Origin of the sequence: Mumia sp. Pv4-285 (genome assembly GCF_041320275.1) — a bacterium.
Classification (GTDB): Bacteria; Actinomycetota; Actinomycetes; order Propionibacteriales; family Nocardioidaceae; genus Mumia; species Mumia qirimensis.
The window spans coordinates 4,420,200-4,474,851 of record NZ_CP162023.1 but is presented as its reverse complement, the minus strand read 5'-3'; the positions used below and the strand labels follow the sequence as shown (position 1 = coordinate 4,474,851).

Annotated in this window: 55 protein-coding genes and 1 riboswitch (1 of these 56 running past the window's edge); of the genes, 25 read left to right on the top strand and 30 right to left on the bottom strand. The window is 71.7% G+C overall.

Features of this window, described 5'->3' with window-relative positions:
* Together AB3M34_RS21325 and AB3M34_RS21320 are read left to right on the top strand one after the other, a co-directional pair.
* Positions 1–296: the end of a PhzF family phenazine biosynthesis protein gene (locus AB3M34_RS21325; protein ID WP_370616867.1), read on the top strand. Its footprint begins 544 nt before the window's first position; only the last 296 of its 840 coding nucleotides appear in the window; its start codon lies beyond the left edge, outside the window; its stop codon occupies positions 294–296.
* The gene (locus AB3M34_RS21320; RefSeq protein WP_370616866.1) at positions 293–1,696 is read left to right on the top strand and encodes an NAD(P)/FAD-dependent oxidoreductase; all 1,404 of its coding nucleotides are present in this window, start codon (positions 293–295) and stop codon (positions 1,694–1,696) included. The genes AB3M34_RS21325 and AB3M34_RS21320 overlap by 4 nt, the downstream gene beginning before the upstream one ends.
* Here AB3M34_RS21320 and AB3M34_RS21315 read toward each other — a convergent pair.
* Both AB3M34_RS21315 and AB3M34_RS21310 read right to left on the bottom strand, forming a co-directional pair.
* Positions 1,609–2,127, bottom strand: coding sequence for a hypothetical protein (locus tag AB3M34_RS21315; protein WP_370616865.1), 519 nt, complete (start codon positions 2,125–2,127; stop codon positions 1,609–1,611). The two genes, AB3M34_RS21320 and AB3M34_RS21315, sit on opposite strands and share 88 nt — an antisense overlap.
* Positions 2,128–2,184: 57 nt before the next feature.
* On the bottom strand, positions 2,185–3,114 hold the full coding sequence (locus AB3M34_RS21310; RefSeq protein ID WP_370616864.1) for a DNA-3-methyladenine glycosylase family protein: 930 nt from the start codon (positions 3,112–3,114) through the stop codon (positions 2,185–2,187).
* Positions 3,115–3,261: 147 nt separating this feature from the next.
* Between AB3M34_RS21310 and gluQRS the strand changes: the two genes are divergently transcribed.
* The 6 genes from gluQRS (at position 3,262) to AB3M34_RS21280 (ending at position 8,913) form a co-directional block, all read left to right on the top strand.
* On the top strand, positions 3,262–4,152 hold the full coding sequence (gene gluQRS, locus AB3M34_RS21305) for a tRNA glutamyl-Q(34) synthetase GluQRS (protein WP_370616863.1): 891 nt from the start codon (positions 3,262–3,264) through the stop codon (positions 4,150–4,152).
* Between the two features lie 9 nt (positions 4,153–4,161).
* Entirely contained in the window at positions 4,162–4,716 is a 555-nt protein-coding gene (locus AB3M34_RS21300; RefSeq protein WP_370616862.1) for a hypothetical protein, read from the top strand.
* Positions 4,717–4,809: 93 nt separating this feature from the next.
* Positions 4,810–6,276, top strand: coding sequence for an NAD-dependent succinate-semialdehyde dehydrogenase (locus AB3M34_RS21295; protein ID WP_370620091.1), 1,467 nt, complete (start codon positions 4,810–4,812; stop codon positions 6,274–6,276).
* Between the two features lie 109 nt (positions 6,277–6,385).
* Complete coding sequence (locus tag AB3M34_RS21290) at positions 6,386–7,093, top strand: DUF998 domain-containing protein (RefSeq protein WP_370616861.1); 708 nt, start codon at positions 6,386–6,388, stop codon at positions 7,091–7,093.
* A gap of 49 nt (positions 7,094–7,142) precedes the next feature.
* Positions 7,143–7,514 carry a YciI family protein gene (locus tag AB3M34_RS21285; protein ID WP_370616860.1) on the top strand — a complete coding sequence of 124 codons (372 nt, stop codon included), beginning with the start codon at positions 7,143–7,145 and terminating at the stop codon, positions 7,512–7,514.
* Positions 7,515–7,626: 112 nt separating this feature from the next.
* Positions 7,627–8,913: an RNA polymerase sigma factor gene (locus AB3M34_RS21280; RefSeq protein ID WP_370616859.1), complete on the top strand. Its 1,287-nt coding sequence runs from the start codon at positions 7,627–7,629 to the stop codon at positions 8,911–8,913.
* On the opposite strand, the gene AB3M34_RS21275 is transcribed toward AB3M34_RS21280, so the two are convergent.
* Both AB3M34_RS21275 and AB3M34_RS21270 read right to left on the bottom strand, forming a co-directional pair.
* Complete coding sequence (locus tag AB3M34_RS21275) at positions 8,910–9,347, bottom strand: SRPBCC family protein (RefSeq protein WP_370616858.1); 438 nt, start codon at positions 9,345–9,347, stop codon at positions 8,910–8,912. The genes AB3M34_RS21280 and AB3M34_RS21275 overlap by 4 nt on opposite strands.
* A complete protein-coding gene (locus AB3M34_RS21270; protein WP_370616857.1) occupies positions 9,344–10,990 on the bottom strand; it encodes a phytoene desaturase family protein in 1,647 nt (548 codons plus the stop codon). Before AB3M34_RS21270 ends, AB3M34_RS21275 begins: the two co-directional genes overlap by 4 nt.
* 124 nt (positions 10,991–11,114) lie before the next feature.
* Here AB3M34_RS21270 and AB3M34_RS21265 point away from each other — a divergent pair, with 124 nt between their 5' ends.
* Positions 11,115–12,560 carry an FAD-dependent oxidoreductase gene (locus tag AB3M34_RS21265; RefSeq protein ID WP_370616856.1) on the top strand — a complete coding sequence of 482 codons (1,446 nt, stop codon included), beginning with the start codon at positions 11,115–11,117 and terminating at the stop codon, positions 12,558–12,560.
* Between the two features lie 65 nt (positions 12,561–12,625).
* Positions 12,626–13,003 carry a VOC family protein gene (locus AB3M34_RS21260; RefSeq protein ID WP_370616855.1) on the top strand — a complete coding sequence of 126 codons (378 nt, stop codon included), beginning with the start codon at positions 12,626–12,628 and terminating at the stop codon, positions 13,001–13,003.
* A gap of 110 nt (positions 13,004–13,113) precedes the next feature.
* Here AB3M34_RS21260 and AB3M34_RS21255 read toward each other — a convergent pair whose 3' ends face one another.
* Positions 13,114–15,129 (bottom strand): ABC transporter ATP-binding protein, encoded by a 2,016-nt coding sequence (locus AB3M34_RS21255; RefSeq protein ID WP_370616854.1) that lies wholly within the window; start codon positions 15,127–15,129, stop codon positions 13,114–13,116.
* A 98-nt stretch (positions 15,130–15,227) separates the two neighbouring features.
* Here AB3M34_RS21255 and AB3M34_RS21250 point away from each other — a divergent pair, with 98 nt between their 5' ends.
* Positions 15,228–15,785: a DJ-1/PfpI/YhbO family deglycase/protease gene (locus AB3M34_RS21250; RefSeq protein WP_370616853.1), complete on the top strand. Its 558-nt coding sequence runs from the start codon at positions 15,228–15,230 to the stop codon at positions 15,783–15,785.
* A gap of 81 nt (positions 15,786–15,866) precedes the next feature.
* Complete coding sequence (locus AB3M34_RS21245) at positions 15,867–16,976, top strand: dipeptidase (protein ID WP_370616852.1); 1,110 nt, start codon at positions 15,867–15,869, stop codon at positions 16,974–16,976.
* Here the strand turns inward: AB3M34_RS21245 and AB3M34_RS21240 are convergent.
* A complete protein-coding gene (locus tag AB3M34_RS21240) occupies positions 16,960–17,802 on the bottom strand; it encodes an SDR family oxidoreductase (RefSeq protein WP_370616851.1) in 843 nt (280 codons plus the stop codon). The two genes, AB3M34_RS21245 and AB3M34_RS21240, sit on opposite strands and share 17 nt — an antisense overlap.
* Before the next feature lie 21 nt (positions 17,803–17,823).
* Positions 17,824–17,955 (bottom strand): hypothetical protein, encoded by a 132-nt coding sequence (locus tag AB3M34_RS21235; RefSeq protein WP_370616850.1) that lies wholly within the window; start codon positions 17,953–17,955, stop codon positions 17,824–17,826.
* Positions 17,956–18,043: 88 nt separating this feature from the next.
* On the opposite strand from AB3M34_RS21235, the gene AB3M34_RS21230 reads away from it, so the two are divergent.
* Entirely contained in the window at positions 18,044–19,009 is a 966-nt protein-coding gene (locus tag AB3M34_RS21230) for a GlxA family transcriptional regulator (RefSeq protein ID WP_370616849.1), read from the top strand.
* A 9-nt stretch (positions 19,010–19,018) separates the two neighbouring features.
* On the opposite strand, the gene AB3M34_RS21225 is transcribed toward AB3M34_RS21230, so the two are convergent.
* From AB3M34_RS21225 to AB3M34_RS21215, 3 genes are read right to left on the bottom strand one after another with little or no spacing between them, the layout of a single operon-like run.
* Entirely contained in the window at positions 19,019–21,223 is a 2,205-nt protein-coding gene (locus AB3M34_RS21225) for a heavy metal translocating P-type ATPase (protein ID WP_370616848.1), read from the bottom strand.
* Complete coding sequence (locus tag AB3M34_RS21220; RefSeq protein ID WP_370616847.1) at positions 21,220–21,438, bottom strand: heavy-metal-associated domain-containing protein; 219 nt, start codon at positions 21,436–21,438, stop codon at positions 21,220–21,222. The genes AB3M34_RS21225 and AB3M34_RS21220 overlap by 4 nt, the downstream gene beginning before the upstream one ends.
* Positions 21,439–21,480: 42 nt before the next feature.
* Positions 21,481–21,771: a metal-sensitive transcriptional regulator gene (locus AB3M34_RS21215; RefSeq protein WP_370616846.1), complete on the bottom strand. Its 291-nt coding sequence runs from the start codon at positions 21,769–21,771 to the stop codon at positions 21,481–21,483.
* Positions 21,772–21,830: 59 nt separating this feature from the next.
* Here AB3M34_RS21215 and AB3M34_RS21210 point away from each other — a divergent pair, with 59 nt between their 5' ends.
* Both AB3M34_RS21210 and serA read left to right on the top strand, forming a co-directional pair.
* Positions 21,831–22,256 carry a PaaI family thioesterase gene (locus tag AB3M34_RS21210; RefSeq protein ID WP_370616845.1) on the top strand — a complete coding sequence of 142 codons (426 nt, stop codon included), beginning with the start codon at positions 21,831–21,833 and terminating at the stop codon, positions 22,254–22,256.
* Positions 22,257–22,330: 74 nt separating this feature from the next.
* A riboswitch (ZMP/ZTP riboswitch) is annotated at positions 22,331–22,421 on the top strand.
* A gap of 119 nt (positions 22,422–22,540) precedes the next feature.
* The gene (serA, locus tag AB3M34_RS21205; RefSeq protein ID WP_370620089.1) at positions 22,541–23,737 is read left to right on the top strand and encodes a phosphoglycerate dehydrogenase; all 1,197 of its coding nucleotides are present in this window, start codon (positions 22,541–22,543) and stop codon (positions 23,735–23,737) included.
* Here serA and AB3M34_RS21200 read toward each other — a convergent pair.
* The gene (locus AB3M34_RS21200) at positions 23,725–24,417 is read right to left on the bottom strand and encodes an alpha/beta fold hydrolase (protein WP_370616844.1); all 693 of its coding nucleotides are present in this window, start codon (positions 24,415–24,417) and stop codon (positions 23,725–23,727) included. The genes serA and AB3M34_RS21200 overlap by 13 nt on opposite strands.
* A gap of 49 nt (positions 24,418–24,466) precedes the next feature.
* On the opposite strand from AB3M34_RS21200, the gene AB3M34_RS21195 reads away from it, so the two are divergent.
* On the top strand, positions 24,467–25,162 hold the full coding sequence (locus AB3M34_RS21195) for a helix-turn-helix transcriptional regulator (RefSeq protein ID WP_370616843.1): 696 nt from the start codon (positions 24,467–24,469) through the stop codon (positions 25,160–25,162).
* 16 nt (positions 25,163–25,178) lie between these two features.
* Here the strand turns inward: AB3M34_RS21195 and AB3M34_RS21190 are convergent, their stop codons facing one another.
* The 6 genes from AB3M34_RS21190 to AB3M34_RS21165 form a co-directional block, all read right to left on the bottom strand.
* Positions 25,179–25,772, bottom strand: coding sequence for a DUF1697 domain-containing protein (locus AB3M34_RS21190; protein WP_370620087.1), 594 nt, complete (start codon positions 25,770–25,772; stop codon positions 25,179–25,181).
* Positions 25,699–26,541, bottom strand: coding sequence for a hypothetical protein (locus tag AB3M34_RS21185; RefSeq protein ID WP_370616842.1), 843 nt, complete (start codon positions 26,539–26,541; stop codon positions 25,699–25,701). Before AB3M34_RS21185 ends, AB3M34_RS21190 begins: the two co-directional genes overlap by 74 nt.
* Positions 26,542–26,565: 24 nt before the next feature.
* On the bottom strand, positions 26,566–26,709 hold the full coding sequence (locus AB3M34_RS21180; protein ID WP_370616841.1) for a GPGG-motif small membrane protein: 144 nt from the start codon (positions 26,707–26,709) through the stop codon (positions 26,566–26,568).
* A gap of 111 nt (positions 26,710–26,820) precedes the next feature.
* Positions 26,821–27,582: a L,D-transpeptidase family protein gene (locus AB3M34_RS21175; protein ID WP_370616840.1), complete on the bottom strand. Its 762-nt coding sequence runs from the start codon at positions 27,580–27,582 to the stop codon at positions 26,821–26,823.
* Positions 27,582–28,649, bottom strand: coding sequence for a class I mannose-6-phosphate isomerase (locus tag AB3M34_RS21170; protein ID WP_370616839.1), 1,068 nt, complete (start codon positions 28,647–28,649; stop codon positions 27,582–27,584). Before AB3M34_RS21170 ends, AB3M34_RS21175 begins: the two co-directional genes overlap by 1 nt.
* Positions 28,646–29,569 carry an aldo/keto reductase gene (locus AB3M34_RS21165; protein WP_370616838.1) on the bottom strand — a complete coding sequence of 308 codons (924 nt, stop codon included), beginning with the start codon at positions 29,567–29,569 and terminating at the stop codon, positions 28,646–28,648. Before AB3M34_RS21165 ends, AB3M34_RS21170 begins: the two co-directional genes overlap by 4 nt.
* A gap of 77 nt (positions 29,570–29,646) precedes the next feature.
* On the opposite strand from AB3M34_RS21165, the gene AB3M34_RS21160 reads away from it, so the two are divergent.
* Both AB3M34_RS21160 and AB3M34_RS21155 read left to right on the top strand, forming a co-directional pair.
* Complete coding sequence (locus AB3M34_RS21160; RefSeq protein WP_370616837.1) at positions 29,647–31,560, top strand: CocE/NonD family hydrolase; 1,914 nt, start codon at positions 29,647–29,649, stop codon at positions 31,558–31,560.
* Between the two features lie 204 nt (positions 31,561–31,764).
* Positions 31,765–36,534 carry a family 78 glycoside hydrolase catalytic domain gene (locus tag AB3M34_RS21155; protein ID WP_370616836.1) on the top strand — a complete coding sequence of 1,590 codons (4,770 nt, stop codon included), beginning with the start codon at positions 31,765–31,767 and terminating at the stop codon, positions 36,532–36,534.
* A 27-nt stretch (positions 36,535–36,561) separates the two neighbouring features.
* Here the strand turns inward: AB3M34_RS21155 and AB3M34_RS21150 are convergent, their stop codons facing one another.
* Complete coding sequence (locus tag AB3M34_RS21150; RefSeq protein WP_370616835.1) at positions 36,562–38,595, bottom strand: NADPH-dependent 2,4-dienoyl-CoA reductase; 2,034 nt, start codon at positions 38,593–38,595, stop codon at positions 36,562–36,564.
* Between the two features lie 26 nt (positions 38,596–38,621).
* Here AB3M34_RS21150 and AB3M34_RS21145 point away from each other — a divergent pair, with 26 nt between their 5' ends.
* Positions 38,622–38,858, top strand: coding sequence for an SCO4848 family membrane protein (locus AB3M34_RS21145; RefSeq protein WP_370616834.1), 237 nt, complete (start codon positions 38,622–38,624; stop codon positions 38,856–38,858).
* Here AB3M34_RS21145 and AB3M34_RS21140 read toward each other — a convergent pair.
* From AB3M34_RS21140 to AB3M34_RS21130, 3 genes are all read right to left on the bottom strand, one after another.
* The gene (locus AB3M34_RS21140) at positions 38,830–39,468 is read right to left on the bottom strand and encodes a PadR family transcriptional regulator (RefSeq protein ID WP_370616833.1); all 639 of its coding nucleotides are present in this window, start codon (positions 39,466–39,468) and stop codon (positions 38,830–38,832) included. The two genes, AB3M34_RS21145 and AB3M34_RS21140, sit on opposite strands and share 29 nt — an antisense overlap.
* Positions 39,469–39,624: 156 nt before the next feature.
* Entirely contained in the window at positions 39,625–40,047 is a 423-nt protein-coding gene (locus AB3M34_RS21135; RefSeq protein ID WP_370616832.1) for a hypothetical protein, read from the bottom strand.
* 71 nt (positions 40,048–40,118) lie between these two features.
* Positions 40,119–41,273: an FAD-dependent oxidoreductase gene (locus AB3M34_RS21130; RefSeq protein WP_370616831.1), complete on the bottom strand. Its 1,155-nt coding sequence runs from the start codon at positions 41,271–41,273 to the stop codon at positions 40,119–40,121.
* A 68-nt stretch (positions 41,274–41,341) separates the two neighbouring features.
* Between AB3M34_RS21130 and AB3M34_RS21125 the strand changes: the two genes are divergently transcribed.
* On the top strand, positions 41,342–41,737 hold the full coding sequence (locus AB3M34_RS21125) for a VOC family protein (protein WP_370616830.1): 396 nt from the start codon (positions 41,342–41,344) through the stop codon (positions 41,735–41,737).
* A 9-nt stretch (positions 41,738–41,746) separates the two neighbouring features.
* Here the strand turns inward: AB3M34_RS21125 and AB3M34_RS21120 are convergent, their stop codons facing one another.
* Entirely contained in the window at positions 41,747–41,944 is a 198-nt protein-coding gene (locus AB3M34_RS21120; RefSeq protein WP_370616829.1) for a YdeI/OmpD-associated family protein, read from the bottom strand.
* Complete coding sequence (locus AB3M34_RS21115; RefSeq protein WP_370616828.1) at positions 41,941–42,327, bottom strand: YdeI/OmpD-associated family protein; 387 nt, start codon at positions 42,325–42,327, stop codon at positions 41,941–41,943. The genes AB3M34_RS21120 and AB3M34_RS21115 overlap by 4 nt, the downstream gene beginning before the upstream one ends.
* 70 nt (positions 42,328–42,397) lie before the next feature.
* Between AB3M34_RS21115 and AB3M34_RS21110 the strand changes: the two genes are divergently transcribed.
* Complete coding sequence (locus AB3M34_RS21110) at positions 42,398–42,784, top strand: YybH family protein (protein ID WP_370616827.1); 387 nt, start codon at positions 42,398–42,400, stop codon at positions 42,782–42,784.
* Positions 42,785–43,003: 219 nt separating this feature from the next.
* On the opposite strand, the gene AB3M34_RS21105 is transcribed toward AB3M34_RS21110, so the two are convergent.
* From AB3M34_RS21105 to kdpF, 6 genes are read right to left on the bottom strand one after another with little or no spacing between them, the layout of a single operon-like run.
* Positions 43,004–43,681 carry a response regulator gene (locus AB3M34_RS21105; RefSeq protein WP_370616826.1) on the bottom strand — a complete coding sequence of 226 codons (678 nt, stop codon included), beginning with the start codon at positions 43,679–43,681 and terminating at the stop codon, positions 43,004–43,006.
* Positions 43,678–46,245 carry a sensor histidine kinase gene (locus AB3M34_RS21100; protein ID WP_370616825.1) on the bottom strand — a complete coding sequence of 856 codons (2,568 nt, stop codon included), beginning with the start codon at positions 46,243–46,245 and terminating at the stop codon, positions 43,678–43,680. Before AB3M34_RS21100 ends, AB3M34_RS21105 begins: the two co-directional genes overlap by 4 nt.
* A gap of 13 nt (positions 46,246–46,258) precedes the next feature.
* Entirely contained in the window at positions 46,259–46,897 is a 639-nt protein-coding gene (gene kdpC / locus AB3M34_RS21095) for a potassium-transporting ATPase subunit KdpC (RefSeq protein ID WP_370616824.1), read from the bottom strand.
* 37 nt (positions 46,898–46,934) lie between these two features.
* Positions 46,935–48,953, bottom strand: a complete 2,019-nt coding sequence (gene kdpB / locus AB3M34_RS21090) for a potassium-transporting ATPase subunit KdpB (protein WP_370616823.1) — start codon at positions 48,951–48,953, stop codon at positions 46,935–46,937.
* Positions 48,950–50,626 carry a potassium-transporting ATPase subunit KdpA gene (gene kdpA, locus AB3M34_RS21085; RefSeq protein ID WP_370616822.1) on the bottom strand — a complete coding sequence of 559 codons (1,677 nt, stop codon included), beginning with the start codon at positions 50,624–50,626 and terminating at the stop codon, positions 48,950–48,952. The genes kdpB and kdpA overlap by 4 nt, the downstream gene beginning before the upstream one ends.
* Positions 50,626–50,715: a K(+)-transporting ATPase subunit F gene (gene kdpF / locus AB3M34_RS21080; protein WP_370616821.1), complete on the bottom strand. Its 90-nt coding sequence runs from the start codon at positions 50,713–50,715 to the stop codon at positions 50,626–50,628. The genes kdpA and kdpF overlap by 1 nt, the downstream gene beginning before the upstream one ends.
* A 121-nt stretch (positions 50,716–50,836) precedes the next feature.
* Between kdpF and AB3M34_RS21075 the strand changes: the two genes are divergently transcribed.
* Genes AB3M34_RS21075 through ilvA form a run of 4 tightly spaced genes read left to right on the top strand, consistent with a single transcriptional unit; the run spans position 50,837 to position 54,214 of the window.
* Positions 50,837–51,400, top strand: coding sequence for a TetR/AcrR family transcriptional regulator (locus tag AB3M34_RS21075; RefSeq protein WP_370616820.1), 564 nt, complete (start codon positions 50,837–50,839; stop codon positions 51,398–51,400).
* Positions 51,393–52,115 (top strand): ABC transporter ATP-binding protein, encoded by a 723-nt coding sequence (locus AB3M34_RS21070; RefSeq protein WP_370616819.1) that lies wholly within the window; start codon positions 51,393–51,395, stop codon positions 52,113–52,115. Before AB3M34_RS21075 ends, AB3M34_RS21070 begins: the two co-directional genes overlap by 8 nt.
* Positions 52,112–52,873 carry an ABC transporter permease gene (locus AB3M34_RS21065; RefSeq protein WP_370616818.1) on the top strand — a complete coding sequence of 254 codons (762 nt, stop codon included), beginning with the start codon at positions 52,112–52,114 and terminating at the stop codon, positions 52,871–52,873. Before AB3M34_RS21070 ends, AB3M34_RS21065 begins: the two co-directional genes overlap by 4 nt.
* 60 nt (positions 52,874–52,933) lie before the next feature.
* The gene (gene ilvA, locus AB3M34_RS21060; RefSeq protein WP_370616817.1) at positions 52,934–54,214 is read left to right on the top strand and encodes a threonine ammonia-lyase IlvA; all 1,281 of its coding nucleotides are present in this window, start codon (positions 52,934–52,936) and stop codon (positions 54,212–54,214) included.
* 27 nt (positions 54,215–54,241) lie between these two features.
* On the opposite strand, the gene AB3M34_RS21055 is transcribed toward ilvA, so the two are convergent.
* Entirely contained in the window at positions 54,242–54,628 is a 387-nt protein-coding gene (locus AB3M34_RS21055; RefSeq protein ID WP_370616816.1) for a DUF4383 domain-containing protein, read from the bottom strand.
* Positions 54,629–54,652 lie beyond the last annotated feature (24 nt).

Here is a 54,652-nt window from a genome sequence, read left to right as displayed (position 1 = left end):
TGCGCGACCTGATGCAGAGGGCCCACCTCACCACGCTGCAGCTGGTGTGGCCCGACCACTACGGCACGTACCAGTCCCGCAACCCGTTCCCGGTCGGCGGAGTCGTCGAGGATCCCGCCACCGGGGCCGCGGCGGCTGCGTTCGGCGCGTACCTCGCGCACCACGGCCTCGTCGCCCCCGACGCCGCGTTCTCGATCGAGCAGGGGGTCGACATGGGCCGGCCGAGCCTGATCCACGTCGCCCTGAGCGCCGACACGCCACGGGTGCGCGTCAGCGGGAAGGCCGTGCCGCTGTGACCGCGCAGCCACGTGTCAACGGGCGTATCTCGTACTGGATGAGCGCGCTCGGCCGCACCTCGCCCACGCGTGCGGCCCTGGCGGGCGACCACCAGGTCGACGTCGCGATCGTCGGCGGCGGCTACACGGGACTGTGGACGGCCTACTACCTGGCGAAGGCCGACCCGAGCCTGCGGATCGCGGTGCTCGAGCGGCAGATGTGCGGGTACGGAGCCTCCGGCCGCAACGGCGGTTGGCTGACGGCGGCGATGGCCGGGTCGCCGGAGGTGTACGCGAAGGCGGGCGGACGCGACGGCGTCGTCGCGCTCGGTGACGCGATGAAGGCGACGGTCGACGAGGTGATCGCCGTCGCCGCCGCGGAAGGCATCGACGCCGACGTCGTCAAGGGCGGCGAGCTGACCGTGGCGTGCAGTCGCGCCCAGGACGAGCGGCTGCGCGCCGACCACGCGTACGCCGAGTCGTGGGGCGACCACGACCACCAGCTCCTCGATGCTGCCGGCGTCGCGGCACGGGTAGCGGTCGCCGACGCGGTCAGCGGGATGTGGACCCCTCACTGCGCCCGGATCAACCCGGCCAAGCTGGTGACAGGACTCGCCGACGCCGTCGAGCGGCTCGGTGTTGAGATCTCCGAGGGCACGGAAGTCACCGCGGTCGAACCCGGGGCCGTACGCGTCCGCGCGACCGCCGGCGGCGCAGGCGCGACCGTGCGTGCCTCGTACGTGGTGCGTGCGACCGAGGGCTTCACGGCGGGGCTGCCCGGACTGCGGCGGGCGTGGCTCCCGATGAACTCGGCGATGATCGTCACCGAGCCGCTGGGCTCGGCGGTGTGGGACGAGATCGGGTGGTCCGGCTACGACACGGTCGGTGACCAGGCCCACGCGTACATGTACGCCCAGCGGACGGCCGACAACCGGATCGCCATCGGCGGGCGCGGCGTCCCGTACCGCTACGGCTCACGCACCGACCACGACGGCAGCACGCAGGCGGCCACCGTCGACAGCCTCCGCGACGTGCTGGCGCGTCGGTTCCCCGCCGCGCGGGGCGCGCGGATCGACCATGCGTGGGCGGGTGTGCTGGGCGTCCCGCGCGACTGGTGCGCGGCGGTCACGCTCGACCGGACGACCGGCCTGGCCGCTGCCGGGGGATACACCGGCCACGGCGTCGCCACGACGAATCTCGCCGGCCGCACCCTCCGCGACCTCGTCCTCGGCGAGGACACCGCGCTCACCGCGCTCCCGTGGGTCGGCCACCGCACGCGCCGGTGGGAGCCCGAGCCGTTGCGGTGGCTGGGGGTGCAGGCGATGTACGCCGCCTACCGCGCGGCAGACCGGCGCGAGGACAGCCGTGGCGGGCCGACCTCCTGGATCGCACGAGCAGCCGACCTGGTCAGCGGAAGGTGACGCGAGGGCTGCTCGCCCCCGGCTGCGCGCAGGGCTGCCGCGTCGCGGCGGCCCAGGGCGAGCCCGACCGCGGCGCACGCCCAGGCACCGACAGCCAGACCAGGCGTCAGGACTACGAGGTCGTCGCGCAGCAGGAGCGCGTCGGCGTCTCCGGCGGCGATCGCGCTCGACGCCCACTGCCAGACCACGCAGACGACAGCGGTGACGAGGACGACGGCGAACCACATCGGGTACGGCCGCGACTTCTCGAGGCGGCCGTCGCGGAGCGCCAACGAGCCGGCCGTCGCGAACCACAGCGCCGTGGTCGCGACCGCTGATGCGATCGTCGCATCCGGAGTGCCGCCTGCCAGCAGCCCGATCACTCTTCCGAGAACGATCCAGACTGCCGCCAGGACGACAACCCTGAATGCGACGTCCCCCGAACGCCGCATGCGTCCATCATCACCCCGATCCGAGCCGCCGGCAGAAAGACACCAAAGTCGGAGGACTCAGCGCCGTCGGTGGTCCATGCGCGTGATGCGCGGGCCCCGGCGTGGCCGACTGAGGGCGCCGTCGGCGTACAGCAGCCGGATGACCCGACCTCGGTGCCCCCGCCAGGGCTCGAGGATCTCCAGCATCCTGTCGTCGTCGGCGGGCTTGCCGTCGAACGCCCAGCCGACGTCCTTCGCGAGGTTGTAGTCGCCCACGGACACGGCATCCGGGTCGCCGAGCCGCTGGAGGACCTCCGCCGCCGTCCACACCCCGACACCGGGCAGCGACCGCAAGCCGGCGCTCACCTCGGCGTACGAGCGGTCGACCAGGCGCTGGACGGCCGGCGCCCGCTGCGCGGCCGCGACGATCGTGCGCGACCGCCCCGGATCGACGCCGGCGCGGTGCCACGCCCACGAGGGGAGTGCTCGCCACTCCTCGGCAGCGAGCGGGACCCACATCGGGACCGGCGTCGGGCCGGGAGCGGCCTCGCCGTGGGTACGGAGCAGGCGCCGCCACGAGGCGTACGCGTCGACGCCGGGCACCCGCTGCTCGATGATCGCCGGCACGAGCGTCTCGAAGACCCGCCGCTGTCGGGGGAGGCGGAGACCGGGATGGCGGGCGAGCGCCCGCGCCACGAGCGGGATGCGCGGCTCGAAGCCGGACCACTCGTCGTCACCTCCGACGAGGGCCGGTGCCTCGGCCACCAGCTCGTCGGCGCCGTCGCCCCAGGCCTCGACACGGAGCTCGACGTCGGCTGTGCTGACGCGGTACGTGACGGCTCCGCTCGGCATCCGGCTCGTCCGCCAGACCGCGCCGTCGGTCGACACGTGGTGGGCCGGGTCGTACGGGCCCTTGCCGAGGGCGCCGAGAGTCCGGCGTACGTCGACCGGCCCCGCCGGGCGCCACGTGCGGGTGGCGTCCGGCCGGTCGGTGCGGGTGGAGGTCACCTCTCGATCGTGGCACGCCGCACCGACGCTCCGGCGGCGTGTGGGCTGAGTCACGCTCCGGCAGCGTCGCTGTCGTGGCCGCGCGTCGCTGCGTAGGATTCCGGTCTCGGAGCGGGGTGCGCCCGCTCCCCGGCGCGAGGCGGTGACATGTTCGGCCGGTACGCCCCGAGCCCGTCGGGTGACCTGCACGTCGGCAACCTCCGTACGGCCCTCCTCGCCTGGATGTTCGCCCGGTCCAGCGGGCGCGGCTTCCGGATGCGGGTCGAGGACCTCGACCGCGTGCGCCCCGGCGCGCAGGAGCAGCAGCTCGCGGACCTGGCTGCGCTCGGCATCGACTGGGACCGTCCCGTCGTCCTCCAGTCGCAGCGCCGGACGGTCTACGACGACGCCGTGTCGCGGCTCGTCGCCCGCGGGCTCACGTACGAGTGCTTCTGCACGCGCCGCGAGATCGCCGATGCCGCGTCGGCGCCCCACGGGGTCCCCGGTCACTACCCCGGGACCTGCCGACGGCTGACCGAGGCGCAGCGGGCCGAACGTCGCGCCGAGCGGCCGGCCGCGCTCCGGCTCGCCGCCGGGGTCGACCAGTTCACCGTGCGCGACCTGCTCCACGGCACGTACACGGGACCGGTGGACGACCTCGTCCTCGTGCGCAACGACGGCGTCCCCGCGTACAACCTCGCGGTGGTCGTCGACGACGCCGAGATGGACGTCGACCAGGTGGTGCGCGGCGACGACCTGCTCGCGTCGGCGCCTCGCCAGGCGTACCTCGCGACGCTGCTGGGCACCGTGCCTCCGCACTACGCGCACGTGGCGCTGGCGGTCAACGGTCTCGGCAAGCGGCTCGCGAAGCGCGACGGCGCCGTGACCCTCGGTGACCTGCGCGCGCTCGGATGGAGCCAGGCCGACGTCGTCGCCGCGATCGCCGACTCGCTCGGGATGGCCGCCCGCGACGCGGCGGGGATGCTCGCGGAGTTCGATCCGGCCGCGCTGCCTCGTACGCCGTGGGTGTTCGCGCCTCCCGAGCCGGTCGCTGGTTGACTCGGTGGCGTGCTCGACGCCTACTTCCGCGAGACCCCGCTGTCCGGGGTCGGCGTCGTGCTCGCCCTCCTCGCCGCGACGTTCTTCGCAGCCCTGGCGGTGCGGCGGGGGTGGGCGGCGCCGCTGCGGGTGTGGCTGTACGCCGCCGCGTTGGGGTCGTACGTCGCCGTCACGATGGTGCCCGGTGCGTTCGAGGAGGGCTGGCGCTGGCGGAGCCCCCTCGGCCTGCACGTCGACGCGCCACTGTGGGACGCGTTCGTTGCAGGCACCGACTCCCGGTCGCTCAACGTCTGGATCGGGGTCCCGCTCGGCGCCGCCGCCGTGCTGCTCGCGCTCGACCTGCGTCGCTCGTGGCCGGCGCTCGTCGTCCTCGTCGTGCCGTGGGTCGCGGAGTGGTGGCAGGCGGTGATGCCGACCGCCCGCGACGGGCTCTCGGGAGAGGACCTGGGCGACAACCTCTACGGGATCGCCGTCGGCGCGGTGCTCGGGCTGCTGCTCCACGTCGCCCTGGTGTGGGCGGAACGACGATGGGGCTCGAACGCTGCCGAATCGAACGACGTGTAAGCACGGGGGTTGAGGGGGCGACACTTCGCGCATAGTGTCCCGAACGTGGGGAACGAGATCATCGACGCGTTCGCCACCTACGAGGAGGTCGTCATGTCTGCGCAGGGTCGTGAAGCTGAGGTCGTCGCCGGGGTTCGTCCCCAGCTCTTCATCGGAGGGGCGTGGCGTGACGCAGAGGGTGGCAAGACCTTCACGGTCGAGGACCCGTCCACCGGCAACCCGCTCGTCCAGGTCGCGGACGCGTCGGTGGCCGACGGCGCTGCTGCGCTCGACGCCGCTGTCGCAGCCCAGGCCGACTGGGCGAAGACCGCTCCGCGCGACCGCGGAGAGATCCTCCGCAAGGCGTTCGAGCTGATCACCGAGCGCACCGACGACCTCGCGCTGCTGATGACGCTCGAGATGGGCAAGCCGCTGTCGGAGTCGAAGGCCGAGATCGCCTACGGCGCCGAGTTCTTCCGGTGGTTCTCCGAGGAGGCCGTCCGCATCGCCGGCCGCTACGCGGTCGCTCCCAACGGCGCCACCCGCCTGCTCACGCTGAAGCAGCCGGTTGGTCCGTGCCTGATGATCACCCCGTGGAACTTCCCGCTCGCCATGGGCACCCGCAAGATCGGTCCGGCGATCGCCGCGGGCTGCACGATGGTCGTGAAGCCCGCCGCCCTCACACCGCTCACGATGCTCGCGCTCGCCGACATCCTCGTCGAGGCGGGGCTGCCCGAGGGCGTCCTGAACGTCGTCACGACCACCTCGACCGGTGAGGTGATGGAGCCGCTGATCCGCGACCCGCGCCTGCGCAAGCTCACCTTCACCGGCTCCACGCCGGTCGGTCAGAAGCTCATCGAGCAGAGTGCCGAGGGCATCCTCCGTGTCTCGATGGAGCTCGGCGGCAACGCGCCGTTCCTGGTCTTCGAGGACGCCGACCTCGACAAGGCCGTCGACGGCGCCATGCTCGCCAAGATGCGCAACATCGGTGAGGCGTGCACCGCCGCCAACCGCTTCCTCGTCCACGAGTCGGTCGCTGACGCGTTCTCGCAGAAGCTCGCCGAGCGGATGGGTGCGATGTCGATCGGCCGCGGCTCCGAGGACGGCGTGCAGGTGGGCCCGCTCGTCGAGGAGAAGGCCCGCGCGAAGGTCGCCGAGCTCGTCGCCGACGCCGTCGACTCGGGAGCCACTGTCTTGACCGGCGGCGAGGTCCCGGACGGTCCGGGTTACTTCTACCCGCCGACGGTGCTCACCGGTGTGACGCCCGACGCGCAGGTCTTCCGCGAGGAGATCTTCGGGCCGGTCGCCCCTGTCTTCACGTTCTCCTCCGACGAGGAGGCGCTCGAGCTGGCCAACGACACCGAGTACGGACTCGTCGCGTACGCGTTCACGCAGAGCCTCGAGCGCGCGATCCGGGTGTACGAAGGGCTCGACACCGGCATGGTCGGCATCAACCAGGGCGTCGTCTCCAACCCGGCCGCCCCGTTCGGCGGCGTGAAGGCGTCCGGCTTCGGGCGCGAAGGCGGCGATGAGGGCATCGACGAGTACCTCGAGGTCAAGTACGTGGGGCTCGCGCTGTAGGTCTCGAGAAAGAAACTTCTGCGGTCGTGTAGAAACCGGTCGCCGTCGTTCGTGGAGGTCGTGAGAGGCCGACGCACACGGCGGCGGCCGAGCACCGCAGGAGCTCACGATGACCACTACGCACCCCACCCTCAGCACCCGCCGCACCGCCGACGCTCGCACCACGTGCGACCTGGCGACCCGGGTCACGAAGTCCCTCCTCGGGTACGGCGTCCTCGCCGGGCCCTTCTACGTGACCGTGGCACTCACCCAGGCCTTCACCCGTGACGGCTTCGACCCGACCGTGCACCAGTGGAGCATGCTCGCCCTGGGCAGCCACGGTTGGATCCAGACCGTCAACTTCGTCCTCACCGGGCTCATGGTCGTCGCCTTCGCGGTCGGCCTGCGCCGGGCGCTCACCCCGGGTCGCGGCTCGCGCTGGGCTCCGCGCCTCGTGGCGACGTACGGCATCTCGATGGTGGCCGCGGCCGTCTTCCGCGCCGATGCGGCCTACGGGTTCCCGGTCGGCACCCCGGACGGTCCCGGGCAGGTCTCCTGGCACGGCATGCTGCACCTCCTCGCGGGGAGCATCGGGTTCACCGCGCTCGCCGTCGCGTGCTTCGTGATGGCGGCTCGCTACGCCGCCGACGGTCGTCGCGGGTGGGCGGTCGGGTCGCGCATCGTGGGAGTCGCGTTCCTGGCCGGGTTCGGCGCGGTCGCCGTCGGCGCGGGTGCGGTCGCCGCGAACCTCGCCTTCACCGCAGCCGTCGTGACGGTCTTCGGCTGGGTCGCCGCGGTCGCGGTGGACCAGTACCGTTCGGCCGACACTCCGTCCTGACGCCAACCAACCAGCACGAGACCGACCATCACAGACCAAGGAGACGATCATGCGCTACCTCATCCTTCTCGACGGAACCCCGCCCGAGGGCCCGCCGCCGCCCGAGCTGATGGAGGCCATCTCGGTGCTCGGCGCCGAGGCGACCAGCTCCGGAGCGATGCTCGACACCGCAGGGCTCGCACCCAGCGCGTTCGGAGCCCGCGTCGACCTCACCGGCGGCGCGATCACGGTCGCCGACGGGCCCTTCGCCGAGGCCAAGGAGCTCATCAGCTACGCGCTGTACGAGGTCCGGAGCAAGGAGGAGGCGGTCGAGTGGGCGAACCGCTTCCTCCAGGTGCACCAGCAGCACTGGCCCGCCTGGGAGGGCGGCGCGCGAGTCCTGAAGCTCTTCGGCCCCGAGGACTTCGCCGCGATGTCGTGACCGCCCCGTCCCCGATTTGTGCAGTTCCTCAAGCTTTCTCGCTCCGAGAACCTTGACGAATCGCACAAATCGGGGACGAGGCGCGCGCGGGGCATGTGCTTGGATCGTCGGGATGGTGGACGGGGCGGGTACGGCGCAGCGGGCGATCGAGGCGGTCTGGCGGATCGAGGCCGGCCGCCTGGTCGCCGGGCTCGCGCGTGTGACCGGAGACGTGGGTCTCGCCGAGGAGCTCGCCCAGGACGCTCTCGTGGTCGCGCTGGAGCAGTGGCCCGTGAGCGGCATCCCTCCGAACCCTGCCGGATGGCTGATGACCACCGCGAAGAACCGCGGCATCGATGCGGCGCGGCGCCGCGGGACGTACCAGCGCAAGCTCGAGGAGATCGGCCGCGACCAGGAGCTCTCCACCGGCGGTCGCGGTGACGACCTCGAGGACGCGCTCGACGACGACATCGGGGACGACCTCCTGCGGCTCCTGTTCACCGCGTGCCATCCCGTGCTGTCCGTCGAGTCTCGGGTCGCGCTCACGCTCCGCTGCCTCGGCGGCCTGACGACGAGCGAGATCGCGAGGGGCTTCCTGATCCCCGAGAAGACGGCGGGCCAGCGCATCTCGCGCGCCAAGAAGACGCTCACCGACAACGGGGTCGTCTTCGCGATGCCGGACGCCGCCGAGCGGGCGGCGCGGCTCGGCTCCGTCCTGGAGGTCGTGTACCTGATCTTCAACGAGGGGTACGCCGCGCACGCCGGCGACGACTGGATGCGGCCCGCGCTGTGCCAGGAGGCGCTCCGCCTCGCGCGCCTGCTCGCCACGCTCGTCCCCGACGACCCGGAGGTCCACGGCTTCGCGGCCCTGCTCGAGCTGCAGGCGTCCCGGATCCCCGCGCGCACGACCGCCGACGGCGATCCGGTCCTCCTGCTCGACCAGGACCGGCGTCGATGGGACCGGACGCTGCTTCGCCGAGGTCTCGAGTCCCTCGCCCGTGCGGAGCAGCTCGCGAGTGCTCCCGGCACGGACGCGCCGGCGCTCGGGGCGTACGCGATCCAAGCCGAGATCGCCGCGTGCCACGCGCGTGCCGCGACACCTGCGGAAACCGACTGGCGTCGGATCTCGGCCCTGTACGTATTGCTGCGCCACGCCTGGCCGTCTCCCGTGGTCGAGCTCAACCGCGCCGTGGCCGTCGGGTTCGCCGAGGGGCCGGAGCGTGGGCTCGCCGTCGTGGACGCGATTGCCGGGACGCCCGCGCTCGCCTCGTACCCCCAGCTCCCGGCGGTCCGCGCGGACCTGCTTGCGCGTCTCGGGCGTACGGCGGAGGCCCGTGAGTCGTACGAGGCAGCCGCAGCGCTGTCGGGCAACGCCCGTGAACGCGAGGTCTACGCGGCGAAGGCACGGGCGACGGGCTAGCGGCTGCGGCCCTCCGCCAGGTACGCCAGCCGTCGCAGCGCCTCGCGGTTGCGGGCCTTCAACGCCACTGCCTCCGCGGGCTTCGGGAGCAGCTTGGCGGGGCCGTTGACGGTGTGCTCCTCCATGTCGACCGTCGTCGTGTCACCCTCGTCGTGCAGCGTGAGGCCGACGAAGCCCTCACCGAACGGCCACGCCCGCACGCGCAGCTCGAGCCTCCGTCCGGGTTCGCAGGCGATCACGCTCGTGGTGTCGTCGACGAGCATCGGCCACGACCCGACCGAGTGGTGGATCTCTGCCCCCGGCGCGGGGAACGACGCGTCCACGTGGCGGATGCGCGAGGCACCCACCACCCACGACGCGTACGTCCAGCCGTCGGAGAGGACGGCGAACACCTGGTCCGCGGAGGCGGCGATCTCGCGGGAGACGACGGTCATCGGGGGCTCCTTCTCGAAGGACGTGAGGTTCTGACGCCGCGCGCGCGGGCGACGAGCGGGCGGGTACGGCGGAGGAGGCCGGGCTCGGCGAGGACCGCGCGCGCGGCGTTGGCGCCGGGAGCGCCGTGGACCCCGCCGCCCGGGTGGGCGGACGCCGACGCCAGGAACAGGCCGGGGACCGGGGTCGTGGCGCGGCCGTTGCCCGGGACGGGACGGAAGACGAGCTGCTGGTGGATCGCGGAGGTGCCGCCGTTGATGGCGCCTCCGACGAGGTTCGCGTCGCGTTCCTCGAGATCGTGGGGCCCGAGCGCCCGGCGGGTGACGACCCGGCTCGCCAGGTCGGGCGCGTACGACTCGAGCCGGCGCTGCATGCGGTCGGCGAACCGTTCGACCTCGTCCCGGTCCCACCGTCCGGTGATGCCGTCGCCGCCGGCATCGTGCCGGACGCGCTGTGGGACGTGCGCGTACGCCCACAGCGCCTCGGTCCCTTCCGGTGACCGGGTCGGGTCCGCGGTCGTCATCTGGCCGACGATGAGGAGCGGCTCGGCGGGTACGGCGTACGCGGTGATCTGTGCGGTGGCCTCGGCGATCGCTGAGACGGAGTCGGCGATGTGGACGGTGCCGGGTGCCGTCTCGGGGAACGAGGACCAGGGCACCGGCCCGTCCAGGGCCCAGTCGACCTTGACCGTGCCCGGGTCGAGCTCGAAGGAGCGCATCCGCCGAAGCAGCCGGGCGGGCAGCTCGTCCTCCGCGAGCAGCCCCCCGTACAGCGACGAGGCCACGACGTCGGCGACCACGGCACGTCGGGCGTGGACGACCTCGCCACCGGCGATGCGGACCCCGACCGCACGTCCACCGCGCAGCAGGACGCGGTCCACGCGCGACGACGTGCGGACCTCGCCGCCGAGCGACGTGAAGCGGCTCTCGAGCGCTGCGGCGAGCCGTCCGGCCCCACCGCGTGGCACCGGGAAGCCGACGGTCTGGCCGAGCATCGTCATGAGCAGACCCATGAGTCCGGATCCTGCCGCGTCGGTGGGGATGTCGGCGTGCCCCGCGTTTCCGGCGAGCAGCAGGGCCGCACCCGGTCCACGGAATCCGTCGCGACCAAGGGAGCTCGCGGGCTCCAGCAGCCGGCGTACGTAGTCGAGCCCGCCCACGGACCGCAGCGCCCACAGCGCCCGCGCCCCCGCGCGTACCGGCGGGAACGGCGTGGTCAGGGCGTCGACGATCGCGTCCCCCACGTGGCCCCAGTCGTCGACCCAGGCGCGCCAGCGGTCCCCGTCGCCCGCGCCCAGGGCGTCGAGGGACCGGGCCGTCGCGTCGACGTCGCGGTGCAGGAGCGCCCACTCGCCGTCCGGAAGGGGATGGCCGAGCACGGCCGGGGCATGGCTCCACTCCAGGCCGTACGCCTCCAGCCCGAGTCCTCCGATCGCGTCCGACGCCGCGGCGAGGGGGTAGAACGAGCTGAAGGTGTCGTGGACGTAGTCGGGATGCACGTCGCGGGCGCTGCGGACGGCGCCGCCCACCTCGGCCTGCGCTTCCAGGACGATGACGTCGAGGCCGGCCTCGGCGAGCAGGTTCGCTGCGACGAGCCCGTTCGGTCCGGCTCCCACGACGGCCACGTCGTGCTCGGTCGCGACCACGTCGGCTCCCTCCGAGCTCGCGAGTGTGTCGGCGTCCTGGCGGTACCCCGGACCGGCCCCGGTGAAACGCGGAGTGTCCCCGACGCGGATGGGTACAGGGCGGACGGCCGACGAAAGGAACGCGATGCACTCCTGGTGGTACGACCAGAGCCATGCCCGACCGACGTACGCCCCCCTCAGCGACGACCTCTCCTGCGACGTCGTCGTGGTGGGTGCCGGCCTCGTGGGCGCGACGACGGCGCTCGCGCTCGCTCGGGCCGGCACGTCGGTCGTCGTCCTCGAGGGTCGTACGGTCGCCGCCGGGACGACCGGCGGTACGACCGGCAAGGTGAGCCTCCTGCAAGGGTCACGGCTCTCGACGATCCGCCGGCACCACTCCGAGCACCTTCAGGGCTACGTCGACGCGAACCGTTCCGGGCAGGAGTGGATCCGCGCCTTCTGCGAGAGCAGCGGCCTCCCGTACGACGTGCGCGACGCGGTCACGTACGCGACGACCGCCCGGGGCGAGGAGTCGTTGCAGGACGAGCAGGGGGCGTGCATCGAGGCTGGGTTGCCGGTGGTGCGCGATCCGGACCCCGGCCTGCCGTACGCGGTGCGCGGAGCGATCCGGCTGGCTGACCAGGGACAGATCGACGCCGTCGCGGTCACCGACCGGATCGTTGCTGACGCCGTCGAGGCCGGTGCGCAGGTCTTCGAGGACACCCGCGTGCTCGGCGTCGACGGCGGAGATCGCTCGCGCGTCCGGACCGAGCGCGCGACCGTCACCGCACGCCACGTCGTGCTGGCCACCGGGACGCCGATCCTCGACCGCGGCGGGTTCTTCGCGCGGCTCTCGCCCAAGCGGTCGTACGCCGCGGCGTTCAGGACCGACGGACCTGCCGTCGACGCGATGCACCTGTCGATCGACGCGCCGACGCGCTCCCTGCGGACGTCGACGCCGGACGAGACCGTGCTCATCGTCGGCGGGAACGGGCACACCACCGGTCGCGCTCGTTCGGAGGCGCAGAAGGTCGCCGACCTCGTCGCGTGGGCAGGGGAGACGTTCGAGGCGGGGGAGCCGCTCGCGACGTGGTCGGCGCAGGACTACTCGCCGGCGGCCGGGCTGCCGTACGTCGGAAGGCTGTTCCCGACCGACCCTTCTCTCCACGTGGCGACCGGGTTCGACAAGTGGGGGATGGCGATGGGAGCGGCCGCGGGTCTGGCTCTGGCCGGCGACGTCCTCGGCGAGACACCCCCGTGGCGTGACGCCGTCCGCGCCTGGCGTCGTCCGGGGCTACGTGACGCGGCCACCGCGGCGGCCGTCAACGCCTCGGTCGGGTTCGAGCTCGGCAAGGGCTGGGTGACTGCGGCGCTGACACGCGGCGACAGCACGCCGTCGGTCCGCGGCGTGCCACCGTGCGCCGACTCCGGTGACGGGGCGCCCTTGTCGGCGGTCTGCACGCACCTCGGCGGGATCGTCGAGTGGAACGACGCCGAGCGGTCGTGGGACTGCCCGCTGCACGGGTCGAGGTTCGGCGAGGACGGCTCGGTCCTCGAGGGTCCGGCGACCCGCCCCCTCCCGCACCGGTGACTTCCGGGCTCACGGCGGGTCAGCATGGAGTGGGGCCCGTCCGTGGCCCCGGACAGGAGCGCACCATGCTTGGCGACACACCAGCCTTCAGCGGCTTCTCGGTGGACGACACGACGACGGCCAAGGCGTTCTACGCCGACACTCTCGGGCTCGACGTCGACGAGGAGAACGGCATGCTCACCCTGCACCTCGCAGGCGGGCGCGACACGCTCGTCTATCCGAAGGGCGAGCACCACCAGCCGGCGTCGTACACGATCCTGAACTTCCGCGTGCCCGACGTCGAGGCGGCGGTCGACGGCCTGACCGAGCGTGGGGTGGTCTTCGAGAAGTACGAGGGCACGCCGACGGAGACCGACGAGAAGGGGATCTTCCGTGGTGGTGGCCCGCTCATCGCGTGGTTCACCGACCCCGCCGGCAACGTCCTCTCCGTCATCCAGGAGTAGGTCTCGATCGCTTCGCGCCTCGACCAGCGAGGGCGGGTCAGTTATGGCGGTGCGAGCGGAGGTAGTTTCGCTGGTCGAGGCCGGAGCGCCAGCGGAGGATCGAGACCCGCTCAGATGCGTACGTCCGCGCGGGGGTGGTCCTCGCCCTCCCGCACGCACGTGCCGTCCCTGAACAGGACCCCGTCGCGGAAGCGTCCCTCGATCTGGCCGCCGCCGAACTGCTCGACGTACAGCCTCGAGTAGAGCCCGCCGTGGGCGAGCAGCTCGGTGTGCGTGCCCTGCTCGACGAGCTCACCGTCCTCCAGCCCGAAGATGACGTCCGCGTTCTGGATCGTCGACAGGCGGTGCGCGATCGCGATCGTCGTACGCCCGGCGGTGGCGCGCTCGAGCGCGTCCTGGACGAGGCGCTCGGTCTCGGTGTCGAGCGCCGACGTCGCCTCGTCGAGGATCAGCACCCGCGGGTTCATCAGGAACACCCGGGCGATCGCGACGCGCTGCTTCTCGCCGCCTGACAGCCGGTAGCCGCGCTCGCCGGTCACCGTGTCGTAGCCCTCGGCGAAGCTCATGATCCGGTCGTGGATGTTGGCGTCGCGGGCGGCCTGCTCGACCTCCGCGGGCGTCGCGCCCTCCTTCGCGTACGCGATGTTCTCGTAGACCGTCCCGTGGAAGAGGTACGGCTCCTGCGTCACCATCCCGACAGCGGTGGCCAGCGACCGCTCCGTCGCCTCCCGGACGTCGACCCCGTCGATGAGGACGGCGCCCTCGGTGACGTCGTAGAAGCGGGGTACGAGGTAGGTCATCGTGGTCTTGCCCGATCCCGAGGGCCCGACGATGGCAGCGAGGCGACCAGGCTCCACCGTCAGTGACACGTCGTGCAGCGTCCACCGCTCCTCGGCGGCGGCCGGGGCAGCAGTCGCCGAGACCTCGCCGGTCTCCTCGTCCTCGCGGGCCTGGACGCCGAGCAGTCGCGGCGGTGGATAGCGGAACGAGACCGCGCGGAACTCGACGTGACCGCCCTCGCCCGTGTCCGGCAGCGGTCGCGCGTCCGGCCGCTCGACGATCGCGGGCTCGAGGTCGAGGTACTCGAAGATCCGGCGGAACAGCGCGAGCGACGTCTGCACGTCGAGCGTGACCCGCATGAGCTGGATGAGCGGCATCTGGAGCCGCGCCTGCAGGGTCGTGAACGCGACCAGCGTCCCGGCGGTGAGCGTCCCGCCGGAGTAGTCGAATCGGCCGGTGAGCATCAGACCCGCCACGAGGTAGATGAGCGCGGGCGTGATCGCGAAGAAGGTCTGCACGAGTGCGAAGAACGTCCTGCCGGTCATCGCCGCCGTGACCTGGAGGTGGGTCTGGCGCTGGTTCTCCTCGCGGTAGCGCAGCGTCTCGCTCTCCGAGCGGTTGAAGACCTTGGCGAGCAGGATGCCGGACACCGACAGCGCCTCCTCGGTGATCGCGGTCATCTCCGACAACGACTCCTGGGTCTTGCGGGCGAGGCGTTGACGGCGCCGGCCGACCCGGACCTGGATGACGACGAAGAGCGGCATCAGGACCAGCGTGATGATCGTGAGCTGCCACGAGAGGATCAGCATCGCGACGAACGCCGAGATGACGGTGACGGCGTTCTGCAGGATCGTCGTCGCGGTGTCGGTGAGGACGGTCCGGACACCGCTGACGTCGTTGGCGAGCCGGGACTGGATCGCGCCTGTCTTGGTGGCGGTGAAGAACCCGAGCTCCATCGTCTGCAGGTGCGCGAACAGCCTGCCCCGGAGGTCGGCCATCGCCGAGTTGCCGATCGTCGACGTGAGGAAGTTCTGACCGATCCCGATCAGCGCCGTCAGGATCGGGATCACGCACAGGCCGGCGACGAGCCAGCCCAGGAGCTCGATGTCCGGGGCGCCTCCGTCCGTCGGGCTGCTCTGTGACGGGAAGAGTGCGTCGTCGAAGACCGCCTTCGTCAGGAAGGGTGCGAGCGAGGCGAGCACGGCGCCGGTGACGACGGCGAGCCCGACGAGGAGCATCTTGCCCTTGTAGGGCGCCAGGAGGTGGGCGATGCGCGGGAGCACCCGCCCCGCGTCCTCCCGGGTGGCGGCACGGCGTACGGCCGGCGGGGTCTCCTGCGTGGTCATGGATCGAGCGTAGGTCGCGACGCCGGGCGACGAAGGTGTGAAGGGCGGGGCCGAGGGGTACCTGAGAGCAGTACGTCCCCGATCGAGAGGAGCCCACCATGGCTGAGGCCGACCTCAGCGGTCGTCGTGTCCTGGCGATCGTCACGAACTACGGCGTGGAGCAGGACGAGCTCGTCGTTCCCGTCGACCACCTGCGCGAGCGCGGCGCGGACGTCCAGGTCGCGGCTGTCGAGGACGAGCCCATCGAGACGCTCGTCGGTGACAAGGATCCGGGCAAGACGGTCCACCCGACCACCACGCTCGGGCAGGTCGATCCCACCGTCTACGACCTCCTGGTCATCCCCGGCGGCACTGTCAACGCCGACCAGCTGCGGCTGGACGAGGACGCGGTACGCATCGTCTCCACCTTCGAGGGCGAGGGCCGGCCGATCGCCGCGATCTGCCACGGGCCGTGGGCACTGGTCGAGGCGGACATCGTCGACGGGCGCAGGCTCACGTCGTACGCCTCGCTGAAGACCGACATCGGCAACGCGGGCGGCCGGTGGGTGGATGCGGCTGCGGTCGTGGACGACTCGCGCCGACCCACGATCATCACCTCCCGGACGCCGAAGGACCTCGACGACTTCCTCCGCGAGATCGAGAAGGTCCTCGCCTGATCTCCGCGCACGGCCCGGGGCGCGACACGCTCCGCTCCGGGTCTGTGCGTGGCTCTCGTCGTCGTACGAGAAGGTGGACCGGTGACTCCCTCGACCTCACCTCCCCCCAACCCGGCCGCGGCACAGGCCGTGACCGACGACGAGACAGTCCGTACGGCGCTCGCGAAGGCACTGGTCTTCGACGGGCACAACGACCTGGCGTGGGAGTGTCGCGCCGAGGCCGCGTACTCGACCGACGGCCTGGGCGCCGACGCACCGCACGGCCGCTTCCACACCGACGTCCCGCGCCTGCGCCGCGGTGGGGTCGGGGCTCAGTTCTGGTCGGTCTTCGTCCCGACCCGGATCAAGGGTGCCGACGCGGTGACCGCGACCCTCGAGCAGATCGACTTCGTCCACCGGCTCGTCGCTGACTATCCCGACGACTTCCGCCTCGCGCGGACCGGCGACGACGTCCGTGCCGCCTGGGCCGAGGGCAGGATCGCCTCGCTGCTCGGCGCCGAGGGCGGCCACTGCATCGACGACTCGCTCGCGGTCCTCCGCAACTACGCCCGTCTGGGCGTCGCCTACATGACCCTCACGCACAACGACAACACCGCGTGGGCCGACTCGGCGACCGACGAGCCCGTGCACGGGGGCCTCACTGACGTCGGACGGGAGGTCGTCCGCGAGATGAACCGGCTCGGCATGCTGGTCGACCTGTCGCACGTCTCTCCGGCGACGATGGAGGACGCCCTCGACGTGACGTCGGCACCGGTGGTCTTCAGCCACTCCAGCTGTCGCGCGGTCTCCGACCATCCCCGCAACGTCCCCGACGACGTGCTGTACCGCGTCCGCAAGAACGGTGGCGTGGTGATGATCGCGTTCGTCCCGAGCTTCCTCAACGAGGAGTGGGCGCGTTGGCGTCAGGGCGGGAACGTCGGTCCGGAGCCCGTCGTCTCGGTGGACGACGTCGTCGCGCACGTCGAGCACGCCCGAGTGGTGATGGGGGTGGAGCACGTGGGTCTCGGCGGCGACTACGACGGGTTCGTGTCGTTCCCCCGAGGCCTGGAGGACGTCGCGACCTATCCGCGGATCCTGGAGGCCCTCGCCGCGCGCGGCTGGACCGCCGACGAGCTCTCCGCGCTCGCCGGCGGCAACGTGCTGCGCGTCCTGGACGCCGCCTGGGCCGCGCGCGTCAGCGACGCCGGCTGAAGACCTCGCGCGCCGACAGGGCGGGGCGGCCGAGGAGGTCGGGCACGTCGCTGGTCACGCGTTCGAGCTCGCCGTCGCGGATCGCGGTGTAGGTGCTGATCCACGCGTCGACCATCCACTCCGGCGCGCCGTAGTGCGCCCGTGAGGCGTGCGCCTGCGCCATCGTCTCGTCGACGTAGCGGTGCGGGCTGCCGGTCGCCTCGGTCATCAGCGCGGCGATCTGGTTCAGGGTGAGCGCCTCGGGTCCGGTGAGCTCGTACGCCCGGCCGGCGTGCGACCGCGGCGACGCCAGCACCAGCGCCGCGACGGCGGCGACGTCGTCGCGCGCGACGCAGGCCACCCGGCCGTGCCCGGCAGGGCCACGGATGACTCCGTCGGCGCCGAACATCATCCTGAGCGCGTCGGTGTAGAAGTTGTCCCGCAGGAACGTCCACGCGAGCCCGGACTCCTGCGCGTACGCCTCCGTCGCGCCGTGGTCCCTGGCGAGCGTGAACCCGGCGTCGGGCCCCGCGCCCGCGAACGAGAGGTACACGACCTGGCGTACGCCGGCCGCCGCGGCGGCATCGATCGCGCCGTGGTGCTGCTGGACCCGGTCGGCGGACTCGGTCGCCGAGACGAGGAACAGCGTGTCGAGGCCCGCGTACGCTCGGCGGCACGCCTCGGTGTCGTCGTACGACGCGACGGCGACCTCGGCGCGCGGGAGACGCGGTGCTCGGGCGGCGTCGCGGACGATCAGCCGCGTCGTGCGCCCGCCGTCGGCGAGGTGGCGAGCGACCGAGCCGCCGACGGAGCCGGTGGCACCGGTGATGCCGATGAGCGTGGCCATGCCCCGATCATGGCACGCGGATCATCGGCCGCTGTGAGCTCTGATCGCGTCGATCTCAGCGCGCATCCGGGACTCGTCGCGGTTGCGGTTGCCGCCGCGGAACGCGGGGAACTGGGTCTTCCTGGACTCGTAGTGCTTGCGTGTGAACCTCATGGCATTCACTATGCGCCCGAACACATCCTGCCAAGAAGTGGCTGAAGGGCCATTGACCGAACAGATCCTGCCACGTAGCGTGGCAGACATGATCCGTACCGTTTCCGCCCTCGTCCTCGACGACGTCACCGCCTTCGAGCTCGGTGTCGTGTGCGAGGTCTTCGGGATCGACCGCACCGAGGACGGCGTCCCGCCCTTCGACTTCCGCATCTGCGGGCCGGTGGCCGGACGCCCGGTGTCGCTGTCGGTCGGCGGCTCGATCGTGCCGGACCACGGCCTCGACGGCCTCCGGGGAGCCGACCTGGTGGCGGTGGTGCCGTCGTGGCGCAGGACGGGCGAGGCGCTGATGCCCATCGAGGAGCACATCCTCGATGCGCTCCGCGCCGCCCACGCCGAGGGAGCGATCATGCTCAGCCTGTGCAGCGGTGCGTTCATCCTCGGCGAGGCCGGGCTCCTCGACGGGCGCCCGTGCACGACCCACTGGCGGCACGCCGCCAGCCTGCGCGAGTCCTTCCCGGTCGCCAAGGTCGACGAGAACGTGCTGTTCGTGGACGACGGTGACGTCATCACGAGCGCCGGTACGGCCGCCGGCATCGACGCCGCGCTCCACCTCGTCCGCCGCGAGGTCGGGAGCCAGGCGGCCAACGCGATCGCGCGCCGCATGGTGGTGCCGCCGCAACGTGACGGTGGTCAGCGTCAGTTCATCGAGCACCCGGTGCCGGAGTGCAGCGACGACATGTTCGCCGAGGTCCTCGACTGGATGGTCGAGCACCTCGACGAGCAGCAGCCCATCGCCCGGCTCGCTGGACTTGCGGGCATGTCGACCCGGACGTTCGCACGTCGCTTCGCCGCGGAGACCGGCACGACGCCGATCCAGTGGCTGACGCAGCAGCGCGTGCTGCAGGCGCGCACGCTGCTGGAGTCGAGCGACCTCGACGTCGACCACGTCGCGCACCGGTGCGGCTTCTCGTCGGGGACGCTGCTGCGCCACCACTTCCGGCGCATCGTCGGGGTCACGCCAGGCGAGTACCGGAAGACGTTCTCGCTGGCGTGAACCCCCCGCTCAAAGGCTCCGCAGCCGCAGCGAGTTCGTGACCACGAGCACCGAGCTCGCCGCCATCGCGGCACCGGCGATCAGCGGGTTGAGGAAGCCGGCCGCGGCGAGCGGGATCGCCGCGACGTTGTAGCCGAACGCCCAGCCGAGGTTCTGCTTGATCGTCCGCAGCGTCGCCCGGGACAGCGCGATCGCGTCGGCGGTGAGCAGAAGGTCGCCACGGACGAGCGTCAGGTCGGAGGCCTCGATGGCGACGTCCGCGCCCGTCCCCATCGCGATGCCGAGATCGGCGGCGGCGAGCGCCGGCGCGTCGTTCACGCCGTCACCGACCATCGCGACCGTACGACCGCGCGCCTGGAGCTCGGCGATCACGGCCGCCTTGCCCTCGGGCATCACCTCGGCGACGACCTCGGTGATGCCGACCTCGCCGGCGACCGCCTCGGCGACGGACTGGCGGTCACCGGTGAGGAGCACGGGGTCGAGGCCGAGGCCACGCAGTCGCGTGATCGCCTCGGCCGACGTCGGCTTCACACGGTCGGCGACCGCCACGACACCGCGTACGACACCGTCGACGGCGACGTGGACCGGCGTGGTCGCCGGGTCGACCGGCGGCAGCGACGTCGACGGCCACGCGCCGTGGTCGACGAGCCAGGCGAGCCGGCCGACGCGGACCGACCGACCGTCGACGGTGCCGGCGACCCCGAGCCCGGTGGAGGCGGTGAACCGGTCGACCTTCGGCAGGTCTCCGTCCGACGTCGCGGCACGAGCGGCCTCGGCCACCGCCCGGCCGAGCGGGTGCTCGGAGGCCGCCTCGACCGCGCCGGCGAGGCGCAGCAGCTCCTGCTCGTCGAACCCGGGTGCGGTCGTCACGGCGGCGACGTGCATCGCGCCCTCGGTGACGGTGCCGGTCTTGTCGAGCACGATCGTGTCGATGCGGCGGGTCGACTCGAGGACCTCCGGGCCCTTCACGAGGATCCCGCGCTGGGCGCCGCGGCCGGTTCCGGCCAGGAGCGCGGTCGGCGTCGCGAGGCCGAGGGCGCAGGGGCAGGCGATGATGAGCACCGCCACAGCGGCCGTGAACGCCTCGGTGGCCGTTCCGCCGGTGACCATCCAGCCGATCCACGTGAGCACGGCCAGCACGAGGACGACCGGGACGAAGACGGCCGAGATGCGGTCGGCGAGTCGCTGGACGGGCGCCTTGCCGCTCTGCGCGCTCTCGACCAGGCGTGCCATCTGCGCGAGCTGCGTCTGCCCGCCGACGGCGGTGGCGCTCACCATCAGGCGGCCGCCGGCGGCGACGGTGCCGCCGACGACGCGGTCGCCCGCACCGACGTCGACCGGCACGCTCTCGCCGGTGAGCATCGACAGGTCGACCGAGGCGGAGCCCGAGACGACGTCGCCGTCGGTCGCGACCTTGTCGCCGGGGCGTACGACGAAGACGTCGCCCACACCGAGCTCGGCGACCGGGATCTCCACCTCACGTCCCTCGCGGAGGACCACGACGTCCTTGGCGCCGAGCGCGAGGAGGGCTCGCAGGGCCGCACCCGAGTCGCGCTTGGCGCGCTGCTCGAGGAAGCGGCCGAGGAGGATGAAGACGGTGACGGCGCTCGCCACCTCGAGATAGATCTCGTCCGCGCCGGAACCCTGGCTGAACCAGGAGATCTCCATGGTCATGCCGGTGACGCCGGCGTGCCCCCAGAACAGTGCGTACACCGACCACCCGAACGCCGCCGCGACGCCGATCGAGATCAGGGTGTCCATCGTGGCGGCACCGTGGCGGGCGTTGATCCACGCGGCGCGGTGGAAGGGCCACGCGCCCCACACGGCGACCGGCGCGGCGAGGGTGAGCGAGAGCCACTGCCAGTTGTCGAACTGCCACGCCGGCACCATCGACAAGACGAGGACCGGTGCGGCGAGGACGGCCGAGATCAGCAGGCGCTGACGCAGCTCGGCGAGCTCGGGGTCGTCCTCGGGCTCGCGGTCACCCTCCGGGTCCGCCTCGTGCACGGGTGCCGCGGAGTAGCCGGTGCGCTCCACCGTCGCGACGAGGTCCGCCACGTCGACGAAGGCCGGTGCGGAGACGTACGCGCGCTCGGTGGCGAAGTTGACGCTCGCCTCGACACCGTCGAGCTTGTTGAGCTTCTTCTCGACGCGTGCGGCGCACGAGGCGCACGTCATGCCGCCGATCTCCAGCTCGTGCGACTGAAGGGTCATGCGTCGACGACCTGGTAGCTCCCGGCTTCGTCGACTGCCGCAGCGACGGCCGTGTCGTCGATCGGAGCGTCGCTCGTCACGTGCACCGACGACGTGCCGCCGGCGACGAGGTCGATCTCGACCGCCTGCACGCCCTCGATCGCCCCGATTTCCTCGGTGACCGCGCCGGCGCAGTGGCCGCAGGTCATCCCTGTGACGGAGTAGGTCTTCTTCATGAGGGTCTCCTTCTGGTCAGGATCGCGAGTCAGGATCGCGAGTCACGAACGGACGAGGCGGGCGATGGCGGCGGAGGCCTCGGCGATCTTCGCCTCGGCGCCGTCCCCCGAGGCGATCGCGTCGTGGACGCAGTGCGCGAGGTGCTCGTCGAGCAGGGTCAGCGCGACGGACTCGAGCGCCTTCGTCGCGGCGGAGACCTGGGTGAGGACGTCGATGCAGTACGTGTCCTCCTCGACCATGCGTTGCAGGCCGCGGACCTGCCCCTCGACGCGCTTGAGTCGCTTGAGAACGGCGGCCTTGTCGGCGCTGTAGCCCGGTGCGTGGGTGTCCATACCGAAACGATACCCCTGGGGGGTATGGTCTGCCAAGTGCGGACGGTCACACTCGTCGGGTGACTGATGCACAGATGGATTCGGGCCTCGGCGGCGTCCTCGGCTTCCGGTACGAAGAAGTGAGCGGCGGCAGCGTCGTCGCCACCTGGACGGTGGGCCCGCAGCACCTGCAGCCGTTCGGGATCGTCCACGGTGGCGTGCACTGTGCCGTCAACGAGAGCACGGCCAGCATCGGCGCACAGGCCTGGCTGCGCGACCAGGGCCTCGTCGTCGGCGTCAACAACAACACCGACTTCCTGCGCCAGGCTCGCTCGGGAGAGACGCTGCGGAGCGTCGCGACCCCGATCCACCAGGGGCGTACGACGCAGCTCTGGGAGATCGAGACGACCAACGCCGAGGGCAAGCTCGTCTCGCGCGGCCAGGTCCGGCTCGCGCACATCCCGGGCACCCCGCCGCCGGAGTTCCTCGCGGCGATCGACGCCTGACCCGCACGCTCGACCCGGCGCCGCCCGTCCGGGCGGCGGAACGGGTTCGTCGCTGCTGGCGTTGCGGCCTACACTGAACCCGTCGCGACTGGCGTTCAGGTGGGTCGACCACCAGGGAGCGACACCACAGCAAAGACCGCGGGACCGTTCGCCTGGGCCCTGGGTCGACCGCCACCTCCGAGGTGGTGCGACCTGACCAGGAGAGTGAGCCCGTGACGACCCAGACGCTCTACACCATGACTGCTGATCTTCCCGTGAGCACGCCGCCCCTCGGTGACGGCGACATCCGCGTCCTGCTGCTGGAGAACATCCACGAGGACGGCGCCGAGTTCCTGCGCGCCCAGGGCTACCAGGTCGAGACCCGCAAGGGCGCCCTCGGTGAGGACGACCTGGTCGAGGCCGTGCAGGGCGTGCACCTGCTCGGCATCCGCTCCACGACGTACGTCACCGAACGCGTCCTCGCGAGCGCCCCCGACCTGCTCTCGATCGGTGCCTTCTGCATCGGCACCAACCAGATCGACCTCAAGGCCGCCGCCCAGCGCGGCGTCGCGGTCTTCAACGCGCCGTACTCCAACACCCGCTCGGTCGTCGAGCTCGCGATCGGCGAGATCATCTCGCTCGCCCGCCGTCTCCACGAGAAGACCAACGACATGCACGCGGGGGTCTGGAACAAGTCCGCCCAGGGCAGCCACGAGATCCGCGGCCGCAAGCTCGGCATCGTCGGCTACGGCAACATCGGCAGCCAGCTGTCGGTCGTGGCCGAGGCGCTCGGCATGCAGGTGTTCTACTTCGACATCGCCGACAAGCTCGCGCTCGGCAACGCCAAGCGCTGCGCCACGATCGACGAGCTCCTCGAGACCGTCGACGTCGTCACGCTCCACGTGGACGGTCGTCCCGGCAACGCGGGCCTGTTCGGCGCTGCCGAGTTCGCCCGGATGAAGCCGCGGTCGTTGTTCCTCAACCTGTCGCGCGGCATCCTCGTGGACACGAAGGCGCTGCGCGCGCACATCGAGTCGGGCCACATCGCCGGAGCCGCTGTCGACGTCTTCCCGGTCGAGCCCAAGAAGCAGGGCGACCCGTTCGAGTCCGACCTGCGTGGTCTCCCCAACGTCATCCTCACGCCGCACGTCGGCGGGTCGACGATGGAGGCGCAGCAGGACATCGGTCGTTTCGTCGCCGGCAAGCTGCACTCCTACCTCGCCGAGGGATCGACGGATCTCTCCCCGAACCTGCCGCACCTCCAGCTCCCCTCGTACGGGGAGCACCACCGCCTCGTGCACATCCACCACAACGTGCCGGGCGTGCTGTCGGCCATCAACGTCGTCCTCGGCGACCACGGCGTCAACATCGACGGACAGACGCTCGGGACCCGCGGCGACATCGGTTACGTCCTCACCGACATCGACAAGCAGCTCGAGCCGGAGACGCTCACCGCGCTCGGCACGCTGCCGGAGACCATCCGGCTGCGTCAGCTGAGCTGAGGCGGACCCGCAAGGAAGGTTGTGACGGCGCGGGAGACGCCCTGTGCGTCCTCGAGCATCGGCAGGTGGCCCGCACCGAGGTTGCCGCGCCACGACGGCGCGAGGTTGCCGGCGAACCTGGCCTGGAGCGCGGGCGAGAGCTCGCGGTCGTGGGTCGTCGTGACGTACGCCCGCGGCTGGGTCAGCGGTGCTCGACCGACCCTGCCCCGGTAGAGGTCGACCGACTCGGGCGCGAAGTCCGCGACGATGCGAGCGGCCGTCGCGTCGTCCAGGCCGGCGGCGACCCCGCGTCGGATGGCGCTGTCCGGCGGCCGAGTGCCCGCGAATCGCATGGCGAGGCTGAGCACGTGGCGCTGCGGGAACGGCATCGACGCGACGAAGGACGCGCCCGGTCGTGGGACCACGGCGCACACCGCGAGCAGCGCGGTGACCCGGTGCGGGGCCCGGCGGGCGAGCTCCGCGCCGATGACGCCGCCCGACGAGTGGGCGACGACGGCGAAACGCTCCCAGGGCGCGGACCGCAGCGCGGCGTCGACGTAGTCGGACAAGGGGGCGTCGCCGGTGCCGGGACGGGGAGCGACGACGGTCTCGCGCAGGGCGAGGAGGTCGCGCGTCTCGTCCCAGATCCAGGCGGGGAGCCCGGCACCGCTGAGCAGGAGAACGGGTGAGTGGGAGGTCATGCCTCCATCCTCGACCACGGCTCTGTCATCGTTGTGTCACCATTTAGCGGTGAACCGCACCGACCGGCTCTACGCGATCCGCGAGGAGCTGCGGCGCGCCGGCACGCAAGGCCGCACCGCCGAGCAGCTGGCAACGACGTACGAGGTGAGCACGCGGACGATCAAGCGCGACGTTGCAGCGCTGCAGCACTCGGGGTTCCCGATCTGGGCACGCCTCGGCCGCACCGGCCGCTACGTCGTCGACCCGGCGGCCACGCTGCCACCGGTCAACTTCACCGACGCCGAGGCGTCCGGGCTCGCAGCCGCGATCGCCGCGCACCGAGGTCAGCCCTTCGACGACCAGGCGCGCGCCGCGCTCGTCAAGGTACTCGGGGTCATGGACCCGCAGGCGCGCCTGCGGACCGCCGCGCTGACCGAGCGCATCTGGATCGATCACGCCACTGTCGACGCCGATGCGCGGACCCGACGTGCGGTCGAGCAGTCGCTGCGCGACAAGCGCGTCCTGTCGCTCCGCTATCGCGGCGGCGAGGGCGTGGTGTCCGACCGTCGGGTGGACCCACAGATCCTCGCCTTCACCCGCGACCACTGGTACCTCGTGGCCCGCTGCCGCGAGCGGGAAGGCATCCGCTGGTTCAGGCTCGACCGCATCGTGCGCGCGCAGATCACCTCGGAGCCGTCGGTGGACGAGCCCGTCGAGAACATCGGGGCACCGCCGGCAAGCGCGGCGGCCGTCGCCGACGTGTGAGGAGACGGACGACGCGTCACTCCGCCATCGCGGCGAGCTTTTCGACCGTACGAAGGTTGCGCCCGGTGCCGGTGACTCCGCACAGCCGGTGCAGCCGCGTCGCGGTGATCGCGCTCCGGCCGGCACCGTCGGCGTACCAGATGTGCAGGTCCTGGCCGATCAGCGCGACGCGCTCAGGACCGAAGTCGTACGCCTCGACGGCGCTCTTTGCCTCGGAGGACGGGGCGGCAGCGAGGAACCAGACGTAGCAGAACTTGGATTCGTGGACGTCGTACGGGAACGCGTCGCGTGCGGCGCGCAGCTCGGCCGCCGTCCGCGCGATGGCGTCCGTCGTCACGCCCATGCGCTCCGAGATGCCCTCGACGAGCGCGGTGCCGAAGTCGTCCGCGTCGCCCGGTGGGACGCAGACGAGGTTGCCGGAGTTGACGTAGGTCTCGACGTCGTCGGCTCCGAGGTCGGCCGCGAGCGTGCGCAGCTCGGCCATCGGCACCTTGTTGCCGCCGACGTTGACCGCCCGCAGCAGGTAGGCGACCTTCTCAGAAATCGAAGCCGCCGAAGTCGAAGCCGCCTCCGCCGTCGCCGCCACCCCAGTCGCCGCCACCGCCACCATCACCGCCGGCATCACCTCCACCGTCGCCGCCGCCGTCGCCACCGGCATCACCACCGGCGTCGCCGCCCTCGCTGCCGTCGCCGTACGCGCTCGGGTCGAGCCCGGCGTCACCGGCGAACACGCCGCCGAGCATCGTGCCCATGAACAGGGCGGGCATGAAGGCGAACGCCGAGAAGTATCCGGCTGCGTACGGGGCGTACGCAGGACCGCCCTGCCAGTACGGGACGCGCTGCGGGCCGACCATCACCTTGCGGGTGTCGGGCTCGGCGCCAGCCTTGACGCGCTCGGCGTCGAGGGCGCATGCGGGGACCTCGCGAACGGTGCCGTTGTCAGGGGCGTACTCGACGTCCTCGACGGAGAGACCGTGGCGCGGGTCGAAGAAGCACATCGGCCGCTTCGCGGGGAGGGGGCTGTTGAGGACTCGGGCCTGGACGCACGCCATGGCGTAGCGTCCGTCCTCGAGGATCTCGGTCACGTGCCGGACTTCTTCCGGCTTCTCCAGCCGGTCGACTGCGTACTTCGCGGACTCGTACGCGTCGAGCGCCCGCTGGTAGTCGGCTTGCGCGCCCTCGTCGAGGGGGATGCCGATCAGGTCTGCGTCGAGGCGCTGGAGCTCTTCTCCGAGAGCGGTGACATCCTCGAACGCGGTCTTGCGGACCGCCGCGACCTGGTCAGCGAGCTCGGCGCTCTCACGCGCCTTCGTCTTGCGACGGTCGCTGACCAGGTACAGGGCGATCGCGGCGATGACGACAAGGATCACGAGCTCCATGCCGTCAGCCTACGCGTCTATCGGTTAACCGAACACGCTCACGCCGCCGGGGCCGACCAGGAGGCCGACGATGATGAGGACGACGCCCCAGAGGAACTGGCGACGCACGAGTGCGACGATTCCGGCCACCACGAGGACGACCGCGAGGATCCAAAGAAGAAAAGCCATGCTTCACTCCGTTCTCCCAGGCCGGGGGACCCAGGCTTATAAGGTGCGGCGGCTCGCCGCACTACTTCGACGCTAGTGGAGGTTCCCGGACCCGTCAGATTGAAACGCTGATTACCGTCCGATCGCTGTCACCGGAGCTCGGTCGGCACGGAGCCGGTTTAGGACAAACCGCATAAAGCGGGGCGGAACGGACACACAACCTGCGGTCGCACCCTTCCCGTTGGCGTGGAGGAAGATGCCCGAACCCCGGTAGCGCACCGCGTTCGGGGGCCGGTTGAAGTCGATGACGATCGACCAGACGTACTCGCGGCGGTAGTCGCGCAGGCGTTCGGAGGCGTTGCGGCTCGACCCCGGAAGCCACCACCGGAATCCACCGGCGCGCTTGTTGCGCAGGGTGTTGTAGTACGCCGAGCGGTTGTCCTGCACCCAGTAGTCGCCCTTGCGGACCTTCCGGTACGGCAGGGTGGCGCCGCTGGGGTGCGCCCGGATCCCGAACGCCTCCGTCATCGCGAAGGTGCCGAGAGGGGTGGTCCCGGTCGACTGCTTGCGCTTGGACGCGGCGACCAGCCCGCCGTACCCGATCCGACCGTTCGCCGTCCGCCGCTTGATCGTCCACCGTCCGTCGCGCAGGACCCAGTAGGTGACGCGGGCGCGGTAGGACCGCGTGCGGTTGACCGTCACCACCTGGCGCGTCCCTGCGCGCAGACGCACGGTGACGCCGTCGAGCCGGACGGTGTCGACAGCCCGGGCAGCTTCGGGCGCGGCCGGTGCGGCTTCGGTGACGACGCCGGTCGCACCCGCCACGGACCCCGGCATTGGGATGACGGCAAGCAGCGCCGCGGACGCGAGGAGCGCGGCGCTGCGTGACGGCATCACCCCACGATGCGCCTTTCGGGCGTGCCGCGCCACCTCTCCCCGGGCCGCGCCACGAGCACCCGGGCATCGCCGGACAGCCGCCAGGGGCCGAACGCCGCTGGGACGACCAGGGACTGCCCGCCGCCGACGGGTACGGAGGTGGCGCCCTCGATCACGCCCGTGCCCGACAGGACGACGAGCGCGGCGAACCCGGCGGGCACCTCCGGTGCATCGCCGGGACGTGCCGCGAGGAGGTGGAGGCGGAAGAACGGGTCGCCGCCCTCCGGCAGCAGCGGGACCGGTGCGGGACCGCGGGCGGTCAGGTCGTGGTGCACGGTGAGGCGTTCGAGGTCGGTCGCGTCGAGCGACGTCGTCGCCACCGCCTCCATCGCCAGGTCGAACCCGAGGTCGAGGTGCGACTCGTCACGGGTCGACGTGGTGATCGACCACTCGAGGAGGATCGAGAAGTCGGTCGGCTCCTGGATCTCCGCGACGAACACGCCCTCGCCGATCGCGTGCGGTGTGCCGGCGGGGACGAGGAAGCCGTCGCCGGGCCGGACCGGGATGCGGTGGAGGTGCCCGAGCAGCCAGTCGCTGTCCTGCGCGTCGCGCCGCGCGGCGAGCTCGTCGGGATCGACGTCGGTGCTCCAGCCCAGGTAAACGGCGGCGTCGTCGGACGCGTCCAGCACGAGCCACGCCTCGGTCTTGCCGTACGGGCAGTCGAGGTGGCGGGACGCGAACGCGCGGTCGGGGTGGACGTGCACCGGCAGCCGCTGGCCGGCGTCGAGCAGCTTCAGCAGGATGCCTGTGTCTCCGGGCGGGACCGCTGCCGTGCTTGCTGCGCTGACCGACGCCGCCCCGACCCAGCCCTCGGGATCGGCGGCGACGAGGTCGCGCACCAGGTCGCCGGCGACCGTACGGGCCAGTCCGACGGTCTCGGAGTCGGCACGCGAGACGGTCGCGCCGACCCACTCCTCCGGGCACCGTTCGACGGGCGGGAGGCCCCGGAGGGCGGCGATGCGGGCACCGCCGGCGTAGAAGTGGTGGACGAGGTTCGGCTGGAGCAGCTGAGGGATCGCGGTCACGGCATTGGCTTACCACGCGCGGCGGTCCACAGGGACCACCACTGGTCCCGCGTCATCGCCTCGGCGACCTGCTCCGCGGTGGCGCAGGCCCGGATGCGGCCGGGGTCGGTCGTCCCGATCACGGCGACGATCTCGGAGGGGTGCTTGAGGAGCCAGCCGAGGACGACAGCCTCGGGCGTGGCGCCGAGCGCGGTGGCGTACCGGTCGACGAGACGAGCCGTCGCCTCGTCCTCCGCTCCACGCGGCTGACCCGTGAAGCGGCCCTGAGCCAGCGGACCGTACGCCTGGACAGTGATCGCGTGGTCCGCGCAGTAGTCGAGCGTGCCCGCCACGGGTGCGTACGCCGTCGCGTCCGGGTGGTTCACGAGGACGCCGGCCTCGAGAAGGTCGCGGTGGTGCAGGCCGAGCTCGACCTGGTTGACGTCGACCGGACGGCGTACGGCGGTCCGGAGGTGAGCGATCTGGGCCGCGTCCATGTTGGAGACGCCGAAGGCGCGGACGGTGCCGGCGGCTGCGAGCGCGTCGAACGTGTCGGCGATCGCGGTCGGCGAGGTGAGCGGGTCCGGACGGTGCAGCAGGAGCCGGTCGACGTGGTCGATGCCGAGCCGGTCGAGACTTCCGTCGACCGAGGCGAGGACGTGCTCCTGCGAGAGGTCGTACGCGTTGCCGCCCTCAGCGCCGCCGATCACGATGCCGCACTTCGTCTGGATCTCCAGCTCCTCGCGCAGCCCCGGGTGACGGGCCAGGACCTGCCCGAACGCCGTCTCGGCACTTCCGCCGCCATAGATGTCGGCGTGGTCGAAGAGCCGGATCCCGATCTCGTACGCCGTCGTGACGGCCGCGTCGGCCCGGTCCACCTCGTCGCTCTTCGGCGTCGGCGTCGCGGACCCGAGCCCCATGCAGCCGTAGGCAAGTCTCATGCCGCCATCATGGCCCCCAGCCGCGATCGGCGACGTGACGGATTGCCGGGTCCGCGACCCTGCGCGAGACTCCGGCCATGCATCCGACTCGCAGATCCCGAACCGCCGTCGGCGTCCTGCTGACCCTCACCCTCACCGGTACGGCGCTGGTCGCGGGCACCACCGCGACCGCGACCGCCGCCCCTGCCCCGAAGCCGTACGTGCTGTCCGGGGGAGTCTCCTCCCCGGTCTACAGCTACGCCGACGCGATCCGCGAGACCGTCTGGGTCATCGCTCCCGACTTCGACGGCGACGGGGAGAAGGACAAGATCGCCGCCGACATCGTGCGTCCCCGCGAGCTCGACGCGACGGGCGTGGACGTGCCTGTCGTCATGGATGCGAGCCCCTACTACACGAGCCTGTGCCGCGGCAACGAGTCCGAGTGCAAGACCTTCGACGCGGCAGGCAACCTCGACAAGTTCCCGCTCTTCTACGACAACTACTTCGTTCCGCGCGGCTACGCGTACGTCGCCGCCGACGTCGCCGGCACCTCGCGCTCGACCGGTTGCGTCGACACCGGCGGCAAGTCCGACATCGGCTCGATCAAGGCCGTGGTCGAGTGGCTCAACGGCAACGCCGAGGCCGTCGACGCGGCCGGCAACCCGGTCGAGGCCGACTGGTCCACCGGCAAGACCGGCATGATCGGGAAGAGCTACGACGGCACGATCGCCAACGGCGTCGCCGCCACGGGCGTGAAGGGTCTGGAGACGATCGTCCCGGTGAGCGCGATCAGCTCCTGGTACGACTACAGCCGCTCGCAGGGCCTGCCGTACAGCTGGAACTACTCCAGCGGGCTGGCGAGCCGCGTCGACGACAACCGCACGCAGCCGCAGGACTGCTCGGCCACCTACCAGCGGATGAACGACGAGGACGCCGACGAGACCGGCGAGCACAACGCGTTCTGGGACGAGCGGAACTATCGAGACTCGGTCGAGCTCAGCGCCGAGAAGGTGAAGGCGAGCGTCTTCATCTACCACGGGCTGCAGGACACGAACGTCAAGACGCGTCACTTCTCCACCTGGTGGGACGCGCTGGGCAAGGCCGGCGTCACGCGCAAGATGTGGCTGAGCCGCGTCGGGCACGTCGACCCGTTCGACATCGACCGCGACGAGTGGGTCAGGACGCTGCACCGGTGGTTCGACCATGAGCTGATGGGGATCAGGAACACGATCCTCCTCGAGCCGCGCGTGAAGGTGGAGACCGCCCCGAACCACTGGGTCGACTCGTACACGTGGCCCGTCCGGCTGACGACCACGACGCTCCGCCCGCAGGCCGACGGCGCCCTCGCGCGGCCGGTCGAGAGGGCGACGGCGAGCTGGGTCAACTCACCGAGCCAGCGCGAGAACGCCGCCGTCGCCGAGGGCGAGAACCCCAACCGGCTCCTGTACGCGACCACGCCGCTGCTGACCGACGCCCGGATGAGCGGATCGATGGTCGCGAAGCTGCGAGTGACGACGCAGGTGCCGACCGGGCAGGTCGGGGTCATGCTCGTCGACTACGGCGAGGCCGAGCGTGTCCTCACCACCGGCGACGGCGCATCCACGACGACGACCGAGACCTGTGTGGGAGCGTCGACGGCCGCTGACGACGCCTGCTACTTCACGATGGCGCGCAACGTCGGGACGACGCCGCTGCAGGTGCTCGGTCGCGGCTGGGCGCGGCTGGACGGTGCCGGCACGCACGACGTGACGGTCACGCTCGACCCGGACGACGCTCTCGTGAAGAAGGGACACCGTCTCGGCGTGGTCGTCGTCGCGGCGGCGAACGGTCGGGTCCGCAACGTCGACACCACGGCGTCGACGTACACGCTGGACCTCGCGAAGTCGAGCTTCGTCCTGCCCGGCCTCGCGCTGCCGCACCCGAACTGGGCGTCGGGCTGGGGCTGGTTGCCGAAGCGCAGCGAGCTCGCGCCGCAGCAGGGCCTCCCGGCGACGCTGGACGAGACCGACTGACGCGGAGGCTCCGTCCCCGATTTGTGCGATAAGACAAGGAACTCTGCACCGGATTCCTTGTCCAACTGCACAAATCGGGGACGCGAGGCGCGTGGCCGGAACCGGTCACCCCGCGCCCGCAGTCTTGACCAGCGTGTGACGTGGCTCATATTTTCAACGGGCACGGAGTTGAATCGATTCAACGCCATGACCCCGGGAGCTGCCGTGAGCGCGACCAGAGCCGTCCTGTCCTCCGCGTCTCGCAAGGTGGTGGTCGTGGCCGCCGGACTGGCGCTCGCGGTCACCAGCCTGGGCGCCCCGGCCGCCGACGCGGCGTCGGCGAGCAGCCGACCGGATCGCTCGCCCGTGAGCGTCGGCGGTCTCGAGGTCGAGAACCAGCCCGCACCGCTCGGCGTCGACGCAGCCCGCCCGCGGCTGTCGTGGATCCTCAGCTCCGACGTCCGCGACCAGGCGCAGTCGGCGTACGAGGTGGAGGTGGCCAGCACGGCGTCGCTGCTGGACGCGGGCAAGGCGGACGCGTGGGACACCGGCAAGACGTCGTCCGCGAAGAGCTTCGGCATTGCCTACGACGGGCCGGCCCTCACCAGCGCGACCGCGTACCACTGGCGCGTCCGGGTGTGGGACGCGGCCGGGCGCCTGACGCCGTGGAGCGAGCCGGCGCGCTTCGAGACCGGCCTGCTCGACGCCGCCGACTGGGACGGCGCCCGGTGGATCTCACCCGCGTCGACGGCCGCCGGTGGCAGCTACCTGCGAGGCAGCGGCGACGTCGGCGGCTCCGTCACGAACGCCCGCCTGTACGTCGCGGGCCGGGGGAGCTTCGAGCGCGGGCCGGACGGCCAGGGCATCTGCTGCGAGCAGAACTTCGGCCTCGCGCGCGGCATCTACGAGGCCACGCTCAACGGGAAGCGCGTCGGTGACGACCGACTTCAGGGCGAGCCGGTCGACAGCCGAGTCCGCTCGCTCTACCGCACGTACGACGTGACCGACCTGGTCGAGGACGGCCGCAACGTGCTCGGGCTGCAGATCGGCGAGGACTCCGACGTGCTCGCGCTGCTGCGGGTCACCACCGCCGACGGCGCGACGACGACGCTCCGCACGGACGAGGGCTGGACCTCGCACGCCGGTCCCGTCGTCCGCGCGAACCGCTTCAACGGCGAGACGTACGACGCGCGCCGCGAGGTCGCGGGCTGGGACGAGCCCGCGTACGACGCCTCGACCTGGAGCGCAGCGACCGTCGTCGCCGGCGGGCTCGGCACCCTGACCTCGGCACAGTACGAACCGATGCGTGTGACCCGCAGCCACGAGGCGGTGGCCGTCACCAACCCTGCGGCCGGCGTGTACGTCTTCGACTTCGGCACGAACATGTCCGGCTGGACCCGCCTGCGTGCGACGCTTCCCGCCGCGGCGAAGGTGACCATCAAGCACGGCGAGCGCCTCAATGGCGGCCGCGTCGACAACAGCGTGATCGGTGCCGCGCAGACGAGCACGTACACGGCCGCGGGCGCGGGTGCCGTCGACTGGCAGCCGCGGTTCGTCTACGCCGGGTTCCGGTGGGTCGAGGTCAGCGGACTGACCGAGGCGCCGTCCGCGACGACGCTGGTCGCGCAGGAGATCCACAACGACGTCGCGCGGACCGGGACCTTCGACAGCTCCGACGCGATGCTCGACAAGCTCCACGCCGCCAACGTCCAGACACAGCTCAACGGGCTGCACGGCATCCCTGAGGACACCCCGACCCGCGAGAAGCGGGGGTGGATGGCCGACGCGCACATCGCTGCCGAGGCGCTCGTCAACAACCTCGACATGCAGTCGTTCTACGAGAAGTTCGTGAGCGACATGTCCGACGCGCAGCGCCCGGACGGCCAGGTCCCGGACATCGTTCCGGTCGAGCCGACCTCCGGCTGGCAGAACCGCTCCGACCCGGCGTGGGCCGCGGCGACCGTGCTCATCCCGGGCTACCTCCAGCGCACGTACGGCGACGAGCGCGTCGTCTCCACGCACTACGGCTCGATGGCGCGCTGGATCGCGTACGTCGAGACCACGACCGACGGCGGGCTCGTCACTCGTCCCTCGCAGCAGTGGGGCCAGGACTGGGTCGCCGTCGAGAGCACCGACGGGACGCTCTTCCGGAGCGCGTTCTACTTCTGGGTGCTCCGCGAGATGACCGCGATGGCGACGCAGACCGGCCACGACGCCGACGCCACGCGCTTCCGCACCCGCGCTGCCCAGGTCCGGGACGCGATCAACGCCCGCTACTTCGACGGCGTCGACGCGACGTACGGCCCGAGCCAGTTCTCGAACGCCTTCCCGCTGCTGCTCGGCGTCGTCCCCGACGGGCGTGAGAAGGACGTCCTCGCGACGCTCGTCGCGCAGGTCGAGGCGAAGGACGGCCACTTCACCGGTGGCCTGCCCGGCATCAAGTACATCCCGGAGGCGCTCGCCGCGTACGGTCGCTCGGACCTCGTGCTCGACGTGGTGCGCAACGAGGAGTACCCCGGCTGGGGCTACATGCTCGCGAACGGGCCGGGCACGATCTGGGAGGACTGGCGGGGCGTGTCGTCGCTGAACCACCCGATGTTCAGCTCGATCGACGCCTGGCTGTACGACCGGGTCGCCGGCCTCGGGCAGACCGCGGGCTCGAGGGGGTACGACCACCTCCGCGTCGACCCCGAGCTGCACGCCGAGCTCGACGAGGCGCGCGCGACGATCCGGACGCCGCGGGGCGACGCGTCGACCCACTGGTTCCACCGCGACGGCGGGCTCGTCCAGCGAGTCACCGTGCCGGTCGGTGCGACGGCCGAGGTCCGCGTGCCGGCTGCCGCCGCCGAGGACGTGCTGGAGGGGACGGGACGCGAGCTCGGCCACGCCGCAGACCGCCCGGGTGTACGAGACGTGAAGACGGTGGGCAAGGACGCGGTCGTGACACTGGGCTCCGGCTCCTACGAGCTCGTCGTCGACCGCACTGCCGGCGCGCTGCGCCGCGCGGAGGCGGGGCTCGCGGCCGTCCGCGCCGAGGTCGACCGGCTCCAGCGCAGCGGCGACCTCTCGTCCGCCGGTCGTCTCCGCATCCGTGCGGCGACCACGGCGGCCGACGCCTCCGTGCGGGTGGCGTCGGCGCTGCGGCTCAAGGGCAAGGACGAGGCCGCGGACGAGGCGACAGCGGTGGCGCTGCGCCTCACGAACCTGCTGGCGGCCGCGGTCGCCTGGGAGAACCGTCGGGGGTCCCTCAGCGACGAGGGGTACGCCACCCTCCGTCCGCTGGTCGACCGGGTGGCGCGTCTCCTGGCGCCGGAGGTCTCGCGTGCGAACGGCGTGACGGTCGCCGCGACGGCCGCGGGGCGGCTGCTGCCGGGCGAGACGGCGACGGTCGAGGTGCGCGTCGAGAACACCGGGCGTACGGCGCTCTCCACCGACGGCCTCGCGTTCGACGCGCCGGACGGCTGGGGCATGCGGACCGTGGAGGCTCTCCCGGCGCGGATCGCGCCGAGGTCCACCGCCACGGCACGCGTCGAGGTGTCGGTCGCGAAGACGCAGGAGCTCGGCCCCGTCGTCATCCCCGGCACCGTGTCGTACGAGGTGAAGGGCATCGAGGTCGACCACCCGTTCACCGTCGAGGCGGTGGTGGAGGCGCCGGTCGAGATCGGCACGCTGACCGTCGCGCCGCGCGTGGTCACCGCCCGCGAGTCCGCCACGCTCAGCCTGCCGCTGCGCAATCTGAGCACCAGCCGCGCGGCGAGCGTCGAGCTCCGGCCGGTGACGGTCCCCGACGGATGGACGCTCGCCGACGAGCGGGTGTTCACCGTGCCTGCCGACGGCACGGCCACCGCCACCCTCGCCCTCACCGCGACGGACGGTGCGAGCGCCACCGGCCGCGTCGTCCTGGACGCGTACGCCGACGGCGCCTTCGTCGGCCGCGTCCGCGGAGAGGCGTACCTGCGCGGGCCGGGGTGCTCCGCCGACGCCTCCGGCGAGGCGTGCCTGCCGGACGGCATGGACCTGCTCTTCAACTTCGAGGGCGGGCTCGACGGCTGGACCGCCGGCGAGGGGACGGCGACGGTCGAGTCGGTGCGCTCCTTCGCGAACGGGCCCGGCGGACCGCGGCTGGGGACGGGCGCCCTCGAGGCGAGCCCGGACGCAGGCCGGCCGGCCGACGCGTGGCGGAGCGTGGCAGTGACGCCGTCGTCTCCGATCGTGGTCGGCGACGCGACGAGCCTCCTGGCCTACGTCAACGCGTACGGCGGCGGAGGAAGTGTGTCGGATGTGCGCGTGCGTGCGACCGGTGAGGGCGCGGAGCCGTACGAGAAGGTCGTCCGGATCACGCCCAACCAGTGGACGAAGGTGGAGATCGACCTCCGCGAGTGGACGCCGACCTCAGTGACGGGGCTCGAGGTCGCGTTCCGTGGGAGCAGCTCGGGGGCCTGGGGCGGACGCTTCCAGCTCGACCAGGTCGCGCTCGACCGTGCCCCGCAGGTGCCCGACCAGGCCGGCAACCTCGCGGCAGGGCGACCGGTCACCGCGCGTCGGACGCTGAGCTGCTGCGGGTGGTCTGCGGCCAACCTCACCGACGGCGTCCGCGAGAGCACGCCGGCGTCGAAGGGCTACACGAGCGACCCGTGGAGCACCGTCCCCGCGTCCGAGGAGTGGGTCACCGTCGACCTCGGTGCCCCACGCGACCTGGGGAGCGTCTGGGTCTACCCGCGCACCGAGGTCCCGGGCGACGGACGGGGCACGAGCGGCGCGAACTTCCCGCTCGACTTCGACCTCGAGGTCTCCGACGACGGGACCACGTGGCGTACGGTGCGGTCGCTGGTCGGCCAGGCCACCGACGGCAGCCGGCCGCTGGGCTACGAGGTCGAAGGGAACGGTCGGTACGTGCGTCTGCGCACGCACACGCTCGGACGTCCTTCACCCGACGAGTCGGGGGCCGGCTACCACCGCCTGCAGCTGGCGGAGCTGGAGGTGTTCGGCCGCTGACCGAGCGGCCCGGCGAGGCGGTACGGGTCAGAGACGGGCGGCGAGCTCCGTGGCCTGGCGGATGGCGCGCTTCGCGTCGAGCTCGGCTGCGACGTCGGCACCTCCGATCACGTGCACGCTCACGCCGGCCGCACGCAGCGGGTCGGCGAGGTCGGTGACCGACTCCTGCCCGGCGCACACGACGACCGTGTCCACCTCGATCACCTGGGCGTTGCCGTCCCGGTCGAGGATGTGCAGGCCCGCGTCGTCCACGAACTCGTACGAGACGCCGGCGAGCATGTTGACGCCGGAGTCCTTCAGCGTCGCGCGGTGCACCCAGCCCGACGTCTTCGCGAGACCCTTGCCGAGCGGGGCGTCCTTGCGCTGGAGCAGCCAGACCTCGCGCTCCGGCGGCGCCTTGACCTTCGTGGCGAGGCCGCCGGGCTCGAGCGCAGGGTCGGTGACGCCCCAGCGCGCCATCCAGGCGCCGAGCTCCTCGTCGGGCTGGTGCAGCAGGAACTCGGCGACGTCGAAGCCGATCCCGCCGGCTCCGATGACAGCGACGCGACGCCCTGCCTCGACGCGGCCGTCGATGACGTCCGGGTACGAGGCGACGCTCGCGTGGTCGAGCCCCTTGATCTCCGGGATCCTCGGGACCACCCCGGTCGCGACGACGACCTCGTCGTACGCGCTCAGGTCGGCGACCGTAGCCCGCGTCGAGAGCCGGACGTCGACGCCGGTCACCTCGAGCCGGCGCGTGTAGTAGCGCAGCGTCTCCGCGAACTCCTCCTTGCCCGGGATGCGTCGCGCGAGACGGAACTGGCCGCCGACCTGGTCGTCCGCCTCGTACAGCGTGACGTCGTGCCCGCGGTCGGCCAGCTCGGTCGCGGCGGCGAGCCCGGCGGGGCCGGCACCGACGACGGCGATGCTCTTGCGCCGCGGCTTCGGCACGGGCAGGAGGCGCAGCTCGGTCTCGTACCCGGCGCGCGGGTTCACCAGGCAGGTGGCGCGCTGGTTCTTGAAGGTGTGGTCGAGGCAGCCCTGGTTGCAGGCGATGCAGGTGTTGATCTCGTCGGCGCGGCCTGCGGCGGCCTTGTTGACGAATGCCGCGTCGGCGAGCAGCGGGCGCGCCATCGAGACCATGTCGGCCTGGCCGTCGGCGAGGATCTGCTCGGCCACCTCAGGCGTGTTGATGCGGTTCGAGGCGATGACCGGGATGCCGACCTCGGGACGCAGCTTGCCGGTCACCCAGGCGAACGCCGCCCGCGGCACTGACGTGACGATGGTGGGGACGCGCGCCTCGTGCCAGCCGATGCCGGTGTTGAGGATCGACGCGCCCGCCGCCTCCAGCCGGCGTGCCAGCTCGACGGTCTCCTCCCACGTCTGGGCGTCGTCGACGAGATCGAGGAGCGAGATCCGGTACTGGACGATGAACCGCTCGCCGGCCGCCTCGCGGATCTGCCGCACGACCTCCACCGGGAAGCGCATCCGCTTCTCGGCGGTGCCGCCCCAAGCGTCCGTACGGTCGTTGGTCCGGGCCGCGAGGAACTGGTTGATGAGGTAGCCCTCGGAGCCCATGATCTCCACGCCGTCGTAGCCCGCGCGCTGGGCAAGCATGGCCGCACGCACGAAGTCGTGCACGGTGCGCTCCACCTCACGGGTGCTCATCGCGCTCGGCTTGAACGGGGTGATCGGGGACTGCTTGGAGGAGACGCCCTTCGAGAAGGGCGAGTAGCCGTAGCGCCCCGCGTGCAGCACCTGCATGAGGATGCGGCTGTCGTGCACGTGGACGGCGTCGGTGATCTCGCGGTGGCGGTCGGCCAGGCGGCGCGACGCCATCGTCGAGCCCATCGGGCTGAGCCAGCCTCGCCAGCTCGGGGCGTACCCGCCCGTGACGAGGAGTGCGGTGCCGCCCTGGGCGCGCTCGGCGAAGTACGCCGCCAGCTTGGGCACGTCGCTCGCCCGGTCCTCGAGCTTGGTGTGCATCGAGCCCATCATCACGCGGTTGCGCAGGGTGAAACCCGCGACCTCGATCGGCGAGAGGAGGTGCGGGTACGGGGTGGGGGCGGGCTGCTCAGCCATGGTGACCTCTGGTGTTCACTGGACGGGTGATCTCTCGACGTGCTGCGTGGTTCCTGGTGCTGGCCGGCGTGTTCAACGTCGTCATCTGGCCGCGGTTCGGGGTGGCGATCTGGAACGACGAGCGGGCCTGGGAGGGAACGGTCGGGGACTCGACGCCGACCGGGTTCCTGTGGGTGCATGCGGTGCTGATCGCGGCTGCCGTCGTGATCGCGCTGGGAGTGCTGTGGGTGGCGTTCACCGCGCTGCGCTCCCGTCGCTCGTAGGTCCCGCTGGTCGAGGCGCGGAGGGTCCTGCTGGTCGAGGCGCGGAGGGTCCTGCTGGTCGAGGCGCGGAGCGATCGAGACCCCCCAGCAGCTCCACGATCTCCTCGCACCAGTCGAGCCCGGCCTGCTCGAGGAGGATGCCGCCGCGCAGCACCGCGTACTGCGCGCGCTGGGCGTCGTCGAGCGCGTCGACGTCGGGGAACGTGCGCGCCTCGTCGGCGCGGTAGTAGGCGAGGCGCTCGCGGTGCGCGGTGGCGCGGCGGTGCACGTCAGCGAGGATCGCGTCACGATCGCCGTATGGGAGCCCTCGCAGCTTCACCGCGAACTCGCTGCGGGACGCCTCCAAAGCGCTCGGCGTGCGTGACCAGTCCTGGAGGGCCGACCGTCCGGCTTCGGTGATCGCGTAGACCTTCTTGTCGGGACGACCCTCCTGCGGGACGGCCTTCGACGCGACGAGCCCGTCGGACTCCATGCGGCCGAGCACCTTGTAGATCTGCTGGTGGCTGGCCTTCCAGAAGTGGCCGATCGACTTGTCGAAGCGGCGCGTCAGGTCGTAGCCGCTCGCCGTGCGTTCGGCGAGCGACACGAGGATCGCGTGCTCGAGTGCCATGCGGGCAAGTATCTATGCAACACGGCGCATATGCAACTAGTTGCACCGCGCAGGGCCCCTCGCCCCGTCCCCGTCCCCGATTTGTGCACTCGTGCAAGGTTTTCTGCGCCAAGAACCGGTACAAGTGCACAAATCGGGGACGAGAGGAGCGCGGGGTCAGAGGTGGTCCGGGACGATCAGGGCGTCGGGGTCCTGGCGGTGCGGCATCGCCTCCACGCCGGCTCGCAAGGCAAGCACGGCGGCCTCGACCTGCTTGCGACGTTTGCGTGGCGAGATGCGCTCCCAGGTGCCCGGGTCCGACCGGTCGGTGCGCTCACGCAGCACGGACTCCGCAGCGGCGTCGTACTCCTCGTCCGTGAACTCCGGCGTCGCGCCGACCGTCGGCCGCTCCGGCAGCGCGGTCAGGCTCGGCAGGAGCAGGGTGCTGGCCGCCGACAGAAGCTGGTAACGGCTCATCTTCGGCAGCTCCTCCCACGACGCCGCGCCCACCTTGCGGCGCATGAACCCGGGCAGCGCCTCGAACGCCTGGCGAGCCACCGCCTCGACGGCGATGGTCATCTCCCGCTCGGTGAACTTCATGGCACTCCTTCACATCGTCCTTGCCGCTGCGACGACGGTACTGGTGCCGCTGATCGCGAAAGCGGGTGCGGTCAGGCTGCTGCAGCCCGGGACGCGACGACGCGCATCGCCGAGCGCGCCGCGACGCGTCCCGCGCGGTTCGCGCCGATGGTCGACGCCGACGGGCCGTACCCGACGAGCTGCACGCGGTGGTCGCGCGCCGCCGTCGTCGGGGTGTGGGCGTCCTCACGAGCGACGAGGCGTACGCCGCCGGTGTCCTCGCGCAGGTGCAGCGGGGCGAGATGTCCGAGCGCCGCGCGGAACCCGGTCGCCCACACGATCACGTCGGCGTGCCGGAACGACCAGTCCGCCATCCGCACCCCGTCCGGCTCGATCCGCGTGAACATCGGGTGCCGGTCGTACGCGCCCATCGCGGCCGCGCGCTGCTCCTGCGGCCGCAGCATCAGACCGGTGACGCTGACGACGCTCTGCGGCGGCAACCCACGCCGTACGCGGTCCTCGACCAGCGCCGCCGCGTCGCGGCCGGCATCGGGGTTGAACTCGCCGACGCGCCAGACCGGCTCGCGGCGCGTCACCCACGTCGTCGACGCGGTGACCGGTGCGACCTCGCCTAGGATCTGGACGGCGGACGCGCCGCCGCCGACGACGACGACGTCGAGCCCGGCCATCGCCTCAGGGCCCTCGTAGTCGACGGTGTGCAGCTGCCGCCCGCGGAACGACGACCCTCCGGGGTACGACGGCCAGAACGGCCGCTCCCACGTCCCGGTCGCGTTGATGACGGCGGGGGCGCGCCAGGTGCCGACGTCAGTGCGGACGAGGAGGTCGCGACCAGCGGTCTCGCTGGTCGAGGCCGGAGCGCCAGCGGAGGATCGAGACCCCGCCGATGCCTCGGCGTCCTCGACCCGGAGCACCCGGACCGGGCGTACGACCGGGAGGTCGAACCGCGCCTCGTACGCCGCGTAGTACGCCGGTACGAACGTGCGCGCCGGCTCGTCGTTGACCCGCTCGGGGACGTCGAGACCGGGGAGCATCGCGATGCCGTGGACGTCGCTCATCGTCAGGCTCCGCCAGCGGTGCTGCCACGCGCCACCCGGTGCAGGGTTGGCGTCGAGGACGACGAACGAGGCGCCGAGGCGCTTCAGGTGGTACGCCGCCGACAGCCCTGCCTGCCCCGCACCGATGACGACGACGTCGACGCGGCGCGTGGGGTCCGGGGAGGTGGTCACGTACGGGACAACCAGCCTGCGCCCGTGGGTGTTCCGTACGTGGCACGCGCCACGGCTAGCGTGGGCCCATGACCGGTCCGCACTCCGACCCCGAGCACCTCGCGTTCGTCCACCTGCACCACGTCCAGCTCGCGATCCCCGCCGGTGGGGAGGACGCGTGCCGCGCGTTCTGGGTCGGCCTGCTCGGGATGCACGAGCTCGAGAAACCGCCGGAGCTCGCGGCACGCGGGGGATGCTGGTTCCGCTCGGGCGGCATCGAGGTCCACCTGGGTGTCGAGAAGGAGTTCGCGCCCGCACGCAAGGCGCACCCGGGGTTCCTGGTCGCGCGGATCGACGACGTCGCGGAACGGCTGACGGCCGGTGGCGTCGACGTGCGGTGGGACGACGCGTTCCCCGGCCACCGTCGCTTCTATGCGGATGACCCGTTCGGCAACCGGCTCGAGTTCCTGCAGCCGCTCGGCTGAGCGGGGGCGTCACCGGTTGTTGGCGGGGACTCCCTCGGCAGCGAGGCGCACCGCCTCGGTGATCCGCTTCTCGCGGGTCGCCGGTCGCTTCGCGTCGACCAGCCAGCGCAGGACCTGCTTGCGCTGGCCGGGAGTGAAGGACTCGTACTGCTCCCGCGAGCCAGGGACCGTATCGAACGCTGCGGCGAGGTCGTCCGGGACGATCAAGGCCTCGACGCTGTCGAGGATCGTCCACGAGCCGTCAGCCTTCGCGCGGTCGATCGCCGCCTGTCCCGCCGGGTCATGCGCCCGGACTCGACCACGCGGGCGACTCGCTCCTTCGACAGGCGGCTCCACACCGAGCCACGCCGACGGCGCGTCATCCACATCATCGAGTGCTCGTCGTCGAGCGTGGCCGCCTGACCGTCGATCCAGCCGTACGCGAGCGCCTCCTCGATGAGCTCCTCGTACGACACGCTGCGCGCCGCCGCCGTCCGTTCCCACACGATCCACACGCCAGGATCGGGGTCGTCGTGGTGCTCGGCCAACCAGTCGCGCCACTGCCCGGGCGAGGTGACCGGCAGGCGCGGCGCGTCTTGGAAGCTGCTCATGCGTAGCGACGCTACCGTCGCTCTGCACGGCGCGGGAGAACTGTCGGCGCCTCCTCGTACGGTCGAACACATGTCCACGCCGTCGCCGCTCCGGTCAGCCCCTCCCGCCGCCCCCCGCACTCCTGACGAGCTGAGCACGCAGCTCGTCGACCGCCTCACCGCCCGCGACGTCGACGGGGTGGTCGCCCTGTACGAGCCGACGGCTGTGCTGGAGCTCCCCGACGGCCGCGTCGCCGTCGGTCACGACGACATCCGTGACTTCTACACACACGCGCTCGCCGCGCACCGGCCCGTGCGTGCCGGCATCCCGCGACGTCCGCTCGTGCGCGGCGACCTGGCGCTGACGACGACGGTCCTCCCGATGAGCGCCGGGGCGGGCGGCGCCACGTGCGAGGTCGCGCGCCGACAGCCCGACGGCACGTGGCGGTGGATCATCGACCGGCCGACGGTGCGGTGAGTCGTCCCCCGCTGGTCGAGGAGGGCGAGGAACGAGCCCGTCTCGAGACCACGCGCTGGTGGTCTCGATCCTCCGCTGGCGCTCCGGCCTCGACCAGCGGGGGTGCTGGCGCTCCGGCCTCGACCAGCGGGGGGCTGGCGCTCCGGCCTCGACCAGCGGGACCCCCTTTTTCGCTGGTCGAGGAGGGCGAGGAACGAGCCCGTCTCGAGACCAGGTGTCTCAGGGGACGAAGCGGTAGCCCAGGCCCGGCTCGGTCACGAAGTGCTGCGGGTTCGCAGCGTCGTCCTCGAGCTTGCGACGGATCTGCGCCATGTAGACACGCAGATAGTGGGTCTCCTTCTCGTACGCCGGTCCCCAAACCTCTCGCAGCAGCTCCGCCTGGCGCACGAGGCGGCCAGATCGCCTGAGCAGCGTGCTGACGATCCTCCACTCCGTGGGGGTGAGGTGGATCTCTGCTCCGTCCCTCGTCGCGGTGCCGTCGTCCGGGTCGAGGACAAGCCGGCCGATCGTCACCGCCGAGGCGGGGACTTCGGCGAGGCCACCACGCCGGACGGCGGCGCGCACCCGGGCCAAGAGCTCCTCCATCCCGAACGGCTTCGTCACGTAGTCGTCGGCACCCGCGTCGAGCGCCTCGACCTTGTCGTCGGACTCGTGCCGGGCCGAGAGCACCACGATCGGCACCCTGCTCGTCGCGCGGACCCGCCGGATCACTGCCACGCCGCTGAGGTCCGGGAGGCCGAGGTCGAGAAGGATCACGTCAGGTACCCGGTCCTCGACAGCCTGCAGCGCCGACCGGCCGTCCCCGGCCGTCTCCACCTCGTAGTCGCGAGCCCGCAGGTTGATGCGCAGCGTGCGAAGGATCGCCGGGTCGTCGTCGACCGCGAGCACGACCGTCATCGCGGGTCCTCCTCGCCCTCGTCGGGGACCTGTACGGCCGCGGCGTCCGGTGCCTTCGCCTGCGGCAGGGTCACGACGAACGTCAGACCGCCGCCTGGTGTCTCATCGACCTCGAGCGTGCCCGACATCGCCTCGGTCAGGCCGCGGGCCACGGCGAGGCCGAGCCCGACGCCATCTCCTTGCGGGACGTCACCGAGCCGCTGGAAGGGGGCGAAGAGCCGGTCGTACGCCTCCGGTTCGACCCCTGGCCCGTGGTCGACGACGCGGATGCACGTTGTCGCTCGACCGCCGAGCTCCGTGTGCGCCGAGCCCTGGACCGTCACGCGCCCGACGGTGTGCTTGAGCGCGTTCTCGCACAGGTTCGCGAGGACCCGCTCGAGGAGCCCCGGATCCGCGTACGCGAGAGGCATACCGGGGTCGACTCGCACGTCGATGCGAGGCGCCTCCGAGAGCGGACCGACCGCGCGGTGCACCACCTCGACAAGGTCGACGTCGGTCAGCAGCACGCTGAGCGCACCGGTCCGCAGCCGGCTCATGTCGAGCAGGTTCTCGACGAGGGCGTCGAGCCGGTCGGCCGACTCCTCGATCGTCATCAACAGGTCGGCCTCGTCCTCGTCCGACCACACGATGTCCTCGTTGCGGAGGCTCGTGACCGCTGCTTTGACCGCGGCCAGCGGGCTCCGCAGGTCGTGCGAGACCGCGGCCAGCAGCGCCGTACGGGTCCGGTCGGCCTCGGCAAGCTCGTGGGCCCGGGCTTGCTCCTCCGCCGCCCGCAGCCGCTCGCCCACGACCCCGGCATGGGCGGCGTACGCCGTGACGAGCCGTCGTTCTGAGGCGGCCAGGGTCCGCCCACGCAGGACCAGCGTCGTGGTCTCGTCGATCGGCACGTCGACGTCGGACGCGCTGACCGACGAGGGAGCGTCGCCGTGTGCGACGACGGTGGTCCAGGCGTCGTCGCCGTGCCTCGCCAGGATCGCGGCACCGCGCATCCCGAAGACCTCCGTCGCCTGGGCGAGGAGGGCCGGGAGGCTCTCGCCGGCCCGCAGCAGGCTGTGCGACAGCACCGCGAGGGCGTCTGCCTCGGTCGATGCGCGTCGTGCCTGCGCCGCGCGGCCGGCCGCAAGGTCGACGACGGATGCGACCGCCACGCCCACGACGACGAAGACGGCGATCACCGCGACGTACTGACCGCCGGCGATCGTCAGCGTCTGCGTCGGAGACACGAAGTACCAGTTGAGGAGCAGGGCGGACAGTGCCGCGGCGAGCAGGGCGGGCACCAGGCCGCCTACGAGTGCCACGACCACGACGACGCTCAGCATGACCATCGACTCGAGCGTGAGGTCGTGAAGGTCAGCGGTGGACAGCAGCACGAAGGTCGCGACTGCCGGTGCGAGCACGCCGAGGACGTAGCCCAGCACCGTACGCCGCGTGCCGAGGTCGGGGCGGCGCTGACGGTTGCGCGTTCCGCGGCCCGCCTCGCCGTGGCTGACGATGTGGACGTCGACGTCGCCCGAACCGGCGATCACGCGCTCGCCGACGCCGGGCCGAAGTGCGGCCGACCATCGCGCCCGGCGTGACGCGCCGATCAGGATCTGGGAGGCGTTCTCCGCGCGGGCGAACTCGAGGATCCCGGTGGCGACGTCGTCGGCGACGACGGTGTGGAAGCTGCCGCCCATGTCGTGCACCATCGTGTGCTGTCGGGCGAGCTGGTCCGGCGAGGTGCTCGTCAGACCGTCGCCGCGAGTGACGTAGACGGCCATCCACTCCCCGCCCGCTGTCCGGCCGGCGATCAGAGCGGCACGGCGGAGCAGGGTCGGCGACTCCGGACCTCCGGTGACCGCCACGACGATGCGTTCTCGGGTCGGCCAGGTGGAGTCGATGCGGTGCTCCTGCCGGTACCGGGTCATTCCTTCGTCGACCCGGTCGGCGACCCACAGCAGCGCGAGCTCGCGCAACGCCGACAGGTTGCCCTCGCGGAAGTAGCGGGAGAGCGCCGCGTCGACCTTGTCGGCGGCGTAGACGTTGCCGTGGGCGAGGCGACGCCGCAACGACTGCGGGCTCATGTCGACGAGCTCGATGGCATCGGCGTCGCGCACCACCTGGTCGGGCACGGTCTCGCGCTGGCGTACGCCGGTGATGGCCTCGACGACGTCGTTCAGCGACTCGAGGTGCTGCACGTTCACGGTGGTGACGACGTCGATGCCGTGGTCGAGCAGGGTGACGACGTCCTCCCAGCGCTTCGTGTGCTCGACCCCGGGCACGTTGGTGTGTGCGAGCTCGTCGACGAGGGCGACCTCGGGCCGTCGCGCGATCACCGCGTCGAGATCGAGCTCCTCGTACGAGGAGCCCCCGTACGCGACGGCCCGACGGGGGACGACCTCGAGGCCGTCGAGCTGCTCGGCGGTGTGCTTGCGGCCGTGGGTCTCGACGTACGCGACGACGACGTCGGTGCCGCGATCGGTGCGGCGGCGGCCCTCGTCGAGCATCCGGTACGTCTTCCCTACGCCGGGCGCGGCACCGAGATAGACCCGGAGCCGCCCGCGACGCGTGGGCGGGTGGTCCATACCGGCCATCCTGTCAGTCCGTCACAGCGTCGCGGATCGCGATGTTCAGGAGCAGGACGTTGACGCCCTCCTCGCCGAGCACGCCCAAGGCCCGCCCGGCCGTGTACTCGGTGATGAGGCGGTGCACGGTCGCGTCGCTCAACCCGTTCGCCTCGGCGACGCGCGCGGCCTGGATGTCGGCGTACGCGGGAGAGATGTGCGGGTCCAGACCCGAGCCCGAGGCCGTGATCGCGTCGGCGGGGACGTCGGCCGGTGCGACGCCCTCCTCCGCGGCGACGGCGTTGCGACGCTCCTCGATCGAGGCGAGGAGGTCCGGGTTGGACGGACCGAGGTTGCTCGCCGCGCTCGCCAGGCCGTCGTACTCCGTCGCCGACGGGCGCGAGTGGAACAGCGCGGGGTCGTCGAAGGCCTGACCGATGATCGCGGAGCCGACCGGTGAGCCGTCGACCTCGACGATCTGACCGTTCGCACGGCCGTTCGCGACGACCTGGGCGACGGCCCAGACGGCCGCCGGGTACGCGACGCCGAGGATGACGGTCAGAACGAGCAGCAGCCGAAGGCCGGTCGCGGTCTGGCGGATCAGTCCGGCACCGAGCGGGCCCCGCCCCGGGGTCGCATCGGTGTCCCGGGCGGGTGAGGTGGTGGTGGCCATGCGGGTTGTCCCTTCCATGTGGCTGGTTCCGTCCGGCTCAGAGCGCGGAGCCGAAGAGGCTCGAGAGGAGGAGGTCGATGATCTTGATCCCGACGAACGGCGCCGCCAGGCCGCCGAGCCCGTAGACGAGCAGGTTGCGTCGCAGCAGGCCCGCCGCCGAGGTGACGCGGTACTTCACGCCCCGGAGTGCGAGCGGAATCAGCGCGACGATGATCAGCGCGTTGAAGATCACCGCGGAGAGGATCGCCGACTCGGCGCTGTGCAGCCGCATGATGTCGAGAGCCTCCAGGCTCGGGTACGCCGCGACGAACATCGCGGGGATGATCGCGAAGTACTTCGCCACGTCGTTCGCGACCGAGAACGTCGTCAGTGCGCCGCGGGTGATGAGCAGCTGCTTGCCGATCTCGACGATGTCGATGAGCTTCGTCGGGTCGGAGTCGAGGTCGACCATGTTGCCGGCCTCCTTGGCGGCCGACGTGCCCGAGCTCATTGCGACACCGACATCCGCGGCGGCCAGGGCCGGGGCGTCGTTCGTACCGTCACCGGTCATCGCGACCAGGCGACCGCCTGCCTGCTCCTGACGGATGAACGCCATCTTGTCCTCGGGAGTCGCCTCCGCGAGCACGTCGTCCACGCCCGCCTCGACGGCGATCGCCTTTGCGGTGATCGCATTGTCACCGGTCACCATGACGGTACGGATGCCCATCCGCCGCAGCTCGGCGAACCGCTCGACCATGCCGGGCTTGACGACGTCCTTGAGGTGGACGACGCCGAGGACCTGCCCCGACGTCGGCGCCCCGCTCTGCGAGGGACGTACCGCGACGACCAGCGGCGTCCCGCCGTCGGCGCTGATCCGCTCGACGGCCGACTCGACGCTCGGGGGGAGCGCGGTGTCGCCGAGCCAGGCGAGGACTGCCGACGCGGCGCCCTTGCGGACCTGCGACCCGTCGGCGAGGTCGAGCCCGGACATCCGGGTTGTCGCCGAGAACTCGACGACCTGCGCCCCGCGAGGGAGCGTGGAGTCCGCTGCGCCCTGCGTGAGGGCCAGCTCGACGATGGAACGGCCCTCGGGAGTGGGGTCGGCCAGGCTGGAGAGGCGAGCGGTGTCGCGCAGGACATCGGGGTCGAGCCCCGCCTGCGGGACGAAGGCGGTCGCGCGTCGGTTGCCGTAGGTGATCGTGCCGGTCTTGTCGAGCAGCAGCGTGCCGACGTCGCCGGCGGCCTCGACGGCCCGCCCGGACATCGCCAGCACGTTGACCCGGACGAGCCGGTCCATGCCTGCGATGCCGATCGCCGAGAGCAGGGCGCCGATCGTGGTGGGGATCAGGCACACGAGCAGCGCCACCAGGACGAGGGTCCGCTGCGGAGCGCCGGCGTACTCGGCCATCGGTGCCAGCGTCGCTACCGCGAGCAGGAAGACTATCGTGAGGCTCGAGAGCAGGATCGTCAGGGCGTTCTCGTTGGGCGTCTTGCGCCGCGACGTTCCTTCGACCAGCGCGATCATCGTGTCGATGAACGTGCTGCCCGGAGCGGCGGTGATCTTGACGACGACGCGGTCCGACAGCACGGTCGTACCGCCGGTCACCGCAGACCGGTCACCGCCGGCCTCACGGATGACCGGGGCGGACTCGCCGGTGATCGCCGACTCGTCGATCGAGGCGATGCCCTCGACGACGTCGCCATCGCCAGGGATGACCTCGCCGGCCTCGACGACGACCAGGTCGCCGATCGTCAGGTCGGTGCCGGGAACCTCTGTCTCGGTTCCGTCTCTTCCGACCCGTCGCGCGACCGTGTCCTTGCGGGTGGCGCGCAGAGACGCTGCCTGTGCCTTGCCGCGCCCTTCGGCCACCGCTTCGGCGAGGTTGCCGAAGATCACCGTGAGCCACAGCCAGACGGCGATGGCGATCGTGAAACCGTCCGGGTCGGCCACCGCGAGGACCGTCGTGAGGACGGACCCGATGAGCACCACGAACATCACCGGATTGCGCCACATGTGGCGCGGATCGAGCTTGGCCATGGCCGTGGGGACCTGGCTCACGAGCTGGGAGAGGGTCATGCGAGGGCCTCCGCGATCGGACCGAGAGCGAGTGCGGGGAAGTACGTCAGGCCGGTCATCACGAGGACGACGCCGACGAGCAGGCCCGCGAACAGGGGTGTGTTGGTGGGGAGGGTGCCGGCGGTAGCGGGAACCTTGCCCTGCCGGGCGAGCGAGCCGGCCAGGGCGAGCACGAACAGGATCGGGACGAACCGACCGAGCAGCATCGCGGCGGCGAGCATCAGCTGGAAGAAGGTCGACGTCACCGTGATTCCGCCGAATGCGCTGCCGTTGTTGTTGGACGCCGACGTGAACGCGTAGACGACCTCGGAGAACCCGTGGCCTCCCGGGTTGCCCATCACGTCAGCCGTGCCGGGCAGCGCGATGGTGATGCCGACGCCGACGAGAACGAGCGCCGGCGTGGTCAGCGTGTAGAGAGCGACGTAGCGCATCTCCGTCGACCGGATCTTCTTGCCGAGGAGCTCCGGGGTGCGTCCGACCATGAGGCCAGCGACGAAGACCGCGAGGATCGCCATCACGAGGATGCCGTAGACGCCCGCTCCGACACCGCCGGGCGAGACCTCGCCGAGCATCATGTTCACCAGCACGGCTCCGCCTCCGGTCGGCGTGAAGGAGTCGTGGGCGGAGTTGACCGCGCCAGTGGAGGTGCCGGTCGTCGCCGTGGCGAAGAGCGCCGACGCCCATTCGCCGAAGCGTGTCTCCTTGCCCTCCATCGCCGCGCCGGCGACCTGCGCAGACTGCCCGTGGGCGCCGACCTCGGCCCAGGTGGTGATCGCGAGCGAGGTGAAGAAGAGGACACCCATCGCACCCAGGACGGCGTAGCCCTGGCGACGGTTGCCGAGCATCGTGCCGAGCGTGCGGGTCAGGGCGACCGGGATCAGCAGGATGAGGAAGATCTCGAGCAGGTTGGCGAACCCGTTCGGGTTCTCGAACGGGTGCGCGGAGTTGGCGTTGAAGAAGCCGCCCCCGTTCGTCCCGAGCTCCTTGATGGCCTCCTGGCTCGCGGCCGGTCCGGTGGTGATCGTCTGCTGCCCGCCGGTGATCGTGTCGACGACCTGGTCGGCTGTGAAGCTCTGGACGACACCGGCCAGGACGAGCAGCACGGCTCCGACGAACGCGATCGGCAGCAGGACGCGCAGCGTGACGCGGACGAGGTCCACCCAGAAGTTGCCGAGCTTGTCGGAGCGGTTGCGGGTGAAGGCACGGATGAGTGCGACCGCGACGGCGATGCCGACGGCGGCGGAGACGAAGTTCTGCACCGCGAGGCCGGCCGCCTGCGCCGTCCAGCCCAGCGTCGACTCACCGGCGTACGACTGCCAGTTCGTGTTGGTCACGAACGAGACGGACGTGTTGAGCGCCATCTCCCACGGCATCCCGTCCATGCCCCGCGAGTACGGCAGGAAGGATTGCAGCACGAGCAGCAGGTAGAGGAGGACGAGGCTCACGACGGAGAACCCGACGACGGCGAGCGCGTACGACCGCGTGGTCTGCGTCGCGTCCGGGTTGATTCCGGCGAGGCGGTAGATCGGGCGCTCGACACCGAGGTGCCGTGGGCTCTCGAGCGTCCGGGCGATGTAGTCGCCCAGCGGCCGGTAGGCCAGCGCGAGCAGCGCGAGGAGGGCAAGCAGGCTCAGCACGCCTGCGAGGGCGTCGTTGATCGGCGGAGCGGCCATCAGAAGCGCTCCGGGTTGACGAGGGACGCGACGAGGTAGCCGATCAGAAGGACCACCAGGGTGATCAGGAGGCCGGTGTCAAGACTCATGAGCTCGAGTCAACGCGGCGTCATCGGCGTTCCCACGGTCCTTGACGGGGCCTTGACCGGTCTTGACGCGATCTTGACGGAGGTCGGCGTCAGCCAGAATGTTAGGTGCTAACATTTACACGTGGACAAAGGGACACCGAAGCGGCGCCGTACGTCATTGCGCATCGCGTCCTGCGCGCTCGACCTCTTCGAGGAGCGCGGATTCGAGGCCACTACGGTCGCCGAGGTCGCGGCAGCGGCGGGGGTGACGGAGATGACGGTCTACCGCCACTTCCCGAGCAAGGACCGGCTCGTGCTGGACGACCCGTACGACCCGCTTGTCGCGGCATCCGTCGGTCGGCAGGACCCCCGTCTCGCCCCAATACGACGCGCAGCCCGCGGGCTCCGGGAGGCGTGGTCCTCGCTCCCCGAGCCGGCGACCGGCACGACTCGACGTCGCGTCCGGCTCGTCGCCGGGAGCGAGGTTCTGCGTGGCGCGGCGTGGCGCAACAACCAGCAGACCGAGCGGCTGATCGCGGATCAGCTGGTGCGTGACGGCGTCGACGACCTGTCGGCGGCGGCGGCGGCGAGCGCGACCCTCGCGGCCCTGATGGCTGCCCTGTTCCTCTGGGCCCAGGACGGCGACCTCACCCTCAGCGACGCGATCGGTCGCGCGCTGGACGTCGTGGAGGGCCGCGATGGGTGAGGCGCGTCTCGAGGCGCGACGACTGGTTCGTGGGTTCGCCGACGGTGAGGGCGTCTCGGGAGTCGACATCGAGGTACGCGCCGGAGAGATCCACGCTCTCGTCGGACTCAACGGCGCGGGCAAGACGACGCTGATGAGGATGCTCCTCGGGATGCTTCGCCCGACCGACGGCGTCGTGCGCGTCGATGGCCGCCCTCCTGGTTCGCCAGACTCGTGGCGACGGGTCGGCCACATGGTGGGCGGCCCGTTCGCCTATCCCGAGATGACGACCCGTACGAACCTCGTGGTGGCCGCCCGCCTGCGGCTCGTGCCGGAGCCCGAGATCACGGGAGTCGTCGACGAGATCATGGCGGAGCTCGACCTGGGACCTGTCGCCGACAAGCGAGCGCGCATGCTCTCGCAGGGCAACCTCCAGCGGGTGGGGCTCGCGGTCGCGCTCGTCCACGACCCGCTCGCGGCCGTCCTCGACGAACCGACCAACGCCCTCGATCCAGCCGGGGTGCTGCTGCTTCGGGCGTCGCTGCGCCGACGGGCCGACGCCGGCGCCGGCATCTTCGTGTCGAGCCACCACCTCGACGAGGTCGCCCGGGTCGCCGACCGCATCACAGTGATGAACCGCGGTCGCGTGGTCGGCACTCTCGATCCGCGGGAGACCGAGCTCGAGCGCAGGTTCTTCGCGACCGTCCACGCCGACGACCTGAGCAGGTCGCGATGAGACCGCTCCGCGCGGCTCTGCGGGTCGAGACTACGAAGGCCCTGGCATCGACGGTGCTCCGCGCGACAACCATGATCCTCGTGGGCGGCGTCGTCCTGCTCACAAGCACGATGACGTGGGCGGCAGCTGCGGGCAACGAGCAGGTGCTCGCACAGCTCGGACCGCTTGCCGACCTCGTCGGCTGGGAGCGGTACACCGCGATCTCCGCGCAGATCACGGCGGCAGGGGGACTGCTCGCCCTCGGGGTCGCGCTCAGCTGGTCGGTCGGAAGGGAGTTCGCGGACGGCACGATGAGCGGCCTCTTCGCCCTGCCCGTGGCACGGCGCACGATCGTCGCCGCGAAGCTGATCGTCCACGTCGCCTGGTCGGTGTGCGTCGCCGTGCTCCTTGCGATGGCGCTCCTCGCGGTCGGCATCGCCTCAGGACTCGGCATGCCGGACGGAGACGCGACGCAAGCGCTCGCCCGGCTGTCCGTTCTCGTGGTCTTGTCCTCGCTGCTGGTCTTCCCCGTCGCGTGGGCGGTCACGGTCGGCCGTTCGCTTCTCGTCGGAGTCGCGGTCGTCGTCGGCATCGTCGTCGTCTGCCAGGTCGTGGTCGTCGCCGGTGGCGACGGCTGGATGCCGTTCGCCGCGCCGGCCCTCTGGGCCATGGACCCGGCGGACGTCTCGCCGGGTCAGCTCGTCCTGGTCGCCGCCGTGCCGGTCGTGTTCGGCGTGCTGTCGCTGCAGGCGTGGAACCGCCTCGAGCTGGATCGCTGACCGGTCTCGCGGGTCGGGCGCCTCACGTCCTCGTACGGATGCGTGCCTACGCTGGTCGACGTGCCTGTGACCGCTGACGACGTCGATGCCGCGTACGAACCTGTCTCCGGCGTCGCACTTCGTACCGCGCTCGAGCACAACTCGAGGCTCAGCGAGGCGTCCGGCGCGCAGGTCTGGCTGAAGCGCGAGGACCTGCAGGTGGTCCGGTCCTACAAGCTGCGCGGCGCGTTCCACATGATCGCGCGCCTCGATCCCGAGGTGCGTGACCGCGGACTGGTCGCGGCCAGCGCAGGCAACCACGCGCAGGGTGTCGCGTACGCCGCGCGCAGCCTCGGCACCTTCGCGCGGATCTTCCTGCCGCGCACCACGCCTCGCCAGAAGCGTGACCGGATCGCGTCGCTGGGCGGCAGCTCCGTCGAGCTCATCGTCGGCGGTGAGACCTACGACGCGGCCAGCGCGGCTGCGTACGAGGACGCCTCGCGCAGCGGCGCCACCGTCGTGCCGGCCTTCGACCACCCGGACGTGATCGCTGGGCAGGGCACCGTGGCGCGTGAGGTCGTGGAGCAGTTCGCCGCCGCGCACCGGCAGCCTGAAGGCGCCCCGGACGTGATCGTGGTTCCGGTCGGGGGCGGCGGTCTGGTCGCGGGCATGGCGGCGTGGCTCGCCGCGCGCCACCCCCAGACGCGTGTCGTGGGCGTGGAGCCGTCGGGCGCGGCGAGCATGGTGGCCGCGGTGGCGAGCGGTGGACCGACGACGCTCGACGAGGTGGATGCGTTCGTCGACGGCGCCGCGGTCCGTCGGGTCGGCGACCACTCGTACGCGGTGCTCGCGGACCTCGCCCGCTCGGGCCGTCCCGTCGAGCTCGTGACCGTGGACCCGGGGACGGTGAGCGAGGAGATGCTGGCGCTCTTCGAGGTGGACGGCGTGATCGCCGAGCCTGCGGGAGCGCTCGCCGCTGCGGCGCTCCGGCTGCCTGGTGTCGTGGCACCGGGGGAGTCGGCGGTCGCGGTCGTGTCGGGAGGCAACCACGACGTGAGCCGCTACGCGGAGGTCATCGAGCGGGCGCTGGTGTCGCGTGGCGTGAAGCACTACTGGCTGGTCGAGTTCCCGCAGGAGCCCGGGGCGCTGCGCCGGTTCCTCGACGAGGTGCTCGGGCCGGACGACGACATCACGCTGTTCGAGTACGTCAAGCGTCACAACCGGGAGACGGGGCCTGCGCTCGTCGGCATCGAGCTGGGTTCCCCGGACGCGCTCGGCGGACTGATCACCCGGTTGGCGGACTCGCCGGTGCGCGCGAAGAAGCTCTCGCCGGACGATCCGGCGTTCCAGTTCCTCGTCTGACCGTCAGCCGACGCCGATGCGGTGATGTCAGCTCGTCGGGGTCCCAGGGGCCCGGGCGGCTCCGCGCGGCGTGAGCAGACCTCGGGCAACGCCCGCCAGCAGGATCATCCCGATGCCCAGTCCGAGGTGGAGCCAGCTGTCGGCCTCGTCGACGGCGACGACGTTCGCGCCGTGGTCGTGGTCCACGATCACCCCGTACACCCACAGCACCAGGTAGGCCACCCCGCCGTACTGGGGGTAGCGGATCGAGCCGGTCGTGGATCGGGCGACGGCCAGGCCGACCGCGCCGAACAGCAGGTGGACCACGTTGTGCAGCACGGAGACCTGGAAGACCCCGAACAGCTGTGCGCCGCTCTCGTGTCCGGCGAACGTCATCGTGTCGAGGTCGGTGGTGATCCCGACGACGAAACCCACGGAAGAGTTGCGTACCCGTGGTGG

Excerpts from the sequence above, each read along its gene's own strand:
- AB3M34_RS21315 (WP_370616865.1), bottom strand. The coding sequence starts at position 2,127 with ATGCGGCGTTCGGGGGACGTCGCATTCAGGGTTGTCGTCCTGGCGGCA.
- gluQRS (WP_370616863.1), top strand. The coding sequence starts at position 3,262 with ATGTTCGGCCGGTACGCCCCGAGCCCGTCGGGTGACCTGCACGTCGGC.
- AB3M34_RS21295 (WP_370620091.1), top strand. The coding sequence starts at position 4,810 with ATGTCTGCGCAGGGTCGTGAAGCTGAGGTCGTCGCCGGGGTTCGTCCC.
- AB3M34_RS21290 (WP_370616861.1), top strand. The coding sequence starts at position 6,386 with ATGACCACTACGCACCCCACCCTCAGCACCCGCCGCACCGCCGACGCT.
- AB3M34_RS21285 (WP_370616860.1), top strand. The coding sequence starts at position 7,143 with ATGCGCTACCTCATCCTTCTCGACGGAACCCCGCCCGAGGGCCCGCCG.
- AB3M34_RS21280 (WP_370616859.1), top strand. The coding sequence starts at position 7,627 with ATGGTGGACGGGGCGGGTACGGCGCAGCGGGCGATCGAGGCGGTCTGG.
- AB3M34_RS21275 (WP_370616858.1), bottom strand. The coding sequence starts at position 9,347 with ATGACCGTCGTCTCCCGCGAGATCGCCGCCTCCGCGGACCAGGTGTTC.
- AB3M34_RS21265 (WP_370616856.1), top strand. The coding sequence starts at position 11,115 with ATGCACTCCTGGTGGTACGACCAGAGCCATGCCCGACCGACGTACGCC.
- AB3M34_RS21260 (WP_370616855.1), top strand. The coding sequence starts at position 12,626 with ATGCTTGGCGACACACCAGCCTTCAGCGGCTTCTCGGTGGACGACACG.
- AB3M34_RS21255 (WP_370616854.1), bottom strand. The coding sequence starts at position 15,129 with ATGACCACGCAGGAGACCCCGCCGGCCGTACGCCGTGCCGCCACCCGG.
- AB3M34_RS21250 (WP_370616853.1), top strand. The coding sequence starts at position 15,228 with ATGGCTGAGGCCGACCTCAGCGGTCGTCGTGTCCTGGCGATCGTCACG.
- AB3M34_RS21240 (WP_370616851.1), bottom strand. The coding sequence starts at position 17,802 with ATGGCCACGCTCATCGGCATCACCGGTGCCACCGGCTCCGTCGGCGGC.
- AB3M34_RS21235 (WP_370616850.1), bottom strand. The coding sequence starts at position 17,955 with ATGAGGTTCACACGCAAGCACTACGAGTCCAGGAAGACCCAGTTCCCC.
- AB3M34_RS21230 (WP_370616849.1), top strand. The coding sequence starts at position 18,044 with ATGATCCGTACCGTTTCCGCCCTCGTCCTCGACGACGTCACCGCCTTC.
- AB3M34_RS21225 (WP_370616848.1), bottom strand. The coding sequence starts at position 21,223 with ATGACCCTTCAGTCGCACGAGCTGGAGATCGGCGGCATGACGTGCGCC.
- AB3M34_RS21220 (WP_370616847.1), bottom strand. The coding sequence starts at position 21,438 with ATGAAGAAGACCTACTCCGTCACAGGGATGACCTGCGGCCACTGCGCC.
- AB3M34_RS21215 (WP_370616846.1), bottom strand. The coding sequence starts at position 21,771 with ATGGACACCCACGCACCGGGCTACAGCGCCGACAAGGCCGCCGTTCTC.
- AB3M34_RS21200 (WP_370616844.1), bottom strand. The coding sequence starts at position 24,417 with ATGACCTCCCACTCACCCGTTCTCCTGCTCAGCGGTGCCGGGCTCCCC.
- AB3M34_RS21190 (WP_370620087.1), bottom strand. The coding sequence starts at position 25,772 with ATGGTGGCGGTGGCGGCGACTGGGGTGGCGGCGACGGCGGAGGCGGCT.
- AB3M34_RS21185 (WP_370616842.1), bottom strand. The coding sequence starts at position 26,541 with ATGGAGCTCGTGATCCTTGTCGTCATCGCCGCGATCGCCCTGTACCTG.
- AB3M34_RS21180 (WP_370616841.1), bottom strand. The coding sequence starts at position 26,709 with ATGGCTTTTCTTCTTTGGATCCTCGCGGTCGTCCTCGTGGTGGCCGGA.
- AB3M34_RS21175 (WP_370616840.1), bottom strand. The coding sequence starts at position 27,582 with ATGCCGTCACGCAGCGCCGCGCTCCTCGCGTCCGCGGCGCTGCTTGCC.
- AB3M34_RS21165 (WP_370616838.1), bottom strand. The coding sequence starts at position 29,569 with ATGAGACTTGCCTACGGCTGCATGGGGCTCGGGTCCGCGACGCCGACG.
- AB3M34_RS21160 (WP_370616837.1), top strand. The coding sequence starts at position 29,647 with ATGCATCCGACTCGCAGATCCCGAACCGCCGTCGGCGTCCTGCTGACC.
- AB3M34_RS21150 (WP_370616835.1), bottom strand. The coding sequence starts at position 38,595 with ATGGCTGAGCAGCCCGCCCCCACCCCGTACCCGCACCTCCTCTCGCCG.
- AB3M34_RS21140 (WP_370616833.1), bottom strand. The coding sequence starts at position 39,468 with ATGGCACTCGAGCACGCGATCCTCGTGTCGCTCGCCGAACGCACGGCG.
- AB3M34_RS21135 (WP_370616832.1), bottom strand. The coding sequence starts at position 40,047 with ATGAAGTTCACCGAGCGGGAGATGACCATCGCCGTCGAGGCGGTGGCT.
- AB3M34_RS21125 (WP_370616830.1), top strand. The coding sequence starts at position 41,342 with ATGACCGGTCCGCACTCCGACCCCGAGCACCTCGCGTTCGTCCACCTG.
- AB3M34_RS21115 (WP_370616828.1), bottom strand. The coding sequence starts at position 42,327 with ATGAGCAGCTTCCAAGACGCGCCGCGCCTGCCGGTCACCTCGCCCGGG.
- AB3M34_RS21110 (WP_370616827.1), top strand. The coding sequence starts at position 42,398 with ATGTCCACGCCGTCGCCGCTCCGGTCAGCCCCTCCCGCCGCCCCCCGC.
- AB3M34_RS21105 (WP_370616826.1), bottom strand. The coding sequence starts at position 43,681 with ATGACGGTCGTGCTCGCGGTCGACGACGACCCGGCGATCCTTCGCACG.
- AB3M34_RS21100 (WP_370616825.1), bottom strand. The coding sequence starts at position 46,245 with ATGGACCACCCGCCCACGCGTCGCGGGCGGCTCCGGGTCTATCTCGGT.
- kdpC (WP_370616824.1), bottom strand. The coding sequence starts at position 46,897 with ATGGCCACCACCACCTCACCCGCCCGGGACACCGATGCGACCCCGGGG.
- kdpB (WP_370616823.1), bottom strand. The coding sequence starts at position 48,953 with ATGACCCTCTCCCAGCTCGTGAGCCAGGTCCCCACGGCCATGGCCAAG.
- kdpA (WP_370616822.1), bottom strand. The coding sequence starts at position 50,626 with ATGGCCGCTCCGCCGATCAACGACGCCCTCGCAGGCGTGCTGAGCCTG.
- kdpF (WP_370616821.1), bottom strand. The coding sequence starts at position 50,715 with ATGAGTCTTGACACCGGCCTCCTGATCACCCTGGTGGTCCTTCTGATC.
- AB3M34_RS21070 (WP_370616819.1), top strand. The coding sequence starts at position 51,393 with ATGGGTGAGGCGCGTCTCGAGGCGCGACGACTGGTTCGTGGGTTCGCC.
- AB3M34_RS21065 (WP_370616818.1), top strand. The coding sequence starts at position 52,112 with ATGAGACCGCTCCGCGCGGCTCTGCGGGTCGAGACTACGAAGGCCCTG.